At 64.7% G+C, this 57,078-nt stretch carries 46 protein-coding genes, 3 other RNA genes and 6 pseudogenes (2 of these 55 only partly in view); 27 read left to right on the top strand and 28 right to left on the bottom strand.

The window, feature by feature from the left end:
• From ABQU90_RS13250 to mdcA, 4 genes and pseudogenes are all read right to left on the bottom strand, one after another.
• Positions 1–575: the 5' portion of a biotin-independent malonate decarboxylase subunit beta gene (locus tag ABQU90_RS13250; RefSeq protein ID WP_323522882.1), read on the bottom strand. 328 nt of this gene lie to the left of the window's left edge; 575 of the gene's 903 nt are visible here — the first part of the coding sequence; it begins with the start codon at positions 573–575; its stop codon lies beyond the left edge, outside the window.
• A 136-nt stretch (positions 576–711) separates the two neighbouring features.
• Positions 712–789 (bottom strand): annotated as a pseudogene (locus tag ABQU90_RS22810) (malonate decarboxylase acyl carrier protein); the annotation flags it as partial.
• 316 nt (positions 790–1,105) lie between these two features.
• Positions 1,106–1,423 (bottom strand): malonate decarboxylase acyl carrier protein, encoded by a 318-nt coding sequence (gene mdcC / locus ABQU90_RS13245; RefSeq protein WP_323522872.1) that lies wholly within the window; start codon positions 1,421–1,423, stop codon positions 1,106–1,108.
• Positions 1,424–1,432: 9 nt separating this feature from the next.
• Positions 1,433–3,079: a malonate decarboxylase subunit alpha gene (gene mdcA, locus ABQU90_RS13240; protein ID WP_055853063.1), complete on the bottom strand. Its 1,647-nt coding sequence runs from the start codon at positions 3,077–3,079 to the stop codon at positions 1,433–1,435.
• A gap of 188 nt (positions 3,080–3,267) precedes the next feature.
• Here mdcA and ABQU90_RS13235 point away from each other — a divergent pair, with 188 nt between their 5' ends.
• The 3 genes from ABQU90_RS13235 (at position 3,268) to ABQU90_RS13225 (ending at position 6,260) form a co-directional block, all read left to right on the top strand.
• A complete protein-coding gene (locus tag ABQU90_RS13235) occupies positions 3,268–3,810 on the top strand; it encodes a PadR family transcriptional regulator (RefSeq protein WP_323522870.1) in 543 nt (180 codons plus the stop codon).
• Between the two features lie 647 nt (positions 3,811–4,457).
• Entirely contained in the window at positions 4,458–5,246 is a 789-nt protein-coding gene (locus tag ABQU90_RS13230) for a siderophore-interacting protein (RefSeq protein ID WP_323522869.1), read from the top strand.
• A 585-nt stretch (positions 5,247–5,831) separates the two neighbouring features.
• Entirely contained in the window at positions 5,832–6,260 is a 429-nt protein-coding gene (locus ABQU90_RS13225; protein WP_323522867.1) for a hypothetical protein, read from the top strand.
• 94 nt (positions 6,261–6,354) lie between these two features.
• Here the strand turns inward: ABQU90_RS13225 and ABQU90_RS13220 are convergent, their stop codons facing one another.
• The 3 genes from ABQU90_RS13220 to ABQU90_RS13210 form a co-directional block, all read right to left on the bottom strand.
• Positions 6,355–7,071, bottom strand: coding sequence for a YceI family protein (locus tag ABQU90_RS13220; protein WP_082473606.1), 717 nt, complete (start codon positions 7,069–7,071; stop codon positions 6,355–6,357).
• A gap of 125 nt (positions 7,072–7,196) precedes the next feature.
• Positions 7,197–7,274: non-coding RNA, sX9 sRNA (locus ABQU90_RS13215), on the bottom strand.
• Between the two features lie 303 nt (positions 7,275–7,577).
• Positions 7,578–8,168 carry a malonic semialdehyde reductase gene (locus ABQU90_RS13210; RefSeq protein WP_039424579.1) on the bottom strand — a complete coding sequence of 197 codons (591 nt, stop codon included), beginning with the start codon at positions 8,166–8,168 and terminating at the stop codon, positions 7,578–7,580.
• A gap of 134 nt (positions 8,169–8,302) precedes the next feature.
• On the opposite strand from ABQU90_RS13210, the gene ABQU90_RS13205 reads away from it, so the two are divergent.
• The 4 genes from ABQU90_RS13205 (at position 8,303) to ABQU90_RS13190 (ending at position 11,760) form a co-directional block, all read left to right on the top strand.
• Positions 8,303–9,250, top strand: coding sequence for a mitochondrial fission ELM1 family protein (locus tag ABQU90_RS13205; RefSeq protein ID WP_323522866.1), 948 nt, complete (start codon positions 8,303–8,305; stop codon positions 9,248–9,250).
• A 48-nt stretch (positions 9,251–9,298) separates the two neighbouring features.
• Positions 9,299–10,162 (top strand): DUF2145 domain-containing protein, encoded by an 864-nt coding sequence (locus ABQU90_RS13200; RefSeq protein WP_323522864.1) that lies wholly within the window; start codon positions 9,299–9,301, stop codon positions 10,160–10,162.
• On the top strand, positions 10,159–10,662 hold the full coding sequence (locus tag ABQU90_RS13195; protein WP_323522863.1) for a hypothetical protein: 504 nt from the start codon (positions 10,159–10,161) through the stop codon (positions 10,660–10,662). Before ABQU90_RS13200 ends, ABQU90_RS13195 begins: the two co-directional genes overlap by 4 nt.
• A 540-nt stretch (positions 10,663–11,202) precedes the next feature.
• Positions 11,203–11,760 carry a VUT family protein gene (locus ABQU90_RS13190; protein ID WP_323522862.1) on the top strand — a complete coding sequence of 186 codons (558 nt, stop codon included), beginning with the start codon at positions 11,203–11,205 and terminating at the stop codon, positions 11,758–11,760.
• A 220-nt stretch (positions 11,761–11,980) separates the two neighbouring features.
• Here the strand turns inward: ABQU90_RS13190 and ABQU90_RS13185 are convergent, their stop codons facing one another.
• Entirely contained in the window at positions 11,981–12,148 is a 168-nt protein-coding gene (locus ABQU90_RS13185; RefSeq protein ID WP_349780863.1) for a hypothetical protein, read from the bottom strand.
• A 193-nt stretch (positions 12,149–12,341) separates the two neighbouring features.
• Between ABQU90_RS13185 and ABQU90_RS13180 the strand changes: the two genes are divergently transcribed.
• Both ABQU90_RS13180 and ABQU90_RS13175 read left to right on the top strand, forming a co-directional pair.
• Positions 12,342–13,307, top strand: coding sequence for an alpha/beta hydrolase (locus ABQU90_RS13180; protein WP_407078728.1), 966 nt, complete (start codon positions 12,342–12,344; stop codon positions 13,305–13,307).
• 141 nt (positions 13,308–13,448) lie between these two features.
• Positions 13,449–13,826, top strand: a complete 378-nt coding sequence (locus ABQU90_RS13175; RefSeq protein WP_323522860.1) for a cyclophilin-like fold protein — start codon at positions 13,449–13,451, stop codon at positions 13,824–13,826.
• A gap of 187 nt (positions 13,827–14,013) precedes the next feature.
• Here ABQU90_RS13175 and glnE read toward each other — a convergent pair whose 3' ends face one another.
• On the bottom strand, positions 14,014–16,839 hold the full coding sequence (gene glnE / locus ABQU90_RS13170; RefSeq protein ID WP_323522859.1) for a bifunctional [glutamate--ammonia ligase]-adenylyl-L-tyrosine phosphorylase/[glutamate--ammonia-ligase] adenylyltransferase: 2,826 nt from the start codon (positions 16,837–16,839) through the stop codon (positions 14,014–14,016).
• Positions 16,840–16,929: 90 nt separating this feature from the next.
• On the opposite strand from glnE, the pseudogene ABQU90_RS13165 reads away from it, so the two are divergent.
• A pseudogene (locus ABQU90_RS13165) lies at positions 16,930–17,748 on the top strand (SMP-30/gluconolactonase/LRE family protein).
• A gap of 223 nt (positions 17,749–17,971) precedes the next feature.
• On the opposite strand, the pseudogene ABQU90_RS13160 reads toward ABQU90_RS13165, so the two are convergent.
• The 5 genes and pseudogenes from ABQU90_RS13160 to ABQU90_RS13145 all read right to left on the bottom strand — a co-directional run.
• Positions 17,972–19,759: pseudogene (locus tag ABQU90_RS13160) on the bottom strand (hypothetical protein); the annotation flags it as partial.
• Positions 19,760–20,064: 305 nt separating this feature from the next.
• Positions 20,065–20,434 (bottom strand): annotated as a pseudogene (locus tag ABQU90_RS22805) (hypothetical protein); the annotation flags it as partial.
• Between the two features lie 236 nt (positions 20,435–20,670).
• Positions 20,671–20,744: non-coding RNA, sX9 sRNA (locus ABQU90_RS13155), on the bottom strand.
• A gap of 173 nt (positions 20,745–20,917) precedes the next feature.
• A complete protein-coding gene (locus ABQU90_RS13150) occupies positions 20,918–23,095 on the bottom strand; it encodes a translocation/assembly module TamB domain-containing protein (protein ID WP_323522857.1) in 2,178 nt (725 codons plus the stop codon).
• Positions 23,096–23,235: 140 nt separating this feature from the next.
• Positions 23,236–23,505: a hypothetical protein gene (locus tag ABQU90_RS13145; RefSeq protein WP_349780878.1), complete on the bottom strand. Its 270-nt coding sequence runs from the start codon at positions 23,503–23,505 to the stop codon at positions 23,236–23,238.
• 688 nt (positions 23,506–24,193) lie between these two features.
• Between ABQU90_RS13145 and ABQU90_RS13140 the strand changes: the two genes are divergently transcribed.
• Positions 24,194–24,493 carry a hypothetical protein gene (locus ABQU90_RS13140; protein ID WP_349780862.1) on the top strand — a complete coding sequence of 100 codons (300 nt, stop codon included), beginning with the start codon at positions 24,194–24,196 and terminating at the stop codon, positions 24,491–24,493.
• 51 nt (positions 24,494–24,544) lie between these two features.
• On the opposite strand, the gene ABQU90_RS13135 is transcribed toward ABQU90_RS13140, so the two are convergent.
• The 5 genes from ABQU90_RS13135 to ABQU90_RS13115 form a co-directional block, all read right to left on the bottom strand.
• Positions 24,545–25,618 (bottom strand): 3-deoxy-7-phosphoheptulonate synthase, encoded by a 1,074-nt coding sequence (locus ABQU90_RS13135; protein ID WP_055853104.1) that lies wholly within the window; start codon positions 25,616–25,618, stop codon positions 24,545–24,547.
• A gap of 794 nt (positions 25,619–26,412) precedes the next feature.
• Positions 26,413–29,226: a TonB-dependent receptor plug domain-containing protein gene (locus tag ABQU90_RS13130; RefSeq protein WP_323522855.1), complete on the bottom strand. Its 2,814-nt coding sequence runs from the start codon at positions 29,224–29,226 to the stop codon at positions 26,413–26,415.
• A 666-nt stretch (positions 29,227–29,892) separates the two neighbouring features.
• Positions 29,893–30,780 (bottom strand): YghX family hydrolase, encoded by an 888-nt coding sequence (gene yghX, locus ABQU90_RS13125; RefSeq protein ID WP_055853116.1) that lies wholly within the window; start codon positions 30,778–30,780, stop codon positions 29,893–29,895.
• Between the two features lie 338 nt (positions 30,781–31,118).
• Positions 31,119–33,500 (bottom strand): beta-glucosidase, encoded by a 2,382-nt coding sequence (locus tag ABQU90_RS13120; RefSeq protein ID WP_323522854.1) that lies wholly within the window; start codon positions 33,498–33,500, stop codon positions 31,119–31,121.
• Between the two features lie 195 nt (positions 33,501–33,695).
• On the bottom strand, positions 33,696–34,622 hold the full coding sequence (locus tag ABQU90_RS13115; RefSeq protein ID WP_323522853.1) for an alpha/beta hydrolase: 927 nt from the start codon (positions 34,620–34,622) through the stop codon (positions 33,696–33,698).
• Between the two features lie 112 nt (positions 34,623–34,734).
• Here ABQU90_RS13115 and ABQU90_RS13110 point away from each other — a divergent pair, with 112 nt between their 5' ends.
• Entirely contained in the window at positions 34,735–35,652 is a 918-nt protein-coding gene (locus tag ABQU90_RS13110) for a LysR family transcriptional regulator (protein ID WP_323522852.1), read from the top strand.
• Between the two features lie 140 nt (positions 35,653–35,792).
• Positions 35,793–36,002, top strand: a pseudogene (locus tag ABQU90_RS13105) (trypsin-like serine protease); the annotation flags it as partial.
• Between the two features lie 206 nt (positions 36,003–36,208).
• Here the strand turns inward: ABQU90_RS13105 and groL are convergent.
• Entirely contained in the window at positions 36,209–37,849 is a 1,641-nt protein-coding gene (gene groL, locus ABQU90_RS13100) for a chaperonin GroEL (protein WP_115512709.1), read from the bottom strand.
• Positions 37,850–37,996: 147 nt separating this feature from the next.
• Positions 37,997–38,284, bottom strand: a complete 288-nt coding sequence (locus ABQU90_RS13095) for a co-chaperone GroES (protein ID WP_055853130.1) — start codon at positions 38,282–38,284, stop codon at positions 37,997–37,999.
• A 442-nt stretch (positions 38,285–38,726) separates the two neighbouring features.
• On the opposite strand from ABQU90_RS13095, the gene ABQU90_RS13090 reads away from it, so the two are divergent.
• Positions 38,727–40,508: an endonuclease gene (locus ABQU90_RS13090; protein WP_323522851.1), complete on the top strand. Its 1,782-nt coding sequence runs from the start codon at positions 38,727–38,729 to the stop codon at positions 40,506–40,508.
• A 324-nt stretch (positions 40,509–40,832) separates the two neighbouring features.
• Here ABQU90_RS13090 and ABQU90_RS13085 read toward each other — a convergent pair.
• Positions 40,833–40,909, bottom strand: a non-coding RNA gene (locus ABQU90_RS13085) — sX9 sRNA.
• A 358-nt stretch (positions 40,910–41,267) separates the two neighbouring features.
• Between ABQU90_RS13085 and cutA the strand changes: the two genes are divergently transcribed.
• Together cutA and ABQU90_RS13075 are read left to right on the top strand one after the other, a co-directional pair.
• Positions 41,268–41,600, top strand: coding sequence for a divalent-cation tolerance protein CutA (gene cutA / locus ABQU90_RS13080; RefSeq protein ID WP_055853136.1), 333 nt, complete (start codon positions 41,268–41,270; stop codon positions 41,598–41,600).
• A 5-nt stretch (positions 41,601–41,605) separates the two neighbouring features.
• Positions 41,606–43,930: a protein-disulfide reductase DsbD family protein gene (locus ABQU90_RS13075; RefSeq protein WP_323522850.1), complete on the top strand. Its 2,325-nt coding sequence runs from the start codon at positions 41,606–41,608 to the stop codon at positions 43,928–43,930.
• A 79-nt stretch (positions 43,931–44,009) separates the two neighbouring features.
• Here ABQU90_RS13075 and ABQU90_RS13070 read toward each other — a convergent pair whose 3' ends face one another.
• The gene (locus ABQU90_RS13070) at positions 44,010–44,585 is read right to left on the bottom strand and encodes a TetR family transcriptional regulator (protein ID WP_311239394.1); all 576 of its coding nucleotides are present in this window, start codon (positions 44,583–44,585) and stop codon (positions 44,010–44,012) included.
• A gap of 216 nt (positions 44,586–44,801) precedes the next feature.
• Here ABQU90_RS13070 and ABQU90_RS13065 point away from each other — a divergent pair, with 216 nt between their 5' ends.
• From ABQU90_RS13065 to accC, 7 genes are all read left to right on the top strand, one after another.
• Positions 44,802–45,614 carry an oxidoreductase gene (locus tag ABQU90_RS13065; RefSeq protein WP_323522849.1) on the top strand — a complete coding sequence of 271 codons (813 nt, stop codon included), beginning with the start codon at positions 44,802–44,804 and terminating at the stop codon, positions 45,612–45,614.
• Positions 45,615–45,961: 347 nt separating this feature from the next.
• A complete protein-coding gene (locus tag ABQU90_RS13060; RefSeq protein ID WP_323522848.1) occupies positions 45,962–46,420 on the top strand; it encodes a GFA family protein in 459 nt (152 codons plus the stop codon).
• Positions 46,421–46,483: 63 nt separating this feature from the next.
• Positions 46,484–46,780, top strand: coding sequence for a YciI family protein (locus tag ABQU90_RS13055; protein WP_115512714.1), 297 nt, complete (start codon positions 46,484–46,486; stop codon positions 46,778–46,780).
• A gap of 338 nt (positions 46,781–47,118) precedes the next feature.
• The gene (gene aroQ, locus ABQU90_RS13050) at positions 47,119–47,565 is read left to right on the top strand and encodes a type II 3-dehydroquinate dehydratase (protein WP_055853151.1); all 447 of its coding nucleotides are present in this window, start codon (positions 47,119–47,121) and stop codon (positions 47,563–47,565) included.
• Between the two features lie 98 nt (positions 47,566–47,663).
• Positions 47,664–48,146, top strand: a complete 483-nt coding sequence (gene accB, locus ABQU90_RS13045) for an acetyl-CoA carboxylase biotin carboxyl carrier protein (protein ID WP_323522846.1) — start codon at positions 47,664–47,666, stop codon at positions 48,144–48,146.
• Between the two features lie 59 nt (positions 48,147–48,205).
• Positions 48,206–48,601, top strand: a complete 396-nt coding sequence (locus ABQU90_RS13040) for a four helix bundle protein (protein ID WP_323522845.1) — start codon at positions 48,206–48,208, stop codon at positions 48,599–48,601.
• Positions 48,591–49,958: an acetyl-CoA carboxylase biotin carboxylase subunit gene (accC, locus tag ABQU90_RS13035; protein ID WP_055853158.1), complete on the top strand. Its 1,368-nt coding sequence runs from the start codon at positions 48,591–48,593 to the stop codon at positions 49,956–49,958. Before ABQU90_RS13040 ends, accC begins: the two co-directional genes overlap by 11 nt.
• A 316-nt stretch (positions 49,959–50,274) precedes the next feature.
• On the opposite strand, the gene ABQU90_RS13030 is transcribed toward accC, so the two are convergent.
• A complete protein-coding gene (locus tag ABQU90_RS13030) occupies positions 50,275–50,640 on the bottom strand; it encodes a hypothetical protein (RefSeq protein WP_323522844.1) in 366 nt (121 codons plus the stop codon).
• Positions 50,637–51,563: a hypothetical protein gene (locus tag ABQU90_RS13025; RefSeq protein WP_055853162.1), complete on the bottom strand. Its 927-nt coding sequence runs from the start codon at positions 51,561–51,563 to the stop codon at positions 50,637–50,639. Before ABQU90_RS13025 ends, ABQU90_RS13030 begins: the two co-directional genes overlap by 4 nt.
• A gap of 609 nt (positions 51,564–52,172) precedes the next feature.
• Between ABQU90_RS13025 and prmA the strand changes: the two genes are divergently transcribed.
• Positions 52,173–53,093 carry a 50S ribosomal protein L11 methyltransferase gene (prmA, locus tag ABQU90_RS13020; protein WP_323522843.1) on the top strand — a complete coding sequence of 307 codons (921 nt, stop codon included), beginning with the start codon at positions 52,173–52,175 and terminating at the stop codon, positions 53,091–53,093.
• An 8-nt stretch (positions 53,094–53,101) separates the two neighbouring features.
• On the opposite strand, the pseudogene ABQU90_RS13015 reads toward prmA, so the two are convergent.
• Positions 53,102–53,599 (bottom strand): annotated as a pseudogene (locus tag ABQU90_RS13015) (hypothetical protein); the annotation flags it as partial.
• A gap of 144 nt (positions 53,600–53,743) precedes the next feature.
• Between ABQU90_RS13015 and ABQU90_RS13010 the strand changes: the two are divergent.
• The 3 genes from ABQU90_RS13010 (at position 53,744) to fis (ending at position 55,887) form a co-directional block, all read left to right on the top strand.
• Complete coding sequence (locus ABQU90_RS13010) at positions 53,744–54,121, top strand: helix-turn-helix domain-containing protein (protein WP_055853170.1); 378 nt, start codon at positions 53,744–53,746, stop codon at positions 54,119–54,121.
• 302 nt (positions 54,122–54,423) lie between these two features.
• Positions 54,424–55,500, top strand: coding sequence for a DUF3426 domain-containing protein (locus tag ABQU90_RS13005; protein ID WP_323522842.1), 1,077 nt, complete (start codon positions 54,424–54,426; stop codon positions 55,498–55,500).
• Between the two features lie 114 nt (positions 55,501–55,614).
• Positions 55,615–55,887, top strand: coding sequence for a DNA-binding transcriptional regulator Fis (gene fis, locus ABQU90_RS13000; protein WP_002804983.1), 273 nt, complete (start codon positions 55,615–55,617; stop codon positions 55,885–55,887).
• A 79-nt stretch (positions 55,888–55,966) separates the two neighbouring features.
• Here fis and ABQU90_RS12995 read toward each other — a convergent pair whose 3' ends face one another.
• Together ABQU90_RS12995 and ABQU90_RS12990 are read right to left on the bottom strand one after the other, a co-directional pair.
• Positions 55,967–56,941, bottom strand: coding sequence for a phosphatidate cytidylyltransferase (locus ABQU90_RS12995; protein ID WP_055853171.1), 975 nt, complete (start codon positions 56,939–56,941; stop codon positions 55,967–55,969).
• Positions 56,938–57,078, bottom strand: the final stretch of a protein-coding gene (locus ABQU90_RS12990; RefSeq protein ID WP_055853173.1) for a lysophospholipid acyltransferase family protein. 492 nt of this gene lie beyond the right edge of the window; 141 of the gene's 633 nt are visible here — the last part of the coding sequence; its start codon lies beyond the right edge, outside the window; it ends in the stop codon at positions 56,938–56,940. The genes ABQU90_RS12995 and ABQU90_RS12990 overlap by 4 nt, the downstream gene beginning before the upstream one ends.

The following is a 57,078-nucleotide window of genomic DNA, read 5'->3' as shown; positions in this document are numbered from 1 at the left end:
TCGCGGGCGTCGAACTCTTCCACCCCGCGCACGGTTTCGATCACGTCCGGGCCGGACAACGACAAGCGGCCTTCTTCGGACATGATCACCGCGCTGCAGCAGCGCGCCACGATGCCCATGCCGCCGAATGCGCCATTGCCGCTACCGATCAACGCCAGCACCGGCACGCCGGCCGCGCGCGTATCCAGCGTGGCACGCATGACTTCGGAAATGGCGATCAGGCCGGCATTGGCTTCGTGCAAGCGCACGCCGCCGGTATCGAGCAATAACAGCACTGCTGCCGGATGCGTGGCTGCCGCGCGCTCAAGCAAGCCGGTGAGCTTGGCGCCGTGCACCTCACCCACGCCGCCACCCATAAAGGCGCCCTGCTGGCCAGCGATCAACACGCTGCGGCCACGCAAGCTGCCCTCGCCCACAACGATGCCGTCGTCGAAGGCGCCCGGCACGTCAAGCTGCGCCAGATGCGGGCTGACCAGGCGGCGACGCGGGCCGACGAATTCGCGGAAGCTGCCGGCGTCCAGCAGCCCGTCGATACGCTCGCGGGCATCGGCTTCGTAATAGCTGCGCTCGGCCATGGGAATGGTGGTGCTCATACGCGACTCCGGATTGCATTTGTAGGAGCGCACCTGGGCGCGACCGCGGCGTTATCGAGAACGCCTGTCGCGCCCGGGTGCGCTCCTACGGACGTACCTGTGTCTCTGACATGGGAGCTCATGCGGCATCTCCTTGCAGAACATCGATCGCCTGCTCCAGACGCAGACGCACCACTGCCGGCGTTGCGCCAACATCTACGCGCCTCCGGATTTGTGCTGCAGGAGCGCACTTGGGCGCGACCGCGGCGTTACCGAGAACGCCTGTCGCGCCCGGGTGCGCTCCTACGGAGGTGTCTGTGTCTCTGACATGGGAGCTCATGCGGCATCTCCTTGCAGAGCATCGATCGCCTGTTCCAAGCGCAGACGCACCACTGCCGGCGTTGCGCCAACATCTACGCGTCTCCGGATTTGTGTTGTAGGAGCGCACCTGGGCGCGACCGCGGCGTTACCGAGAACGCCCGTCGCGCCCGGGTGCGCTCCTACGGAGGTGTCTGTGTCTCTGACATGGCAGCTCATGCGGCATCTCCTTGCAGAGCATCGATTGCCTGTTCCAGGCGCAGACTCACCACTGCCGGCGTTGCGCCAACATCGTTGATGCTGATGCGCACATCGCGCAGCGGATGGCGCGCGGCGAAGTCGCCCAGCACCGCCTGCCAGATCGTGCCGAAGCCGCGGGCCGCCGTGAGGATCTCGATTTCCATCGCGCCGTCGAGCGGCACGCGCTCGACCAGCACTTCCAGGTTGCCGGAGGCGACCACGCCGACCAGCGCATGCTCCAGACCGGTGCGCGCACCGTGCTGGCCGTCAAAGCGATATCGCAGGGTTTCCATGCTGAGCCCTTACCAATTGCGGAAACGTTTCGGCGGGTCGTACAACCCACCGGACCAGCGCACCAAGTCCTTGACCGTGCGCGCGGCGAGCAGATCGCGTGTGGCATCGCGCGGACGGATGCCCAGATCTTCCGGCCGCTTGATCACGCCGCGGTCGCGCAGGTTTTCCACCATGCCTTTGTCGCGGCCCAGACCCACGGCGGTGTAACCGGACACGCCGCGAATCGCCTGCTCGCGCTCTTCCGGCGTGCGGCACAACAACAGATTGGCGATGCCTTCTTCGGTCAGCACATGGCTGACGTCATCGCCGTAAATCATCACAGGCGGCAGCGGCATGTTGGCGCGCTCGGCCAGTTCCCAGGCATCAAGCTTGTCGACGAACGCCGGCGCCATGTGCTCGCGGAAGGTTTCCACCATCTGCACCACCAGCTTGCGACCGCGCGGCATCTCGCCCGGTCGTGCGGCTTCGCGTCCGGCCTTGAGCCAGGCAGCGCTGGCATGGCGACGACCGCGCGCATCCGAGCCCATATTCGGCGCGCCACCGAACCCGGCGATGCGGTCGCGCGTGGCAGTGGAGCTATTGCCCTGCAAATCGATCTGCAGGGTGGAGCCGATAAACATGTCGCAGGCGTATAAACCGGCGGTCTGCGAGAGCGCGCGGTTGGACCGCATGCTGCCGTCGGCGCCGGTGAAGAACACATCCGGGCGCGCGGCGATGTAGTTTTCCATGCCCAGCTCGGAGCCGAACGAATGCACCGACTGCACAAAGCCCGATTCAATCGCCGGGATCAGCGCCGGATGCGGATTCAGCGCCCAATGTCGGCAGATCTTGCCTTTCAAGCCCAGCGATTCGGCGTAGGTGGGCAACAGCAATTCGATGGCGGCGGTGTCGAATCCGATGCCGTGATTGAGTCGGTCCACACCGTACTCGGCGTAGATGCCCTTGATCGCCATCATCGCCATCAACACCTGGATCTCGGAGATCAACGCCGGGTCGCGGGTAAATAAGGGTTCGATGTAATTGGGCTTGGGTGCTTCGGTCACGAAGTCGACCCAATCGGCCGGAATATCCACGCGCGGCAAGGTGTCGAGGATTTCGTTGACCTGCGCGATCACGATGCCGCCCTTGAACGCGGTGGCCTCCACAATCACCGGCGTATCTTCGGTGTTGGGCCCGGTGTAGAGATTGCCGTGGCGGTCAGCGGCCTGCGCGGTGATCAACGCGATGCGCGGGGTGAGGTCGATGAAATAGCGGCCGAACAATTCCAGATAGGTGTGGATGGCGCCGATCTCGATGCGGCCTTCGCTCACCAATCCAGCCAGACGCGCGGCCTGCGGGCCGGAGAACGAAAAATCCAGACGTTTGGCGATGCCGCGCTCGAACACATCCAGGTGCGAGGCCAGCGACAGCACCGACTGCACCATGTGCAGGTCGTGCACGCGCGCGGGGTCCACCTCGGTGAGGCAGCGCGCCAGGAAATCGGCCTGCTTCTGGTTGTTGCCCTCCAGGCACACGCGGTCGCCGGGCTCGATCACCGCCTCCAGCAGCGCCACCACATCGTTGGCGGCCACCACGCGGCCCTGCGGCGCCAGCGCGGCGGCACGCTGCAAGCGCCTGCGCCGGCCTTCGGCCTGGGTGTCCCACTGTCGACTCATCGCATTGCCTCACCGGGTCGAGCCCGTAATGTCGAAGTAATTACATCGTAATTATGGAAAGAGGTGATGTCTAGACGCGTTGCAGCATCGATGGATGACGTGACGACGGACGGTCAGCAATGCGACAGCTAAGTGCTTGCAGCCGCCCACACTTCGATATATCTTTTCCGTGTGCTTCGATATATCGAATGAAACCAAACCCTCGCCACCATGCGGTTCTGGCTGATCTGGATGCAGCCGACGGCAACGTCTCCGGGCGAGGCAGTGCGCGCATCCGGCCGCTGGGGCATGGCGACCTGCGCCTGCTGCTGCTGGCCTTGATCGAACAGCACCCACGCCACGGTTACGAGTTGATGCGGCAGATCACCGCGCTGTTCAAAGGCCTGTACACGCCCAGCGCCGGCGCGATCTACCCGGCGCTGGCGCAGCTGGAAGCCGATGGCTGGGTGCAGACCGATCTGGAGCAGGGCCGCAAGCAGTATCGGATCACCGACGCCGGCCGCAGCTACGCCGCCGATCAGCGCGATGCCATGGATGCCGCACTGGCGCGCACCCATCGTCGCGCACGCGAGCTGATCAAGGCGCAGACGCCCCCACCCATCCGCGAGGCAATCCACCGCATCAAGCACGGCCTGTTTGCACGCCACGGGCAGTGGAGCGAAGCAGACATCGAACGGATTGCCGCACTGCTCAACGCCGCCGCCGACGGCATGGAGCAGGACGAGCACTGAGGGGTGTTGCAGCGTCGACGACAGCCGATAGCCGATAGCCGTTGTTGCGATGTTGCGATGTTGCGATGTTGCGATGTTGCGATGCGAGTCTGCTGGCCGGTTCTGTTGATCGGTCGTTCTGTTGATTTGATTGGCTGTTCTGTTGATCGGGCGTTCTGTTGAGTTGAGTGGCTGTTCTGTTGATCGGAAGTTCCGTTGGCTGTTCGTTCCGTCGCCAGGTATTGCGAGCGTTGCTAAAGCCCCTCTCCCCTCGGGAGAGGGGTTGGGGTGAGGGTACGGCGCGAAGCCTCACGAACATTCCAACCACACAACATGTCGCTCAACCTCCTCCAACCATAACTACGCGTCACTTGCTCCACCTGCACGAAAAATCACCTCGAAGCAGGAAGAAAAAAAGCGGTGTCTTGGCAATCAACAAGTTTTAGAACGGTAAAAACCAGCAACTAATCGTCAACTGGGCACGGATGACACGGCCAGAACCAGAGCCTAAGAGGACTACATACCGCACCGAGCACCTGCGGCCCCCGCCTGGCCCTGAGCGCAGTCGTCTTGTTAGCCGCTCCTAACTATCCATCGTGTCACCGCCGTACCTACTACCACCCCCACGCCGCGCCTCTGTGCGCGACACCATCAGGAATCGCACCACCATGGCTGCACACACCAATACCCAACTTCGCCGCGACTCGCGCCTGCGCTCCGTGGAAGTGGTCCGTTGCGAGTCGATCACTCCGCAGATGCGCCGCATTGTGTTTGGCGGCAGCGAACTGGCCGGCTTTCAAAGCGAAGCGCCGGACGACCACGTCAAACTGTTTTTCCCCAATGCCGATGGCGCCTTCGTGCTGCCGACCATGACCCCGGAAGGACCGCGCTACGCCGAAGGGGCACTGCCCTCGCCCGGCCGCGATTACACCCCGCGCGCGTTCGATCCGCAGAGCGGCGAGCTCAGTATCGATTTCGTGCTGCATGGTGACGGCGTGGCATCCAGTTGGGCCGCACAGGCGCAGCCCGGCGATGCGCTGAAGATCGGCGGCCCGCGCGGCTCGTTTCTGGTGGCAGACGACTTTGACCATTACGTGCTGATCGGCGATGAAACCGCGCTACCCGCGATCAGTCGCTGGCTGGAGTCAATGCCGGCCGACATGCAGGCAGAGGTCTTTATCGAAGTGGCCGATGCAGACGAGCGACAGGAGCTGATCAGCGCCGCCGATGTCGCTGTGTACTGGCTGGAGCGCAACGGCTTCGATGCGGCCAGCAGCACCTTGCTGGAAGACAGCCTGCGCGATTACGAGCCGCACGACGGCGACACCTTCTACTGGATCGGCGCCGAATCGATGCGCGCGCGGGCCATGCGTAAGTTTGTGGAAGAGCACATGGGCGTGGACAAGGAGTGGATCCGCGCGAAGGGGTACTGGAAGGCGGATCCGGCCGGGGAGTGAGGCCAAATGTTCCCGCCTCTGGCGATCAATCGAGGGTAGCCAAAAAACTAATTCGCCTCTGGCGAGCTGTCGACGTTCGGAGTTAGAGACCTCAAGGCATCAGTACTGCACTGACTTGCGAGAACCGCCTTGATCGCGGCGGTTCTGACGTATCACCGCCTTCAAGGCGTAGTACGGCGCATGCACCTTGATATGACCAGGGATGGTTCCGCGCCTGGTTTGGCAGCATGGCCTCCGGATGACATCGCGCGCGGTTGCGCACCGATCCACGGTGACACTTTCAAGATTGATAACGCATCGATGCTCAGTCGCGACAGGCTCAAGCTGTTCAAAAATATTCGAGCATGACGTGGGGGCTTGATACGTACGAACGCGGCTTGGAAGACGGCATGAGATGCAAAGAACACCGGCCAGGACGATTATCAAAAGTGCGAATTTACATTCGACCACAACGTCAAGCAGGCGAACACAACAGCCATTGACAGTCATAAGTGCTCTTGCTAGAACGCAAGCGTCAGGACCCCATAGATATTTATCTAATAGGTGCCTGCCACCGGATGGACCTACTCACTCGAGAGGCTTCCCATGAAAGATATGAAGGCAGATCAACGTCGCCGCTATTTGAGAGGGGCAGTTTGCATCGCGCTCTTTGCAGCATCGCCTATCGCTGCTTACTCAGCTCAGCAAGAAGACACCACCGCCCTTCATCGGGCAATACCGAAGAAGCAGATATTAGAGGTGAAGGTACGAGGTGATTTGAGCGGAAGAGACGTTGACCTTGAGCTAAGTCCTGGCGAAATTTCGCCCGTCTTGGTTCTACCCGACAACAGAAAATACCGCGTAAAAGCATCAATTATCCGTACTGACCCACGATTTGGGGACATCTACGCGCTTGTTCTGGCAGACGCAAAAGGGAAAACCCTTGCGGAAATGAATATCGCGGGAAACACGACTGCGACGTTCGGCGATCACAGCGTTCAGATCTATCTACTTCCAATCGAGCAAGCCATCTGATTAGGGACGACTCTCTCAAAGCTTAGACATTTGAAATTTGCCCGAAAAAATTAGGGCCCGCCAATGGCGGGCCCTAATGCGAGCAACCGCTTAATTACTTCGCAGCAGCGTCGCCGGCCTTGGCCTGCAGCGCTTCGGTGGTGATGCGGATCTTGACCTCGTCGCTGACGTTCGGGGCGTACTGGCCCACGCCGAAGTCGCTGCGCTTGATCGTGGTGGTGGCGTCGAAACCGGCAGCCGCCACTTTCTTCATCGGGTGCTCGCCGGCACCGTTGAGGGTGACGTCCAGCACGACCGGCTTGGTCTGATCCTTGATGGTCAGGTCGCCGGTGACGGTCAGCTTGTTGGCGCCGGCCGATTCGACCTTGGTGCTCTTGAAGGTAGCGGTCGGGAACTTGGCCGCGTCGAAGAAGTCACCACTCTTCAGGTGCTCGTCGAACTTGGCGGTGAAGCTGTTCAAGCCGGACAGCGGCAGGGTCACCTGCACGGTGGACTTGGTCACGTCGGCCGCGTCGTACACCAGGGTGCCGTCGACATTGCCGAAATGCGCGCTCGGGTTGGAGAAGCCGAAGTGGCTCCACTGCGCCAGCACGTCGGTGTGGCTCGGGTCCAGGGTGTAGGTACCCGAGGCCACTTCCACCGCAGGAGCGGTCGAGGCAGCCGGAGCCGGAGTGGCGGCAGCGGCATCGGCCGGCGCGGTGGCGGCGGGGGTTTCGGCGGCCGGTGCGGCGGCGTTGTCGGCCGGCTTGGAGCAGGCGGCGATGGCCAGGGTCAGGGCGAGCGGCAGCAGCAGTTTGTGGGTGGTTTTCATTGGAACTCCATGTGATGAGAGACGCGTTGGATCAACGCGGATGGGACAGATGCAGACGGACGAGGACTGCAGGAAACTGTAAGCGGCAACCATATCTTGCACACAGTGCTCAGGCGACGAAGAGCGGCCAACACACCGTAGCGAGCAGTCGTCCGTTGGTTGTGGACGGCGCGCTCGGAACCGGAGTGTACCGAGTGGCACATCCCGCACCGAACACCTGCCGCGCCCGTCTGGCGGTTAGCGCAGCGGTTTTGTTGACGACTCCAAGAACCGCAGGCTCGAAAGCGCAGTGGACATGTGGCATCCACCGTTTCCGAGCATCGGCCGCGCTCACTTGAGGGTGAGCGCAATCGCTTCATCGACGACACACAGCAATGCGGCAAAAACAAATAGCGATCGGCACCGGGTAGCCCACATGACGACGGGCGATGATGCCGTCAGACACGCCGCAGCGTTGATGTCACAACGCATGCGTCACACACGGCACTACTCAGTGATGCAGACCATCACTCGAAGCGCGCAGCTTCATCGAAGCTCAGGCGCGGCGAACGCGGGAACAACCCGGCCGGGTCGCCGTAGCCAAGATTGATCAGGAAGTTGGACTTGATCGGCGTACCGGCGAAAAACGCCGCATCCACCTTGGCGTTGTCGAAGCCCGACATCGGGCCGGCATCCAGACCCAGCGCGCGCGCGGCCAGAATCAGATAGGCGCCCTGCAGCGAGCCGTTGCGGAACGCCGATTCGGTGCGACCTTCGCGTGGGCCGTCGAACCAGCTCTTGGCATCGGCATGCGGGAACAGGTACGGCAGCTTTTCGTGGAAGTCTTCGTCGTGCGCCACGATCACGGTAACCGGCGCGGCCAGCGTCTTGGCGGCATTGCCTTCGGACAGCGCCGGCTTGAGCTTGGCCTTGCCCTCGGCGCTGGTCACGAACACAAAGCGCGCCGGCGAGCTATTGGCGGCGGTGGGGCCCCACTTCACCAGCTCATAGAGCTCACGCAGCACGTCCTGGCTGACCGGCGTGTCGGCAAACGCATTTTGCGTGCGGGCGGTACGGAACAGCTGATCCAGTGCGGCGGCGTTGAGCGAGTCGGACATGAGCACTCCAGAAGAAGGGGTGGCGCGACGGTAAGCTGCGGCGTCGGCACCAGTGTGAAGACCCGCAGTGTAGAGTGGCGCGATTGCCGCCACACGCGTTCAATCTGAAACAAATCTATGTCGGATCTGAAACGATGGCGGTGACCTGGGCGCTGAGCGACGGCCGCGCCGGCAATGCGCGCCAGGCCGAAGCACTGGCGCGGGCACTGCAACCTGAGGCCTTCCAGCCGATCCATCTGCACTCGCAGCCGCCCTGGCGCTGGGCGGCACCGCGTCTGCTACCCGGCGCACAACGCGCATTTGGCGCAGCGTTTGCCCAGCAACTGCAGCGCCCCCCTGCCCTGGCGATCGGCTGTGGCCGCCAGGCAGCGCTGGCTACCCGGCTGCTGCGCGCGCGCGGCAGCCGTAGCGTGCAGATCCTGGACCCGCGCCTGGATGCCCGCCACTGGGATCTGCTGATCGTGCCCGAGCACGACGCGCTGCGCGGCAGCAACGTGCTCACCCTGCTCGGCAGCCTGCATCCGGTGGACGATGCCTGGCTGGCGAACGGGCGCGCCGCGTTCCCGGCACTGGGCCGCCTGCCCGGCCCGCGGCTGGCGCTGCTGGTCGGCGGACCCACCGCGCAGGTGCCATGGACAACGCAGGAGCTGACCGCGCTATGCACGCAACTGCGCGAGCAACTGCGCGCGGCCGGCGGCAGCCTGCTGGTCACCGTCTCACGACGCACCCCACCGGAGGCGCTCGCTCCGTTGCGTGCGATCTGCAGCGGCTTACCGCATCTGCTGTGGTGCGACGACCGCGACGGCCCCAACCCGTACGCCGGCCTGCTGGGCTGGGCCGATGCGATCGTGGCCAGCGCCGACTCGGTCAACCTGCTCTCCGAAGCCTGCGCCACGCGGGTACCGGTAACGGCGGCGTTTGCCGAACAGGCGCAAGGCCGGGTTGCCACGTACGTGCGGGCACTGCAGTCGCATGGCCGTTTATGCGATGCAGCGGATGTCTTCGCAACGCCGTCGCACCTTCAACCGCTGCGCGAAACCCAGCGCATCGCCGCGCTGGTGCGCGAGCGCCTGCACGTATGATGGTTCAGCCGTGGCTGCCACGGGGCAACCACACGGACGATCGACCCCATGCAATTCGAACTTAAGCAGCGCAGGTGGCTTGCAACGGCGTCGTTGCTCATCGCCTTGACGTGCGCACTGCCCGCCGCTGCCGCGCCGGTCTGCACCCCGCACTATCCAACCCCCGCCACGCTGGCGGCGATGTTCGACATGGCCAAATCCACCCAGCAGACGCTGGACGCCGTGGACGGCGCGCAGGTGGTGCTGCTGGCACGCGGCGGACAGGATTTGAGCCGCTATGGGTTGAAACACAGCCATCTGGCCTTCGCACTCCGCGAGGACGACGGCACATGGCGGGTGAAGCACCTGCTCAATCACTGCAAATCGGACAACTCCGCGCTGTATCACGAAGGTCTGAGCAACTTCATCGGCGAAACTGCACTCAGTGCAGATCTGCGCGTCGGCGTGCTGGCACCGGCACTGCAGCGGCAGCTACGCACCTTGCTGCAGGATCCGGCCACACTGGCGCATGCGCTGCATGAGGCGCGCTACAGCATGATTGCCTACCCGTTCTCCACCGATTATCAGAACTCCAACCAGTGGGTGCTCGAGGTGATGGCAGCGGCAATGGCGGCAACCACGGCAGCAGATGCGACAGCTGCGCCGGTGAGCGATCGACGCAGCGCGCAAGCCTGGCTCAAGCACAACGGTTATCAACCCACCCGCTTGCATCTCGATCTGAGCAAACGCATTGGCGCACGTTTTTTCGTCGCTAATGCGGCGGTAACCGACCATCCTGCCAGCGAACGCATCTCCGGCAATTATTCGGTGATCACGGTCGAGTCGGTGTTCGATTTCCTGCAGCAACAACAGGTGCTGCAGCAGGACCAGTCCATTCCACATCGCGTTGCCACGAACGGAGCGTCTCCATGAACATCCCTTCTCGATTTACCGTCCTCGGGCTGCTGCTCGCCGTCTCGTTCGGTCAGCCGATGCCGGCCAACGCAGGATTGACCACGATCACCCGCGGCGATGCCTCTGCGATGTCGGCGATTCTGGTGATCTCCGCACCGTACTTCGTGTCGTTGGCGCTGGGCCATAGCGCGATGGCAGGCTCGGAAGCACTCGATAATGCATCGAACAAGGCCTCCGCAGGGCCGTTGCCGCCGATGCGGGTCAAGTCGGTGGAAAAAACCACCGACGGCGGTTGCGAAGTGCAGTTGCAGGATCCAGAAAAAGCGGACAACACCGCCCTGCTGCGCTGGCCGGCGCGCGAGGACGACCCGGCTGCGGGCTTTCGCGTTGGCGAGACGGTGACCTTCCAGCCGAGCCCGGCCGGTGCCGGCTGGACGGTGCAGTCGCCACAAGGCCAGGCGCTGGCGTTCGTGCCGACCGCAGAATCCGCTGCGCAGAACAGCAGCAAGACCTGGTGATGCCGGCAAGCTGCTTGCAGATGCTGGCGTCGGCCAGGATGGGGCGTTACTGACGCCTCCCGTCTGCGGTTACGGAGCTGAGCGCGGCGCGCGCTGCATCTTCCACCGTCTGCCGAACTGCCTGCCCGAAGGCGTGTGGATCGTCACCGATGCGTACGGCGTGCGCAGTCGCAGACCCGTAGCGCACTATGCCTGGCATGTGCGCAGTTGCCAGCGTGCCAATCGCGCGGCAGGTAGCAACGGTGTGTACGCCGATTGGCGATGTCTCGGTGGCGTGTGCGTGCGGGCACTGCTGGCACTGGTGGCGCGCCGCATGCGGTCAAACGACAGTGCTGCGGCACGGTGATCGATCAGGCATCGCGGTCGCGCGAACGCAAGCGATTCATACGGCGTCACTCCAGCGTGCTGGCGGCCATCCCCTCATCAACACGCCGTTTCAACCTGCAGCCGCCGCCGTGGATTCTACGTGCGGCTCTGCGCACTGGTCCGCCTGCGCCAACGCGCGGATAATCCGCGTTGCTCTGTCACTGCCGCACCGCCATGTCCAACACTTCGCCGACGCCGTACACCCCGCTCACTGCGCGCGCATTGGCATGGGCGGTAGTGGCCATGGGCGCGGTGGTGCTGCTGTCCAACATCCTGGTGCAGTACCCGATCAACGACTGGCTGACCTGGGGTGCGTTCTCGTACCCATTGGCTTTTTTGGTCAGCAATCTGATCAATCGCCGCTTTGGCCCACGCGCAGCGCGTACGGTGGCCTGGTGCGGGTTCGCGCTGGCGGTGCTGTTGTCGATCTGGCTGGCGACGCCGCGCATTGCGGCGGCCTCGTGCACGGCCTTTATCGCGGCGCAGTTGCTGGATATCACCGTGTTCGACCGGCTGCGCAACGGCAGCTGGTGGCGCGCGCCGATCGTGGCCACCAGCTGCAGCGCCACGCTGGATACCGCACTCTTCTGGAGCATCGCCTTTGCCGGTGCATCGCTGCCGTGGGTGAGCTGGGCCGCGGGCGATCTGGCGGTGAAACTGGGCATGGGCGTGTTCTTGCTCGGGCCGTTCCGCGCGTTGCTCTGGCGCAGTGCGCCTCGGGCGAATAGCTGAATTACGGTTGCGCTCTCGCGCCTTGCGCGCTTGGGCACCTGCGCTGTAAACGATTCGCCACCGCCACAGACACCCAGTCTGCGCATGTGTCAGCACACACCGCGTGCATGGCAGAAGGCCACCCACGTTGCCATGCGCACGGCACATCGCAGCACTCATGAAACGGCCACATGAAGGCATGCACGTGGCGGCAATGCTCTGGCGCAGCGCTTGACCTACATTAGGTCACCGCAAGACGCACCACGGCGACAGCAACGCCCACCGGCTGCAGCAGGTAGGCACGCAAAAAGCGCAGTAAACACAACAGCGGCGTGACGCTGCATGCATCGCGGCGTAGCGCTCGCACACGGTGATGCAGTGCAGTGATCGGCGACATCGCAAAGGGCATTGCTGCAGCCATGCCACTGCCCGCACGGTGTCGCCCGTTGGCCGCACACGTCATCCCTTCATCCACCGGCCAACGCAACCACAGCGGCACATAGCTGCGGGCGGCGTGCACCTTTCATGAGAGCCACACCATGCAACTGCGCATCTTCCTTCTGGTGCTCTTGCTTGTTTCATTCCCAACGCTAGGAGCAGACATGTCCAACGGTGCCGATAATTTCTACACCAGCGAGACGGTGACCGTGCAGAAGGTCACCTTCAAGAATCAGTACCAGATGACCGTGGCCGGCAACCTGTTCGTCCCCAAGGGTCTGGACACCGGCAAGCGGCATCCGGCCATTGTGGTGGGGCATCCCATGGGTGCGACCAAGGAACAGAGCGCCAATCTCTACGCCACCAAACTTGCCGAACAGGGCTTTGTGACGCTGTCCCTGGACCTGTCGTTCTGGGGCGAAAGCGAAGGGCAACCGCGCAACGCGGTGTCGCCGGACATCTATGCCGAAGACTTCAGTGCGGCAGTGGATTTCTTGGAAACGCAGACGTTTGTCGATCGCGAGCAGATCGGTGCGCTGGGTATCTGCGGCAGTGGCAGCTTTGTGATCAGCGCGGCCAAGATCGACCCCCGCATGCACGCGATCGCCACGGTGAGCATGTACGACATGGGCGCGGCCAACCGCAACGGCCTGCGTCACGGGCTCAGCCTGGCGCAGCGCAAGCAGATCATCGCCGCGGCCGCCAAACAACGCTCGGTTGAATTCAGCGGCGGGCCGGTGGAATACACCGGCGGCACGGTCCTGGCGCTGACGCCGGAATCCAACCCGATCGAACGCGAGTTCTACGATTTCTATCGGACACCGCGCGGACAGTACACACCCAAGGGCCAGTCGCCCGAGCACACCACACGGCCGACGCTGACCAGCAACGTCAAGTTCATGAACTTCTATCCGTTCAACGACATCGAGACCATCTCGCCGCGGCCGATGCTGTTCATTACCGGCGAGAAGGCGCATTCGCGCGAGTTCAGCGAAGAGGCGTACCGTCTGGCTGGCCAGCCCAAGCGATTGGTGATCGTGCCGGACGCAGGACACGTGGACTTGTACGATCGCGTGGATCTGATTCCGTTCGACACGCTCACCGCGTTCTTCCGCAAGCACCTGCAGTAATCCACGAGGACAGCGCCGATGCCGATCCTTCGCCCCAGCGCCTGCGTGCGCACCCTGTTACTGGGGTGCGTCTTCCTGGTCACCGCCTGCTCGGCTGCAACGCCACCAGCAGCGGCCACCCCACATACACCGGAGCGCACGATGCGTATCACCCTCACCATCGGCGATGACGTCGTCGAAGCAGAGCTGGTCGATCACTCGGCCACGCGCGACCTGCTCGCGCGGTTACCGATGACCGTGCCGTTCGAAGACTTCCATGGCAGCGAAAAGATCAGCTACCTGCCAAGCAAGCTCGACCTGAGCGCGGTTGGCCCTGCCGGCCCGGCACAGGTAGGCGACCTGATGTATTACGTGCCATGGGGCAACCTGGCGGTGTTCTACCGCGGCTACACGCCATCGCGCGATCTGGTGCGGCTGGGGCGGATCGTGTCCAACCCGCAAGCACTGACACGTTCGGCCAGCTTCACCGCGACCATCGCACGTGCGGCGCCCGCGGCTGAGTCACCGCCGCCGCACTGAGGCGGCCGATCACAACATGCATCAGCTGCGCTGCACATGGCGTGCTGCCGCTGCTGCAGGCTTTGCCAGACCCGTTCGCCGACGCGAGCCTCAATTTCCTGCCGAGCCACTCCTGCGCCTGGCGTCCTGCGCCAGCGGCAGCACGCAGGTAGCACTGTGAATCACCTGCACACCACCGCGTAATGCCTCACCCACGCGGTGCGTCCCTGCCGCGCGGGAACGCCAGGCCTTGCGCCTGCGCAATCGCAAAGATGCTGCCGGTGGCCTGCTGGATGGCGGCAGTTGGCGTGATCAGGCGCGGGCGCCGGTCCAGCGTGCAGGCCAGCCCGGCATCCACCAGCGTGGCATGTGCGTCGTGCAGCGCTTGCGCGGCAGTGCCGGGCAACCACTGCGCCTGCACCAGTGCATCGATCAGTGCGGGCGTGTCGCAGACCTGCAGCAACGGCGGATGCTGCGCCGCCTGACCCAGCACACCGGCCTGCAGCAGGAATTCCAGATCGACCAGGCCGCCGGCGCCCTGCTTGAGATCCAGCCGGCCGGCATCGCTGCGATCAAGCTCAGAGCGCATGCGTGCGCGCATCTTGCGCACGTCTTCGTGCAGCAGCGCAGGGTCGCGCACGCGCGCCAGCGTCTCGCGGCGTACCTGTGCAAACGCCTCGCACAGCGCGGCGTCGCCTGCGACCGCACGTGCGCGCACCAGCGCCTGATGCTCCCAGGTCCAGGCGCGTTCGCGCTGATACTCGCGGTAGCTGGCCAGCGACGACACCAGCGCGCCCTTGCCGCCGTCCGGACGCAGCCGCACGTCGATGTCGTAGAGACGGCCGGCACCGGTTTCGGCAGCGAGCAACGCCATCACCTTCTGCGCAAACCGTGCGAACCAGCGCCCGGCTTCCAGCGGCCGCTTGCCGTCGGAGCTTTCCACCGCGCGCGGATGATCGTAGAGAAACACCAGGTCCAGATCCGAGCCGAAGCCCAGTTCCAGCCCGCCCAGACTGCCGTAGCCGATGATGGCGAACGTGCCGCCGGGCACTTGCCCATGCGCGGCGACCAGCTCGACGCGCGCCAGCTGCAGGACGGTCTGCACTACCGCTTCGGCAAGCCAGGCCAGTTGCCGGGTGCTGTCCACCGCAAGTTGACGGCCATCGAGCGTGGCCAGCGCGATACGGAAACTCAGCGCCAGCCTGCGCTCGTTGAGTTCGCGCAAGGCCGCTTCGGTATCGTCGATCTGCAGCGTGTCGGCACATGCCGCATGCAGGGCCGCGCGATCGGGCAATGGCCCGCTGATGCGGGTGTCGAGCAACTCGTCCAGCAGCAACGGATAGGCGGCCAGCCGCTCGGCCAGCAGCGCACTACGCGAGAGCACATCGACCAGGCGTGCCAGCGCGCTGGGTTGTTCGTCGAGCAGCGCCAGATAGCTGGTGCGGCGCAAGGTGGCCTGCAACAGGCCCAGCATGCGCCGCACGGCGGCATCGGGCTGGCTGGCGCGCGTGGCTGCGTGCAGGAGTGCCGGCATGACCCGATCGAGCCGTACGCGTGCGCTATCGGACAGTGCGTGCACGCCGGACGACTGCGCAAAATCGCTCAACACCTGATGCGCGTTGGCGGGATCGTGCAAGCCGATGCCCAGCAGCGGCGCCGCATCGCCCTCGGGCAATGCGCGCCAGTAATCGGCCAGCGCATCCGGCGCGGTGGCACGCACGCGCGGCGCCAGCAACTCGGCAAACTCCGCCGCCACCCGGCTGCGATGCGGGGCCAGCGCGTCCAGCAGCGCCGGCCAGTCCGCGTAGCCCAGGCCCAACGCGATCCGCTCGCGGTCCAACGGCGCCTGCGGCAACGCATGGGTCTGCGCATCGCGCAACATCTGCAGGCGGTTTTCCAGACGGCGCAAAAAGCGATACGCCTCGGTCAAGGCCGCACCGTTGTCCGCTTCGATCTGGCCTGCGGCAACCAGCGCCTGCAGCGCAGGCAACAGCCGCCGCTCGCGCAGCGCGGGCTCGCGTCCGGCGCGGATCAGCTGCAGCGATTGCGCGAGAAATTCGATCTCGCGAATACCGCCGGGCCCACGCTTGATGTCGTCCAGCCGGTCGTGCCGCGCCACTTCGGCAGTGATGGCGGCTTTCATTTCGCGCAAGCCATCCAGTGCGGTGAAATCCAGATAGCGCCGGTAGACGAACGGCCGCAGCGTTTCCAGCCAGGCCTCGCCGGCAGCGATGTCGCCTGCCACTGCGCGCGCCTTGAGCCAGGCATAGCGCTCCCAATCGCGGCCTTCGCGCTGGAAGTACTGGTCCATGCCGGTGAACGACAACGCCACGCGGCCGGCGGTGCCGAACGGGCGCAGGCGCAGGTCCACGCGGTGGCTGAACCCATCGGCGGTGGTTTCGTCGAGCAACTTGGCCAGTTGCTGACCCAATCGCGCGAAGTATTCTTCGGCCGCCAACGGGCGCGCGCCGGTGGACTGCCCGCCCTGCGGGTAGGCGTAGACCAGATCCACATCCGAAGAAAAATTCAGCTCGCCACCGCCGAGTTTGCCCAGCCCGAAGACCACCAGCTGCTGCACGCTGCCGTCTTCGGCAATCACCTGCCCATGGCGGCTGTCGAACTGCTGCTCCAGCGCCTGTAGCGCACATTGCAGGCAGGCTTCTGCCAACCGGGTCGCACCGGCAAGCGTGGCGTCCACGCTGTCCAGGCCCAGCACGTCGCGCCACACCAGGCGGGTGGATTCAGCGGCGCGGAAGCGTCGTAACTGCGCCGCCCACGCCTGCGGCTGCGCCGGGTCGAGCGTTGGCATCGGCAGCGGTGGCGGATCGGCCTGGGCCAGGTGCAGCAGCAGCGCCGGCTGACGCGCCAGGGTTTCCAGCGCGAAGTCGCTGACAAGCGCGACCTGTTCGAGCGCTTGCGCAAAATCGCCGCCAGGCCACGGCTGCTCGGCAGGGACAGCCTGGCGGACACGCGCCACGGCCCGCTCGATCAGAGCGGTGAGCGCAGGAGAAGCAGATGTGATGGGCAGCGACATGCGTCGATTCTGGCATCCCTGCACGGTGGCGGCATGTGCGCGCGCGCCATCATCCGGCTGCGGCGTGCTGCCTGCGCATTCGCCTGCGCGATGCGTGACGCAGGCGAGTGCGCCTGCAAACCTCTAAGACCAGGCCAGGCCAGGCCATGCCCGGTGTGGTGCGAGGCGCAACGCACGCGGGTGTGGAGCGAGGTGGCGGCCCGCGGCGTGCTCGGTTGGCGCGAAGACGGTGCGGTGGACGTGCTGCTGGACGCCATCGCCTTCACCAACGGCGATGCGGTAGATGCGCAACGGCCGCTGGTGCCTTGCGCGCATGGCCGCCGCGCCACTACCCGCAGCGATGCGGCTGGACGGGCGCATTTCCTGGTCGGGCGTTTCGAGGGCAAACGGCTGAAGTCGCCCAACGCGCCGAGCGTGGCGCGCGACGGCGCGATCTGGTTCGCCGACCCACCGTTTGGCCTGCTCAAGCCCAGCCAGGGCTGCCCCAACCCGCAGGAACTCGACCACCACGGCGTCTACGGCGGCCGCCCGATGCTGGCCCGCTGCAGTGCATGGCAAGGCTGGATCACCCCAATGGCCTGGCGTTTTCGCCCGACGCGCGCGTGCTGTAACCCCGGAGGACGGCCCTGGCGAACCGGAGATCACCGCATGGGATTGGTGCGATGGTGCACTGCACGATCGACGCCGCTTTGCAGGGGTGCCGGACGGCCCGGCCGACGGCTTCTGGGCGGGCTGGCAAGGATGGCTGTGGAGCAGCTCCGGCGCAGGCGCGTGCATCTTCGTTCCGGAGGGACACCTGTTGGGGCTGGTAGCGACCCCGCGCACCGCGTCCACTGCAGCTTCGATCAGGATCAGCGGCGGCTGTTCATCAGCGGCGGCAGCACGCTGTGGATGCGGAAACTGCGGTAAATCCCGTGCTTTACGGAGCTGCACATGCTTGACTGGTCAAACGTCAGGCAATAAAAAAGCCCGCTTGCAGCGAACTGCCAGCGGGCTTTGCTCCCTCCCCCACGTCGGGATGCAGGATCATAGTGCGCGCCCCGAATCCGACTTGCACGCTGCACTGCAAAACAACACCAGACGGTACAGAACTGGCCCAGTTCTCTTCACGCAACGCTGCCGCGTCCGGTTGTCATCGCAACAGATCCGGCTGCGCCTGATACCACTCCGGCGCACGTAGCAGATGCCACTCGGGAGTGTCGTTGCGCAAACCGACTGCCGCACTCACTACACCCCAGCGCGCGAGCAGGCTGCCGCTGCGCTGCATGCCTTGCAGGCGCAACCGTGCATCGACCTGGAAACGTGCATTGCGCGCCTGCAGTCGATCGACGATGACGGTATCGCCTTGCCAATGCACACGACCGACGACCTGCGCCTGCCCTGCATCCACCAACCGCAGCATCCAGTTGGGAATGGAGCGGTCGCGCGCGTACAGCGCCATCAAAAACGCCAGGTCGCGTACCTGGATGCGCACGCGTCCATCCACACCGACCGGCTGACGCCACTGCATACGCGTGTCGTCCAGCACGATGCGTGCCCACCAGCCATCGCGGCGCTGTCCATCCGGACCGGTGAATCCGACATTGCGCAGCTGCACCGTACTGGCATCGAGGCGAAAATTTTCTGCACGCAGATCGCCACGCTGCAGGCGCAGATCGGCATCCACGTCGCCACGCAATGCGAGCCCGGCAAACTGCAGGCGGGCCGCGCGTGCACCGAGACGCAACCCGCCCTTGCCGATACGCCCACCGGGCTCGATCTGCAGATCGCCGCTAAGCACCCCGTTGCCACCATCGAACCGCAGCTGCTGCTGCGGCAGATAGCGGTTGTATGCGCGCAAATCAGGCACACGCGCATTGGCAAAGGTCAGATGCGCACGCGTGGCATCGCGCAATGTCGCCAGGTTGCGTGCATCGGCGCGTGTCTGCAGATCCAGACGCAGATCGCGGCCTTGCACGAACGGACGCGTGGGTGCGTCGGTGTGGGCGATCGCAAACTGCTGCATCTGCAACGCGAGCGCGGGCAACAGCTGACCGTTGGCATCGGCATCCACGCGCAGATCCGCACTGGCCTGCCCATCGATCGCGTGCCCCATCACGCCGACGTGCGCGCGCACATGCGGCACCCGCAGCCGGCTGCCGGCAGCGAGCTGGCCACGCCCGATACGCAGGTCCGCATCGACCAGGCCATCGCCCTCCAGGGTGAGCCAGTCCACATCCGGAAATAGCGCGGGAATCCAGCTGAGCGAGGCCAGCTGCCAATGCAGTCGTGCATGCCCGGAGGTGCGCGGCAGCAGGTCGCGTATGGACTGCAGCGGCACCTGCCGGCCCTGCACGCGCAGGTCGGCATCCAGCGTCAGCCCTGCATCGGCAGGCTCAGGCATGCTCACGGTCAGGCGCATGTTGTCGTCCACCTGTAACTGCGCCGCCAGCTCACCCAACAACGCGGCAGGCGTGCGCGTGCTGTCGTGCAGAGGCGCACGCCAGTGCAGCTGGCTGCCCGGTTGCAACGCGCCGCGCGTCCAGCGCAACTCGCCATCCGCACGCCCCTTGCCCGGCCGCGTGGTCACCGTGTGGCGGCCCTGTGCGGTGCGGGTGACATCCAGCGCGGCGGTGTCGCCATGTACCGCCACCAGCGCATCGGTCAGCTGCAGCAAGGCCAGCCCGCGTGCCTGGTCGGGCGCATGCCGCGCAATGCTCGCTTCCAGGCGCAGCTGTCCATTGCGCAGCAGTTCGCTCTTGCCCCACTGCACGCGTGCGTTGTCGAACACTGCGCGTGAAGGGAACACTTCCAACGGCCCGCCGCGCAACTGCTTGAACAGACCGAGCTGCAGCTGGCCGTCGCCTTCGATCCGCAATTGACGCAGCGATAGCGCGTGTACCTGCGCGGCATCGATGCGGTCGAACTGCAGTGTCCAGGCGGGCCTGGCGGGGTTTGGATTTGCAGGGGGCTTAGCGGGTTGCGGATTGCGTGCCTGATCCGATGGAGAAGACGCTATTGCTGCCGTTTCTGTTGCTGTTGCTGTTGCTGTCGACTTCGCACGTTCTGCGGCTGTCGCTGTTGTTGCTGTCGAAGGCGCTGCTGTCGCGCGCGTTGCATTCGCTGCGGCTTGCTCGGGTGCAGCGGTCGCGGATGCATTCGATGTTGCGTCCATCGTCGTGGTTGCCGGCTGTGCACCCACCGCGGCAGCAGCGGGAGCTGCGCCCAGGGCATCCGCTATGGACGGTGCCGACTGCAGGCCGGCACGTACACCGTGCACATGCAGTTCCGGCACCAGCAGTTGCCGATGCAGCAAGGGCAATATCCGGATCTGCCCGCTCATGCGCTGCGCACTGACGCTCCAGCGGTTGCGGGTGGAGCGGCCTTGCAGATCGACATCCCACAACATCACCCGTCCCGGCCACCAGGTCAGCCCAGGGCCCCAGTGCATGGCGAAGGTGTCCGGCTTGCGATTGAGCGCTGCCGGCCCGAGCGGGGTGTTGAGTAGCAGGTTGCCCAGCAGCATGTAGCCCACATACAGCGCGATCACGGCCGATAACGGCCAACGCAGCGTGCGGGGCAATGCGCGCCAGCGGGCGCGAACAGGCATCGTCATGACGTCAGGCTCCTTCAAGACCGCGCAGGCGGCGCCGCGCAGTGTGCCAAGCAGACCGTGAGTGCGGTGCGCATCGTGGGCACATGGCTGCGCACGCGTATGCGATGGCGATGGCGATGGCGATGGCGATGGCGATGGCGATGGCGATGATTAGCGCGAGGCATGGCGCTTGGCGTGGACGCCACGCGTTGAACGCTTCGCTCAATGCTTGATCAGACAACCGGACGACTTAGAGCGGCTAACACACCGTAGCGAGCAGTCGTCAGGTGGGTGGACAAAGCACAGGAACCGGAGTGTACGAGTGCACCATGCCGACTCCGAGCATCGCCCACACTCGCCTGGTAGTAAGCGGAGCCGTTTTATTAGCCGCTCTTCGCCATCTGATGCACACGCCGCGCGGCCCGCACTGTGATCTACACGGGCATCGCCCAAAATGTATGCCACACCTATCATCACGCCACGCCAGCACGCTTCGCCGAGCGCTTACTTCCGCCTGGATACCGGCGGCAGCAGGCCCGGCTGTTTGTCGTACCACTCGCGCGCGCCGGCCAGATGCCATTGCCGCTGCTTGCCATCCAGTTCGATGCCGGCGCCGAGCACACCCCAACGCAGATACAGATTGCCGCGCCGCGTGTCGTCGTCCAGCGCCAGGCGCGCGCGCAACGAAAGCCGCGCGTTTTCTGCCTGCAGATCGTCGACCGTGAGTTGCTGCTTACGCCAGCGTACGCGGCCGGTGGCATCGAGCTCGCCCGAATCCAGCAAGCCCACCACCCAGCGCGGATAGTCGGCCCGCTGCGCGAACACCGACAGCAGCGGCGCGGCATCGCGCATGCGCAGCGCCGCGTCGGCATCCAGCTGAAACGGGGCGGTGGCCTGGATGGTGCCGGCACCGACCTGCAGTTCGCCCCACCAGTTGGTATCGGCGGTGTCCTCGCCCACACGCATGTTGCGCAGACGCACGCGCGTCCCGCTGAGGTCGAAGAACTTGTTCTTGAAGTCGGCGCGTTGCAGCTGCGCCTGCAGATCGGCATCGCCGCGCATCTGCACGCCGGCCAGCGCCAGATGCGCGCCCTGCCCCCGCAGATGCGCATGCCCGCGGCCGACATCGCCGGCCGCGTTGAGCGCGACATCGCCGGTCAGGCTGCCGCTGCCGCCGAGCAGGCGTACGGCCTTACCGGACAGATAGCGGTTGTAGACCGTCAGGTCGGGCACCTTCGCATCGCTGAAACGCAGCTGCGCCTTGAGCGTGTCGCGCAGGCGCGCCAGTTCCGCATCGCCATGCATGGCCAGCTGCAGGTCGCGACCATCCAGCAGGATCTGCTTGGGCGCATCGCGTGGCGCGGCGCGGAACGTGGGAATGCTCACATCCAGATGCGCCTGCGGGGTGGCGGCATCGTCGATACGGCCGCGCGCCCTGGCGATGCCGGTCAAACGCGTATCGAACACCTGCGCCACTGCCTCCACGCGTGGAATCTCCAGGCTGCTGCCGCTGGTCAGCCGACCTTGCGCCAGGCGTAGATCGGCTTCCACCAAGCCGCCGCCTTCCAGCTGAAACCACGGCTTACGCACGAACAGCTCGGCGATCCAGTTCAAGGATTCGAACTTCCAGCGCCCCTGCACCTGTCCCGATAGCCGCGGCAGGATCTGCGCCGGCTCCTGGAAGGGAATGCTGCGGCCGGCAATGCGCAGATCGGCGTGCAGTTCGCTGCCGGTGTCTGCATCGCGCGGCAACCGCGCCTGTACGCGGATGTCCTGCGCCACGTCCAGCTGCAACGCCAGCATGCCGCGGTCGGTGGCACCGACACCGGCCATCAACGGCAGCCGCCACACTGCGTGGCCGCCCGGCTGCAGCGCGCCGCGGTCCAGCGTGATGTCGGCCTCCACGCGCGCGACCGATGGCCCGCTGCGGATGTCCACGTGCGGGGCACCGGTATCGATCTTCAATGCCACCGTACTGGCCTTCAACTGCAGGCGCGCACGGGTGATACCGAGCTTGCGCAGGCCGGGCGCTTCATCGCGGTAATGGCGCGGAAACTGGAACTGCGCATCCAGCTGCGCGCCATTGAAGACCTGCACCCCATCGAAGCTGACCACCGCATCGGTAAAGCCCGCCTCGGACGGAAACAGCTCCGATGGCCCGCCCTTGAGCTGTTTCAGAAAGCCGACCCTGCCGTGGCCGTTGCCTGCGATCAGCAGTTTCCCCACGCGCGCACTGCGGATGCTGTCGCTGCTGATCGCATCGAAGCGCAGCGTCCAGCCCTGGTCGCCACGTGGCGGCGGCGGGATGGGCGTATCGGAGGTTTCCACGTCCGCGCTCAGGCCGGTGGCATGCAGCCACGGCAGACGGACCTCACGCCGGAACAGGGCCAGCAGCGCGATGCGTGCATGCGCGCGATCGGCATGGAAGACATACACGGTGCGGTTGGCCTGCCCGCGCATCCGCACGTTCCAGGCCATCACCTCGCCCGGGAACAGCGTCAGTGCCGGGCCCGTCTGCATGGTGAACTTGTGCGGCTGCCGGTTGGTAGTGGCATCGAACAACGGCGTGTTGAGAAACACATTGCCGGCCAGCAGATACAGCGCGTACAGCGCCAACAGCACCAGCAGTGCGAGCCGCCACGGCCGGGGCCAGCGCTGAAAGCGTTCGCGAAGAGAGGGCATGGGCGCAGGCGAGGAAGAGTCTGCCGCCACTATCGGGGGTGCGCCGACGGCGAGGCGTGAACGCTGAGGGTGCCCGACACCGTGGAGGCGCTGTTAGGTGGGTTCTGGAATGCCCGCTGCAGCCTCTGCATGCGCGACACCTAGTGACGCTTCGCGGCCGCGTTCGGCTGATGATGAGCGCAGCGATTCCGGATGGCGTGCTCACTGGCAGCAGACGCCAGTGACCATTGCATCAAGGTCGCACGCAGCCAGATGCCTGCAGCGGGCGATAACGCGCATTCCGTTGCCGCTGCGCCCGCCATGTCCGAGCAACGCCTCCTGTACGCGCCGCTGCGCGACCGACGGGTGTCTGCCAAGGCGGCAGCCGCGCTGATCAAGCCGGACCAGACCGTGGCGACGAGCAGCTTCATCGGGTCCTGCTATCCCAAGGCGGTGCCGATGGCGATAGCGCAGCGGATCGAAGCGGCGAACCTACAAGGCAAGCAGTGGCCAACCTGCGCGTGCTCACGCCCAATCAGCACGCGCGCCAGTCGCTCGACCATTGCGTGTCCCAGCGCTATCGCAATGCACTGGAACACTAGATGGCATGCGCCGATCACGACAGCGATAGCACGCACACCCCGCATACGCTGACTGAGTCATTGGCGCGGCGCCAGCGCTGGCTCGACCCTGGCGACATGCTGGGCTGACGTTGCATGCATGCACAGGTTATTGGGTTACATCGCGTGTCCCCGCGCTATCGCAATGCAGTGGAACACCAGGTGGCACGCGCCAATCACGTTAGCGATTGCACACACATCCCGCATACGCTGACTGAGTCATTGGCGCGGAGCCAGCGCTGGCTCGACCCTGGCGACATGCTGGGCTGACGTTGCATGCATGCACAGGTTATTTGGTTGGGTGGTCATGCGTGCAGCGATGTACGCAAGTGAAGCATCGCCGCGGCGCCGATTAACTCTTTGGAAACTTCATGTCTGCCTGCGCCACGCAGCGACATGCGCAGGTCATGCACCTGGGCGATAACGTCCTTACCCGCTCGCTGGCGGTGCAGAACGTCTCTCCCTCCTAGCCACCGCAGCGACGGGTCACCAGTGGGTGGTGTTGTTCAATCCGCCGGACCGGCTCCCTGCGCCGGTCCGGCGTTTTTCTTTGGCCGCACGGGTGGCGGCTCAGGCGATGGATGCGTTTTTTCCGCCGCACCGTAGCAACGTCACCCCAGCCATCTTCCGCCGGCACAGTGGCTTTGGTTTTTCTCGGACGAAAGACGCTTTCATCCTGTCGATGCGCGCTGCTTTCATCCTGTCAGAAGAAACGACGCTCTCGCCCTTCTCCCATCGGGAGAAGGTGGCGCGTCGCGCCGGGTGCGGGTCCGGGCGACACCTGGTGCCGCATCCGTAAGCCGACCAACCCGCAACCTCAAAATCAGTCAACGAACGCGATGTCGCACGCTTACGCAGCCTCGGCAATCCGCCGCGCGCGCCGGGCGCGCACTGCAGTCGCCAGACGATCCAGTACCTGTACCGAAGTGTCCCAATCCAGGCAGCCGTCGGTGATGCTCTGGCCGTAGGTCAGCTCGCAGCCTGCGACAAGTTCCTGGCGGCCGCCGACCAGATGGCTCTCGACCATGACGCCGACGATGCGCGTCTCGCCGCCTTCCAGCTGCCGCGCGATGTCATCGATCACCTTGGGCTGGTTGTCGGGATTCTTGCCGCTGTTGGCGTGGCTGGCGTCGATCATCAACCGTGCCGGCAGACCGGAGGTGTTGAGCACCTGGCTGGCCGATTCAACGCTGGCCGCATCGAAGTTGGGCACCTTGCCGCCGCGCAGGATCACATGGCAATCCGGATTGCCCGCAGTCGCTGCCACAGCGGTCTGGCCGTCCTTGGTCACGGCCAGGAAATGATGCGGATGCGAGGCCGCGCCCACGGCGTCCACCGCAATCTTGACGTCGCCACCGGTGCCGTTCTTGAACCCTACCGGGCACGACAGACCCGAGGCCATTTCGCGGTGCACCTGGCTTTCGGTGGTGCGTGCGCCGATTGCGCCCCAGGCCACCAGGTCGGCGATGTATTGCGGCGAAATGATGTCGAGAAACTCCACACCGGCCGGCAATCCAAGGTTGTTGATGTCGCGCAGCAGGCCGCGCGCCACGCGCAGCCCTTTGTTGATCTGGAAGCTGCCATCCAGGTCCGGATCGTTGATCAGGCCCTTCCAGCCGATGGTGGTGCGCGGCTTTTCGAAGTACACCCGCATCACGATCTCCAGCGCATCGCCGAACTGCTCGCGCAGTGGGCGCAGCCGGTGTGCGTACTCCATCGCCGCGACCGGGTCATGGATCGAGCAGGGCCCGATCACCACCGCCAGGCGGTCGTCGCGCCCATGCAGGATCTCGTGCAGCGCGGCGCGCGAGTTGGTGACGGTTTCGGAGGCGCGCTCATCGCAGGGCAGCAGCGACAGCAGCTGCGAAGGCGGTGCGAGGGCTTCGATCTTGCGGATACGCAGGTCATCGGTCACAGGCGGCATAACAGTGTCTCGGGTCGGCGGTTGCATCGGGGAGCCAGGCGAGGCGGCAACAAAAAAGCCGCCAGTGTGCGCTGGCGGCTTTTCGGGAATGCTGCTGAAGTTTCCTTCAGGGTGAGCGCAATCCTTCCTCCGCCAGCGGCATCGGAAAACCGTAGTACCAAAAATAAAACTGGCTGCGGGGTGCGTTCATGGGATGCATTGATACCACGCATATTTGCGCGTTGCCACAGTTTCATCGGCAACGGAACGTTGCAGCGATGTCATCGGGCACGTGCCTGCCATGCTCTGTCAAACCCACGCTGACCGCTTAAGAGCGGCTAACAAAACGACTTCGCGCCATTCTACTGTCGGCTGGCTGATCTGCTGCCTGGCTGCAGGGCCCTTGCCCGCCCACCATCGCGGGACACGCTGCAAGTACGTCCTTGTAAAAGCTCTTGCGCGGCATCCAAGCCGCGTAAGGTCCCGCGACGGTGGGCGGGCAAGAGCCACTCGGGATGGTCGGTGTGCATGGCTTCCAACAAAGCAACCAGCAGACTCTCTGGCGCGGTGTCCTCGCCGATTGCGAGACCGTTGGCGGCATGGATGCCGCCATCGAGCCCCCAGGGACGGGTTCACGGCGTGTCCCGCGAGCGGTGAGGGCACCGCGCATTCGACCCATTCAGCGTTTGATCTGGACTTCTGACTGCATCCACCAAGATGCAGCCGACAAAACCACTGCACTCACTGGCAGGCGACCGCTCGCTATGTTTTGTTAGCCGCTCTAAGCGCAACTGGATCGCATCACCCATATTCAATCAAAACGTAAACACATACTCCGCTGCCACTTCGCGGCCGATCGGGTTGAACAAGGTGGTGTTGTAGAACCCGTAGCCGTAGAAGCGCTCCTTGTTCTCGTAACCCACTTCGTTGAACACGTTGTTGACGTAGAAATTGACCTTGGCATGGTCGGTGATCTTGTAGCCGGTGCTGAGGTTCCAGTAGATCGCCGGGCCCACGCGACCGAAGTAGCGCTTGCTGCTCTCGCCCAGATGCACGTTGGCGGTGTCGGTTACCAGACATTGGTCCGATGCGCTGGGCTGGTAGCCATCGTCGAAGCGCGCGCAGGTGCCCCAGTTGACCGCACGCATCGAGCCGAGCCGGCGTAAGTACACCGTCCAGTCCCAGGCGCCACCGTTGTCCCAATGCACGCTGCCACGCACCCGGCTGCGCACGCGTTCGTCGCGGCGGTTTTCGTCGCTGTCGGTGCGGTAGATCTGTTCGCGATAGGCGATCAGGTTGTTGTAATCCAGCGACAGCTGGAAGTTGCCCCAGCCGGCGGTGGCAAGGCGATACTTCAACGATGCATCGATGCCGGAGGTTTCCATCTGCGCCAGGTTGATCGGGCCGCGCTCGATACTGGCGATGGTGCCGTCGGCATTGCGCACCACGCGCGAGGTGATGGTGTCGCAATAGCCCGCACCGCCGGGATTGTTCCAGGCGCCACCGCTGACGGTGGTGCCGGTGCGGCAGCCGGCTTCGGCGGACAGGATCTCGTCGCGGTCCAGATCCTTGATCATTTCCTCCAGCTGGATGCGGTAGTAATCCACGCTCAGCGACAACCCTTGCGCGATATCCCACACCACACCGCCAGTGAACGAGCGGCCGGTTTCCGAGCGTAGATCCGGGGTGCCGCGCCGATTCACATCCACGGTGTAGTAGATGTCGTTGTTTTCGTCGTTGCAGCCGCCGGTGAGGTAGGCGCCTGAGGAAATACAGCGGTATTGATCGATCACGGTCTGGTTGGTGGAGCTGGGTTCGCCGAGCACGTAGTGCATGTCCGGCGCGCGGAAGCTGGTGGCCAGCGTGCTACGCAACAACAGGCTCTCGACCGGGCGCCATTCCAACCCCGCGCTCCAGGTGGTATCGCTTTGCGTGCCGACATCGGTGGCGATGGCGGCCGACGACCGGTAACTGCCATAGCGGTCGTATCGACCGGCCACATTCGCGCTCAACGTGGACAGCAACGGGATCTGGAATTCCAGGCCGGCCGAGCTGCGCACGCGTTCGCCGCCGCCGCTATCGACCACATCCACCGGGTAGCACTCGTTGGCGCACGGGTCCGGCGACAGTTGATAGCCCTGCTTGGCGACTTCGGCCACGGTGGCGAAGCGGATCGGTCCGGCCCAGCCCTGCACCAGATCGCCGCTGAGGCTGAAACTGGCCTGATTTACCCAGGAATACGCAGCATTGTGCGATTTGGCGACCAGGTCGTCGTACTGGTCCGACGACAGCGGCGCGTACAGGCGCGCTTCGTTGATCGCGTAGATGGGCGAGCCATCGGCGGCGGTGCCGGTGGGGCTGCCGAGGAAGTACTCGGTGGCACGCGCGGTATCCACGGTGCGGATGTATTCGTCCACCGTGTAGCGTGAGCGGCCCACGCTCAACTCCCAATCGAAACGGTCGGCCCAGACCCCGCGCAGGCCGGCGCTGAGATCCCACGATTGTTCCTTGTTGTAGTTGGCCAGCCGGTCCCAGCCGCCGGCTTCGCGCCGGGTGAGCTGACGGATCAGGTTCAACGAGCGCCCGGTGGCCGCGTCCTGGAACGGGCCCAGATACGCGTATGGCGGGTCGTAGGTCCAGCGCCCGATGCTACGGTTGGCCGACAGCGTGGCCCAGGCTTCGGTGGCCTCTCCGAACTTCCAGGTGCCGTAGAGATAGGCCGAATAATCTTCGCTGCCGGTGACCAGGCCCCAGTCGCCGTAATCGCGCGCCACGCCGCAATAGTTGCCGGTATTGGTGAGCGCGCCGCTGTTCTGGTCGTAGCTCAGCCGCTGCGCATCGACGAACTCGCCGCCGAAGCGCGCGCAGGTGCCCGCAGGCGGCGCCAGACGCTGGTTGGTGTTGGCATCGACCAGGCTCAGGCCAGTGAATGGATTGAAGCCGTACAGGCGGTTCTGGCCGGTCCAGTTGGAATAGGACATGTCGTCCGAGTCGTCCATTTCGGGGCGATCGCGGCCGCTCAAGGGGTCGCGCCGCGTGGCCTGCAGGGCGTAGGTCACGCTCCAGTTTTCACCGGTGCGTCCGCCCGCCCACGACACATCGAAACTGTCGCGCCCGCCTTCGGTGGCGGTTCCGCCACGCAGGCGCACCTGGTCGCCCTGGTAGTCGCGCTTGAGGATCACGTTGACCACGCCGGCCACCGCGTCCGAGCCGTAGATCGCCGAGGCGCCGCCAGTGAGGATCTCGATGCGCTCCACCGCCGCGGACGGGATATTGCTGTAGTTGGAAAAGTTGCTTTCGCCGCCGTAAGGCAGCGGGTAATCGGCGACGCGGTGGCCATTGACCAGCAGCAGGGTGCGCCCCGGCCCCAGGTCGCGCAGATTGATCGGCGAGGCGTTGGGCGTGTGCGAGCCCCATTGCGTGTCGGCTTCCACCGAGCCCTGCTGATTCATGCTGTTGAGCACGTCGTAGACGGTGGCGAAACCTTCCTGCTGGATCTGCTGCGCGGAGATGGTGACCACCGGCTGCGCGCCTTCGACCTGCGCGCGCTTGATGCGCGAGCCGGTGACGCTGACCGCGTCCAGCGTGGAGGTAGCGCGCGGTGTGTCCGGCTCGGTTTGCTGGGCCATGAGCGGCGCTGCGGCAGCCGTCAGTGCGAGAGATACGGAAATCGACAAGGCAAGACGATGACTGCGGCAGTTCATAAGATCCCCGGGAGAAGCCGGACGCGGCCGGCGTGGCAGTGCGCTGCAACGACGTCTGCCAGCGATGCATGCACCGCCGCCCCTTGTCCGATGGCCCCCCGACCACGCGGCGCAAACGCCTGCCCAGCGACGCTAGAGCTGCGATGACATCGGTGTCAATACACTCTTACGCAAGTGTGATCGACATCGCGGTCCTGGGTTTGCGAATCCACTGGACACGCTTGCGCTCGCATGGCGATTGCGCGAAGTGCGGCGCACTCCGCAGGCGATGCGTCGCACGCTTCGGCTTGGTCGCCTGTTTCGTTAGCTTGCCTGATCGACTGGCCGCCTGTTCGCTTGTCCTCTGGGTGACAAGGTTCGATTGATTCCTGATCGCTTGGCGTTTGGCAGTGCGCACGCGACACGCACACCAGCCGGGAGACTGACAGCTCAGCAGTCGGCAATCCCGGTGCGTCGCTTCTGCCGGCAGTCTGGCGTCGTCGCGACAACCCGATGCCTCACAGCCTTAATGTGCCCGCATCGAGCGGCTACGCCAGGGTGCAGGCGCTGGGCCCGGGCAACGAACGCCGCACGGCGACGCGCGCCATCGACTCAGGCCAGATAGCGGCGGAACCACGCAATGGTGCGGTCCCACGCCAGCGTGGCGGCGGCCTTGTCGTAGCGCGGCGTGGAATCGTTATGGAAGCCGTGATTGGTACCAGGGTAGAGATGGGCCTCGTACACCCTGTGCTGTGCCTTGAGCGCGGCCTCATAGGCCGGCCAGCCGGCGTTGACGCGCTCGTCCTGCGCCGCGTAATGCAGCAGCAACGGCGCACGGATGCGTGCGACCTCCTCGGCGGTCGGTTGACGGCCATAGAACGGCACGGCAGCGGCCAACTCGGGATAGGCCACGGCCGCTGCATTGGCCACCCCACCGCCATAACAGAAGCCGGTGATGCCGACCTTGCCGGTGCTGTTCTCGCGGCGCATCAAGAACTCCACGGCGGCGAAGAAATCATTCATCAGCTTGGTGGGATCGACCTGCTGCTGCAACGCGCGGCCCTTCTCGTCGTTACCGGGATACCCGCCGACCGAACTCAGGCCATCCGGCGCCAACGCGACAAAGCCGGCCTTGGCCACGCGCCGCGCCACATCTTCGATATACGGATTCAACCCGCGATTCTCGTGCGCCACCACCACACCCGGCACCGGCGCGCCGGTCTTGGCCGGACGCACCAGATAGCCACGTACGTCGCCATGCCCGTTGGGCGAGGGATACCGGATGTACTCGGCCACGATGTCCGGGTCGGTGAATTCCACCTGGGTGGCCAGCGCGTAGTCGGGACTCATCGATTCCAGGATCGCCGCCGCACTCAACCCTGCCACCGCAAAAGCGGCCGCGCGATCAAGAAACTCGCGCCGGCTCAGCGTGCCGTGCACATAGCCATCGTAGAGCTCGAGCAGTGCGGGATGAACATCCTGGGCGGTCAGACGGGGCATCGGCGTTCTCCTGGAGCTGGCCTGGCGAGCTGGGCGATCACGCCAGGCAGCATACGGTCTGCGCCGACGCTGCCTTCACTTGGTCTGCAGGTCCCTCCCGACAACGGCTTGCGTGCTACTGCGGCAGGACCCGTGCACGGCTAGCACGCGGTCGGATGTGTCGTGGCTGTCCAGTACCCGAAGGCACTGTGCCCGACCAGGCGCCGACCACAAACAGCATTGGATCCCAGCGCTGCTCGGTGCGGGAAACAAGCACGCGCGTTGCGGGTGCCGTAGCCGGCTTGCTAGGGCGTTTGTTCGGCCTGCGACCACAGTCGCCGATTTGCACCTTTGTGTTTCTAAGGCTTGACGTTGCGAGCGCTCACGTTCAACGACATAGACTTCCCCGGATCGGCTGCGTTGTCCGCCAAGCGAACGCTGTATGTGCCTTCCGAAATCGCCCACTGACGCGCTGCGGTGTCGAACCTGGCGAAGAATCTTGGATCGATCTCAAGTTCCAACTTTTTGCTCTCACCCGGCGCAAGCTCGACGCGCTCGAAGGCACAAAGCCGTTTTGGAAACTTAATCACGCCCTCGCCCGCCACATACACCTGCGCTACATACGCTCCGGTCAGGTCGCCGGAATTGCTGACAACAAAGCGAGCGACGAACCTGCCACCTTCGTCACTCACGTGAAAGTCATGGGTTTCAAAGCGCGTATACGACAACCCGTATCCGAACGGGAACAGCGGTGTTAGCGAGCGCGCGTCGAACCAGCGATAGCCTACATCGGCGCCCTCGACGTTGTAATCGATGCAGAAGATCTCGCCCTTGATCGGCTCCCCCGGATTGGACGTCGTGGTCGACGGATCTCGCTGCTCAGGATGCGGCAACTGTTCGACACTCTGTGGGAACGTGATGGGGAGGCGCCCGGAAGGGTTGACGCGGCCAAACAAGATGCCAGCGATGGCCTCTCCGCCGCCTAGGCCAGGATAGAACGCTGCGACCACGCCAACGACGTCGTCTAACCAAGGCATCGTGACCGAGCCACCTGAGATCAGCACGACCACGGTGTTTGCGTTGGCCTTGGCCACGGCAGTGATCAATGCATCCTGATCATCAGGCAACGAGAGACCTTGGGCATCTTGACCTTCCGAGCGCCATTCTTCGGCAACGACGATGACCGCATCGGCACCATGCGCCGCTTTGACGGCTGCGGCTGCATCGTTCGCGCTCACATAAACAACCTGCGCCGCGCAGGCTTCGGCCTTGATGGCGTTCAAGACCGAGCTGGGATGGTAGACCTTCTCCATCACCGTTCCCATGAACTCGAAACCAGGCTTGGTCACGCTGCCGATCGGAGTGACGGCAGACGAGCCGCCGCCCGCCACGACGCCGATGTCCGCCTGCGTGCCGATGACGACGATGCGGTTAGCGCCTCTCGAAAGTGGCAGTACATCTGCCTTGTTCTTGAGCAATACGATGCCTTGCTCAGCAGACCGCTGCGCCAAAAGGCGATGTGCGGCGTAGTCGATCGCGGCGCCTGGCTTGGGCGGAGTGTCGATGACGCCGACAGCAAAAAGGCTACGCAGCTGACGGTGCACCATGTCGTCGATACGCGATTGGGGGACCAAGCCATTGCTGACGGCGGTTCGCAGCGGTTCGGCGAAATAGGGTTCAGGGTCCAAGTTCGCTCCGGATTGAACATCCAGCCCGGCAAGTGCGGCCTTCTCCACCGAGTGTGTCGCCCCCCAGTCGGACATCACCCAACCCGGATAGCCCCATTCCCCCTTCAATACGGTGTTGATGAGGTAGGCATTTTCGCTGGCCCACTCTCCGTTGACCAAGTTGTAGCCAGGCATCACGGCGCCTGGTTCACCAATCTCAATCGCGATTTTGAATGCCAGCAGATCCGACTCGTGGAGCGCCTGATCGACGATGTGCGAGTTCACCACTACGCGCCCGGTTTCTTGCGGGTTGATCGCAAAGTGTTTGACAGTCGAAACCACGCCTTGCGACTGAATACCAGCAACGGAGTTGCCAGCGATCACACCAGTGAGTAGCGGGTCTTCGGAGACATATTCGAAGTTGCGTCCACCACGTGGCTCACGCACCAGGTTCGCCCCGCCCGCCAACTGCACATTGAAACCCTTGGCCCTGGCTTCCTGCCCAACCATCGCGCCCGTTTTGCGCGCCATGATTGGATTAAAGGTCGCCCCAAGCAACAACGACGACGGCAGCGCTGTGGCGTTGTCGCCAGGACGTACATTCGCCAAATTGCCTACACCCAGACTTGCATCGGTTTGCTGTTGCGCAGGAATGCCCAAACGCGGCACTGCCGGGTAGTAGGCCGCTGATCCGAGCGCACCTTCCGGCTTGCTACTGCCTGCAATCGGAATTGCCATTGGCCCGGACAACCATGCAAATTTCTCGTCCTCGGTCATCGCCTGAACCACCAGCCAAGCGCGCGTCTCTGCTGGCAGGCTTGCATCAGACCAAGGGAATTGCTGCGCGTCCGCACAAGCCGATCGAACATGCTCCTCACCGACAATGCGAGCGTTGTCCGTGTCTTTCGGCGTATCGCTGCGAGATGGGCTGTGCAAGACAGAACTCCTGAAAATTTTCTGGAAAGATAAATGTTTGAGAGTGTGGACGCGATGAAGCGCTGCGCTCAAATGGGTACGTCGCACGAGCAGCGGATCGCTTGTCACCGAGGCGAAGCTTTCGCGCTTGGCAGTCAATGAAAGATCGATGCCTCAGACATCGCAGAACAGCGGATGGTGAAGGTAATTGGCCACTCAGCGTCACGCCAACTTGCCAGCAACCTCCTATCCAACGCCGCTCTGCTACCGGCTTTTTCGCCGATAGCAGCGTGCTGAAACAGCAGCATCAGTCGATTGCAAGCATGCATCTTCTGCGAGGTCATCCTTACAGCGTTAGCTTGAAGTCTTTTCGAGCTGCGCATTCAAGAATCGCACTGAGCTTGCAAGTGCTTGGCGAGCCTCTGGAAGTGTGTTTGCAAAAAAGTGCCACGCATGGAACATGCCCGGCCAGACTTCAAGATCGACGCGGACACGGTTGTCGCCCAGATGAGTCGCCAGGCGCATCGCGTCGCTCAACATCAACTCGTTCTCGCCGATCTGAATCTGGATCGGTGGCAGGCCAGTGACATCGGCAAACACAGGAGATGCCATCGGATGATTCGGCAATGCATCGCCCAAGAAGGTGCGAGCCAAGAAGCGTAATCCCGCTCCGGTATTCAGCGGATCGAGTCCTTCGCGATTGGTGACCGATGCCCCGGTGTGCTCCAGATTTGCCCAAGGCGAAATCGCAGTGCCGGCTGCAGGAAGAGGCAAGCCTGCGTTGCGTGCCGCCACCATGACGGAAACCACCATCGCGCCGCCAGCCGACTCGCCGGCGAAAACGATTTTTTGGGCTGGGATGCCCAACGCAAGAAGTCCCTTATAGGCCGCTAGCGTGTCGTCAATTGGCGTGGGAAAAGGATACTCGGGTGCAAGCCTGTAATCGGGCATGTAGACCCGTGCACCCAGCATCTGCGCGTAATTGCCGCCTATTCCGTGATATCCATCGGGCGCACCGACGATATAGGCCCCGCCGTGAATATAAAACAGGACGGCATCGGTGTTCTGCGTTGCCGGAGTCACCAGTGTCGCGGGCACGCCGTTCAGATCGATCTTCTCGAAACTCACGTCTGCTGGCGGCAACTGCTCGGCCAGCATGTCTACGTAACTGTCGCGGATTTCTTTCATCGTGAGTTCTTTGTTTTCCCCGGTCACTACCGGGGCAAGTTCTGCCAAGCTCTGAGCCCACTCTTTGATGCTTGCCTTGACGTTCTCGTTCACAGAAGCTCCCTCAGTCGATCATTGGTTCTTGAAAACCGGTATGCCAAGATTAGGTGCATGATTGGGGAATGTGTTTCCCCACTGATCCGGTGATCAATCCCTAGAGGCCTCGATGGAACTCACGAACATCAACGACATTGTCGCGTTCGTTACAGTCGTTGATAGCGGTAATTACACGCTGGCCGCCAAACGTTTGGGGTTGACCCGCTCGGCCGTTGGCAAGCGCGTTGTTCGTCTGGAGGAAAGACTGGGTATGCGTCTGTTGAACCGGACGACAAGGAGCTTGAGCCTGACGGACGATGGGCACGTTCTCTATGCGAGAAGCTCTCTGATCCTTGAGGATCTGAAGGAAACAGAGACCGCGATGGCGCTGCGTTCGGAAGCCCCGTATGGCCGCCTAGCCATCAGTGTTCCTGTAACACTGGGAATGAGGTATGTGCTTCCGGTAGTGGAGCAGTTCATCGACACCTGGCCAAACGTCAGCGCAGTTGTGCAGTATTCCGATCGCTTTGTGGATCTGATTGAAGATGGTATCGACATTGCAGTGCGCACCGGACCTGCACGCGAAGACTCGCGCATCTTCAGTCGAACCGTCACGCACCAACGCATGGTGACGTGTGCATCGCCCAGTTACTTAGCGAAGCACAACGCGCCAGAAGCCCCATACGATCTGTCTCAGCATCATTGCTGTTTCTTTCTAGACGAAGGGCGACCAAGACCGTGGACGTTCCGAACTGGAAAAAGCGATACATCCTTTTCGGGTACAAGCAGACTTGTCATGGATAGTGGGGAAGCCTTGCAACGTTCAGCCTGTGCAGGGCTGGGCATCGCCCAACTTCCCGACTATCTCATCCGAGATGACCTCGCATTGGGAACGTTGGTCAGGATCTTGGAAACATTCGAGCCCGCTCCTGAGCCTATCCGTGTCGTCTATCCAAGCAAGCGTCACCTGTCGCCCAAGATCCGTCGGTTTATCGACCTGCTGAGCGACGCATGGAGAACTGATCCACCGGGCGGAAACAGTCAGTGAGCGGCTGACTAATGAAGAGATGCGCGAAGCCATCTTGGTCGGAGCTGCAGCTGGTGAACTGGATGCCGTTAGCGACGAGAACCGTATGCAGGGTGTAAGTCACCGTCTGTTTGCCACCATCTTTTGATTGATTCCGTAGCGGCTTGCCACTCGAAGGCGTGTTGGGAAGCGGCGACAGCGGCGGCCCGCTGGTTGTGCAGAAGCAGGGCGCCTGGCAACTCATTGGGCTGGGATCGTGGATCACGGCGGTTCCAGAGCACGTCCTGGAGGCGGGTTTCTACGGACAAATGGTCTACAACGTCCGCATATCGCGCTATGTCGCATGGATCGATGGCGTGATGTCGCCATAGCTCTGGCCGCGCAGCCGTCTACGCGCGAAGACCTCGCGACGCAGTGACATCTGACCATGGCTGATGCGCCTGGCGTTACGTGCGCCGCTGATAGCGCATCGGCATGCAAGCGGGATGACCGTCGCGGTGCACGCAAAAAAAGAGCCCCGCATCGCTGCGGGGCTCCTTTTGACTGCGGTGTTGCGTGTCGGCGTAAGCCGGCTGGATCAGAAATCCATGCCGCCCATGCCGCCCATGCCACCGCCGCCCGGCATTGCCGGCTCGTCCTTCTTCGGTGTATCGGCCACCATGGCTTCGGTGGTGATCATCAGGCCGGCGATCGAGGCTGCGTTCTGCAGCGCCGAACGGGTGACCTTGGTCGGGTCCAGGATGCCGAACTCGACCATGTCGCCGAACTCGCCATTGGCGGCGTTGTAGCCGTAGTTGCCGGTGCCTTCCTTGACCTTGTTCAGGATCACGGACGGCTCTTCGCCGGCATTGGCCACGATTTCGCGCAGCGGGGCTTCCATGGCGCGCAGGGCGATCTGGATGCCGTGGGTCTGGTCTTCGTTGGCACCGGTCAGGTTACCGACGGCCACCAGCGCACGCACCAGGGCCACACCGCCGCCCGGGACCACGCCTTCTTCGACGGCTGCACGGGTAGCGTGCAGGGCGTCTTCGACGCGTGCCTTCTTTTCCTTCATTTCGATTTCGGTCGATGCGCCGACCTTGATCACTGCAACGCCACCGGCCAGCTTGGCCACGCGTTCCTGCAGCTTCTCGCGGTCGTAATCGGACGAGGTGTCTTCGATCTGGGTCTTGATCTGGCCGACGCGCGACTCGATCGCGGCCGAATCGCCAGCACCGTCGATGATGATGGTGTTCTCCTTGGAGACCTGCACCTTCTTCGCACGGCCCAGGTCCTTGATCGTGGCCTTCTCCAGCGCCAGACCCACTTCCTCGGAGATCACGGTGCCGCCGGTCAGCACGGCCATGTCTTCCAGCATCGCCTTGCGACGGTCGCCGAAGCCCGGTGCCTTGACGGCCACGACCTTGACGATGCCGCGGATGGTGTTGACCACCAGGGTCGCCAGCGCTTCGCCTTCGACTTCTTCAGCGACGATCAGCAACGGCTTGCCGGCCTTGGCCACGCCTTCCAGCACGGGCAGCAGGTCGCGCACGTTGGAGATCTTCTTGTCGTGCAGCAGGATGAACGGGTCGTCCAGATCGGCCGACTGGCTCTGCTGGTTGTTGATGAAGTACGGGGAGAGGTAGCCGCGATCGAACTGCATGCCCTCGACCACGTCCAGCTCGTTTTCCAGGCCCGAACCTTCTTCAACCGTGATCACGCCTTCCTTGCCGACCTTCTTCATCGCTTCCGCAATGATGTTGCCGATCGATTCGTCCGAGTTGGCCGAGATGGTGCCGACCTGGGCAATTGCCTTGTCGTCGGTGGTCGGCTTGGACAGGTTCTTGAGCTCGACGACCGCAGCCTTGACGGCCTGGTCGATACCGCGCTTCAGATCCATCGGGTTCATGCCGGCAGCCACGGCCTTGACGCCTTCGCGGATCAGGGCCTGAGCCAACACGGTGGCGGTGGTGGTGCCGTCGCCAGCGTTGTCATTGGTGCGCGAAGCGACTTCCTTCACCATCTGCGCGCCCATGTTCTCGAACTTGTCAGCCAGTTCGATTTCCTTGGCGACGGAGACGCCGTCCTTGGTGATGGTCGGGGCGCCGAAGCTCTTCTCGAGCACGACGTTGCGGCCCTTCGGGCCCAGGGTCGCCTTGACGGCATTGGCAAGAATGTTGACGCCACGCACCATGCGGTTGCGTGCATCTTCACCGAAACGAATGTCTTTAGCAGCCATTTGTATGTAACTCCGGAAATGGGGAATAGGGAATGGAGAATCGGTAGATCAACAGCGTGAATCGGGGCGGGGTGGGATGGCGAAGGGCGTTAGCCGCTTTGCCCATTCCCGATTCCCAACTCCCGATTCCCGGCGCATAGCGCCTGATTAGCCGATGACTGCCAGGATGTCGTCTTCGCGCAGCACCTTGTACTCGACGCCTTCGGACTTGTAGCTGCTGCCGGCGTACTGGCCGTAGATGACCTTGTCGCCAACCTTGACCACCGGCGCGCGCAGGCTGCCGTTGTCCAGGGGCTTGCCGGCGCCGATGGCGATGACTTCACCCTTGGTGGACTTTTCCTTGGCGGAGTCAGGAATCACGATGCCGCCGGCGGAAACTTCGTCGGCTTCGATCGGCTTGACTACAACGCGGTCGTGAAGCGGCTTGATGCTCATAGATAAGACCCTCTTAAGTGATTGATTGGTCTGGAAATTATCGGCGATGTTAGCACTCGTATATGACGACTGCCAGCACAGCGCGCGGAAAAAACCCGACAGAGCGGGTGCGGGCCAGAGATTGTGCTGGGCGGGCAGCTTTCAAGGGCTGGCGGCAAAAAATTTTCATCCGGCCGTCTCATCCAGCGGTCCAACAGCCGCGAAAACACCGGGCAAGCCGTCGCCGGGACAGGCGTAAGCGGTGCGCAGGAGCTGGACATTGCGACCCAACGCCACAGAGCGCCGGTGACTGTCGCCGCGTGCCGATTCCGGGCAGCGGCTGCGCCCACCGACCGTGCGTGCAGCCGGTGCTACTCGCTCTAAAAATGGAACCAGGTTCCACCGTTTGTCATACACAGGCTCTACAGTCGGAACAGCATTCCCCGATCACAAGGAGCTGTCGATGAGGTTGCCGTTCCGTAGTCTTCCACTGGCCTGCGCCATTGTCCTGGCCGTCCCCACCGCCCACGCCGCGGTGTTCATCAACGAACTGCATTACGACGACGCGGGCGCCTCCGGCGATACCGGCGAAGGCGTGGAAGTGGTGGCCACCGCCGGCGAATCGCTGAGTGGCTACCGGATCTATCTGTACAACGGCAGTGCGCCCAGCGCAGCGGTGAGCTACGCCAACACGGCGGTGCCGGCCGGCAGCCTGGTCAGCTGCGGTAGCCAGGTGCGCATTGCCACCGTCAGCTACGTCAGCAACGGCGTGCAGAACGGGCCCAACGACGGCGTGGCGCTGGTGAACCCGAGCGGCCAGCTGGTGCAGTTCCTCAGCTACGAAGGCGCCATCACCGGTAGCGGCGGCCCGGCGGCCGGCGTCACCAGCCAGAACCTGCCGGTCAGCGAGAGCAACAGCAGCGCGGTCGGCAGTTCGCTGCAACTCACCGGCACCGGCAGTGCGGCAGCCAACTTCAGCTGGGCGGGCTCGGCGGCACAGACCTTCGGCGCCTGCAACCGCGGCCAGACCTTCAACGGCAGCGGCGGCGGTGGCGGTGGCGGCACCACCGGCGCACCGACGATCACCAGCACCACACCGACCCAGGGCGCGAGCGGCTTCCCGGCGGCCGGCGATCTGGCAGTGGGCTTCAGCGAGACGGTGACGCTCAGCAGCGGCGCCTTTGCGCTGAGTTGCGCCAGCTCCGGGACGGTTGCACTGAGCTACCCGACCAGCGGCACCCGCTTCACCCTGTCCACCAACACCGCCCTGGTCGGCGGCGAACGCTGCACCCTGGCGATCACCGCCAGCGCCATCCGCGATGCCAGCGGCTTGAGCCCGGCGGCCAATCAGTCGATCGCCTTCACGGTGGCGACGGCCGGCGGCGGCGGCACCGGCTACTACTCGCGGGTCAACACCACCAGCCCCAGCCAGTTGCGCTGCTCGCTCAATGCCACCATTCGCGGCCACACGGTCTATCCCTACAGCGGGACCGGCACCAGCACCTGGACCATCCTGGAGATGGCCGACGAGGACCCCAACAACAGCGGCCGCATCCTGGACGCCTACCGTAACCGCAGCTACGCCAAAGTCAGCGACCGGGCCGGCACCGGCAGCGGCCTGACCTACAACCGCGAGCACACCTGGCCCAACTCGCTGGGCTTCGGCAGCGCCACCGGCGACCGCGGCCTGCCGTATGCGCCGTACACCGACACCCACATGCTGTATCTGACCGACACCACCTTCAACGCCGACCGTGGCAACAAGCCCTACGCCACCTGCACCAGCAGCTGCGGCGAGCGGGTGACCGAGGTCAACGACGGCAGTGGCGGCGGCAGCGGGCGCTATCCGGGCAATTCCAACTGGGTACGCACGCCCGATGGCAACGGCGGCACCTTCGAGGTGTGGGGCCGGCGCAAGGGCGACATGGCACGCGCAGTGATGTACATGGCGATCCGCTATGAAGGTGGCACCGACGCGGCCACCGGCCAGTCCGAACCGGATCTGGAGCTCACCGACGACCGCAGCCGGATCGTGCAGACCTCGTCCTCGCCCGCGTACATGGGCCTGTTGTCGACGCTACTGGCCTGGCACCAGGCCGACCCGCCGGACGATGCCGAGCGTGCGCGCAACCAGGTGGTCTTCAGCTTCCAGGGCAACCGCAACCCGTTCGTCGATCACCCCGAATGGGCCACCGCCGGCCTGTTCAATTCGGCCAAGCCGGCCAGCTGCCAGCTGGCCAACTGAGACCCATCGGCCCGGCGCGTGCTGCGTCGGGCCGGTGTGGCTGGAGCGCTTTTCAGCGGAGACCGACAGCGACGGCGCGCTGTGCCAGTGCCAGTGCCAGTGCCAGCGATCGTCGACCGGCAGCATCCCGCCAATCGCACGTCCCTTGCCGCCCTGCATTGCACGTTGGCCGATGGCGCAGGTGCCGCGAATACCGGCGTTAGCGCCAGTCGGTCATGCAAACTCGCAGACCCGGCGCATCGCCCTGCCGGACCTGGGACGTTGGGCGCTCCAACCCATCTCTGCTACTAGTGCGGGGTTCTCTTGCTGATCGCGGATTAGCGCGGCTAACACCACGTAGCGAACAGTGGTCAGACAGGCGTGGGCGGCGCGCTCAGAACCGGAGTGCACGCGTGGCCCATACCGCACCGCGTAGCGAGCAGCAAGCACCGGCCGCGTCCGCTTGGCGGCGAACACAGTCGGTTTGTCAGCTGTTCGTCGCCTAGCTGTCTCTGCGCGAACCTGGTGTAGGCGCGGCGCGCGGTCAAGGCACGCATCGCACAGCGCTGCATTCGACGCTGACGAGTCATCCGGCGTACTGCGTTCATCGGCGTGCATGCCGATGCCCTTAAAGCATCCCAGCGCGCCGCTTTGGCTACCCAACGACCACGTCGGCGCTAACGCATCGCCCGTCTGCAGCGGCAATCCAGCGAAGTTGACGCCTTGTTCCGGAATGTGCGGTCGATCCCCCGCAGGCAGGGGATTACACTGCCGGGCCGAATGAACGCCTCTTCCCTCCATCTGTTGTTCAGTACCTGCCCGGACGCCGACAGCGCCGACCGCATCGCGCATGCCTTGCTCGACGAACGGCTGGCCGCCTGCGTCACCCAGCTGCCCGGCGCACAATCGCTGTACCGCTGGAACGGGGCGATCGCGCGCAGCACCGAAGTGCAGCTGCTGATCAAGACCTGGGAAGACCGCCTGCCAGACGCCATCGCGCGGCTGCAGGCACTGCATCCGTATGAACTGCCGGAGGCGGTCGCTGTCCAAGCCAGCGCCGGGCTGCCGGCGTATCTCGATTGGGTCCGGGCCGACACCCGCAAGGAAATTTGACGTCCATGAAGTCTTTGTCCCGCTGGATCGCCCGCTGCGCACTGCTGTCCGCTCCTGTCATCGCCGCCTCGCTCGCAATGGTGGCACCTGCCGCGCAGGCGGTCAGCGAGGCCGACCTGCTGCCGGTCAACCAGGCCTTCGTGCTCAGCGCCCAGGCCGACAGCCGCGACAGCATCGGCCTGACCTGGAAAATCGCGCCCGGCTATTACCTGTACCGGCACCGCATCAGCGTCAAATCCGGGCAAGGTTTTTCTGCGGGCGACTTGACCCTGCCGGAAGGCGAGAGCAAGCACGACGAGTTCTTCGGCCAGGTGCAGACCTACCGCAAGCAACTGCAGGCCACCCTGGCCGGCAAGGCCGATCCGGCGCTGAAAACCGCGGTCCTGCAGGTGCAATACCAGGGCTGCGCCGATGCCGGGGTGTGCTACCCGCCGCAACGGCGCGAGATCCGCGTGACCCTGCCCGGCGCGCAAGCGGCTGGTGCAGCCGCTTCCACGCCGCAACGCGAGAATCTGGGGGCGCTGGTGCCGCGCGCCGCGCCCGGCCCGCGCCTGTTCGGGGCGCCCGGCCAGACTGCCGGCGTAGATGCACTGCCGCTGCCGGCCGAGCAAGCCTTCACCTTCGAAGCCATCGTCGGCGACGGCAACAGCCTGCTGCTGCGCTTCACCCCGGCGCCGGGCTATTACCTCTACCGCGACCGCACCTCACTGGCGGTGGAAGGCAGCAGTGGCGTGCGCACCGGGCTGCCGCGCTGGCCACAGGGCAAGACCCACCGCGATGAACACTTCGGCGATGTGGTGGTGTATTTCGACCAGGCCGAAGTCACCTTGCCGCTGCTGCGCGAGCGTGCCGACCCGGCGCGCGTGACCCTGGTGGCGACCTTCCAGGGCTGCCAGACCGATGGCATCTGCTACCCGCCGATGACCCGCCGCGTGACGCTGGACCTGCCCGCCGGCACGGTGTCGCCGCAGAACCAGGCGCAGGCCGCTCCGCTGATGATCTCGCCGCTGGCCGCCGGGCAAACGCCGCCCGGGCCCGCCCCGGCAACGGCATCGGGCAGCAAGACGCAGCTCGCGCCGACAGCGGCGGCCGACAACCCGCAGCGCACCCAGCCGCCGCACACCGACAAGGGCCTGCTGGCAATGCTGGCGCTGGCGCTGCTCGGCGGGCTGGTGCTGAACCTGATGCCGTGCGTGCTGCCGATCCTGTCGCTGAAGGTGCTGGGCCTGGCGCATAGCGGCGAGAGCCGCAACCACGCGCGCAGCCATGCCATCTGGTATTCGCTGGGCGTGCTGGTGTCCTTCGCCGCCATCGGTGGGCTGGTGATCGCCCTGCGTGCGGCCGGCCAGGCGGCCGGCTGGGGCTTCCAGCTGCAGCAGCCGTGGTTCGTGGCGGCGCTGGCATATCTGATGTTTGCGGTGGGCCTGAGCCTGTCGGGCGTGTTCACGCTGGGCAGCAATCTGGGCGGCATCGGCCAGTCGCTGGCCGCGCGCAATGGCCCGTTGGGCGACTTTTTCACTGGCGTGCTGGCCTGTGTGGTCGCCAGCCCCTGCATCGCCCCGTTCATGGGCACCGCCCTGGCCTATGCCTTCACCGCGCCTGCGCTGCTGGCGATGCTGGTGTTTCTGGCGCTGGGCCTGGGCCTGGCGCTGCCGTTCCTGTTGATCGGCTTCATCCCGTCGCTGGCGCGGCGCCTGCCCACGCCCGGTGCGTGGATGGAAACGCTCAAGCAGGTGCTGGCGTTCCCGATGTATCTCACCGCGATCTGGCTGCTGTGGGTGCTGGGCAAACAGCGCGGCGTGGATGCGCTGGCCCTGATGCTGGTCGGCGCCACCCTGCTGGCGCTGGGTCTGTGGTGTTTCGAGCGTAGCCGCTGGAACAGCAACCGCACGGGCATGCGCCTGGCGGTGGCGATGCTGGTGCTGGCCATCGTGCCGGTGGTGGGCGTCACCCGCCTGCGTTTGCCGGCCGCCACCGCTGCCAGCGAAGGCGCGGTCGCGTTCTCGCCGCAGCTGCTGGACCGTCTGCGCGCCGACAACCGGGTGGTGTTCGTCAACATGACCGCGGACTGGTGCGTGACCTGCAAGGCCAACGAAAAGAACGTGCTCAGCAGCGCCGAGTTCCGCGATGCGTTGCGCCGCGTGGATGCGGTCTACATGAAAGGCGACTGGACCAATGTCGACCCTGCCATCAGCACCTTCCTCGACCAGCACCAGGCGGTCGGCGTGCCGTTGTACGTGGTGTACGGCCCCGGCGCCCCGCCGGCCATCCTGCCCACGGTGCTGACCAACGCGATCACCGAGGATGCGTTGTTGCGCGCGGCGCGCTGAAAACAGCCTGCTGCGCCGGAAAAGGCGCTTGATACGCCCCGCGTGAGCGGTGCATTGCCCACGTCGGCCGATTCCACGCTCACCCGTCCTGCTGCGTGCCGAGAGCGGCCAGGATGCGCGCGCGGCTGACCTGCAGGATCTCCTCGGCCAGCGCCGAGTCGTCCGGACACGCGCGCGACAACATCACCGCGCCGACCACGCGCGCATACGTGTCGAGCATCGTTTCCCGCGCCTGGCCCGCACCCTGCGGACCCGCCTCGCTGTCGACGAAGTTCGCCAGGCTGTTCTCGATGCCCTGCGCAAACGTCGCCCGGATGTCCTCGCCCTGGCGCGCAGCGTCACCGCTCAGTGCCGCCATCGTGCAACCCGCGCCGCGATCGTCGCGGTGGTCGCGGGACAGGTAGGAATCGACGAACGCCGACAGATCCGCATGTTTGTCGTTGGCCAGGCGCTGCGCGATGCCGCTGGCCGCCGTCTCGGCCATGAGGTCGGCCTTGGAACGGAAGTGTTTGTAGAACCCGCCCTGGGTGAAACCGGCGGCAGACATCAGTTCTGCAATCCCCACCCCGTCGTAGCCCCGCTCCCGGAACAGCGCGGCGGCGGTCTGGACGATATGGGCGCGATTTTCCTGCGCCTGGGCCTTGGTGACTTTCATGAGTGGATGTCTCTGCGATGGACGACAAGGGCAGTCAGTATTTCATTGATGTTGGTCGTAATCAAACTATTGACAACTTAGATTACTATCGACATCATTAGGCCAACTGAGGTGCTTCGACTCATCCGATCACCTGCGGCGACCCACTTACCTACATCACTCACCGGACTGGCGTCGCCGCTCCGGAACCACCACACCTCATCCGAGACTCGACAAATGAACAACGCGAAAAATGCAGTTGCCCTGGTCACAGGCGCCTCCTCCGGCATCGGCCAAGTCACCGCCAAGGCACTGGTCACCGCGGGTTACCGCGTCTTCGGAACCAGCCGCAAGCCGGCAACCAGCACGCCGGGCGTGACCATGCTGGTCTGCGACGTCACCGACGAGACCTCGGTGCAGACGCTGATCGAGGAGATCGTCAAACAAGCCGGCCGCATCGACCTGGTGGTCAACAACGCCGGCATCGGCCTGATCGGCGCCGCGGAAGATTCGTCCATTGCCCAGGCCCAGCGCCTGTTCGACGTCAACGTGTTCGGCGTTGCCCGTGTGGTCAATGCGGTGCTGCCGATCATGCGTGCGCAGCGCAACGGCCGCATCATCAATATGAGCTCGATCCTTGGCCTGATCCCCTCGCCCTTCAACGCCTACTACGCGTCGACCAAGCACGCCATCGAGGGCTATACCGAATCGCTCGATCACGAAGTGCGCGCCTTGGGTATCCGTGCCCTGCTCGTGGAGCCCGGCGTGACCCGCACCGCGTTCGAAGAAAACCTGACCCGCGCCGACCAGCCGCTGCCGGTCTACGCCACCGAGCGCGCGCGCAGCGAGACGTTGATGCGCAAGTGGGTGGAATCGGGCGATCTGCCGCAAGTCGTGGCCGACACCGTGGTCAAGGCCGCCACGGCGACCAAACCGAAACTGCGCTACTCGGCCGGCAAGCAATCCACGCAGGTAAGTACGCTGCGCCGCTTCATGCCCGAGCGGATGGTCGACAGCACGCTGCGCAAGTTCAACGAGTTTCCTGCCTGAGCGCAAAACCGAAGCGCAAAACCGACACGCGCGGGTGCCCGCAGCTGGACACCCGCGTCATGCACCGATCTGCTGAGTGGACCTCGATGAAAGCGATACAGATCGACCGCACCGGCAATGCCGATGTGCTGAATTTCCGCGAGGTGCCAGCGCCGATTGCCGGCGCCGGAGACGACTGATCCACTGCCGCCCGCAAGGCAGTTGGCATGCTGTCGCGCCAACGGCATCTGCGCGCGAACGCAGCGCACACGCTGCCCTTCTATCCAGGACAGGGCGGCCGCTACATCCACCCTGCGCCCCTGCGGTCGCATCCCTGTTGTCTTCCACTTCATTCGGATAGAACGCACATGAGCCGACACACCCAACCGCATCTGCATGGCCGCTGCGCATGCGGACAGTTTTCGTACGTGGCCAGTCAGGCACCACGCGCCCGTTTCATTTGCCACTGCCTGTTCTGTCAGGAGTTCACGGGCGAGGCTTTTTCCGATGTTTCGGTGCTGCTGGCGCATCAGCTCACCATGACCGGCGCCGACGCACTCGTCCACAAAAAGTACCGTCGCCCGCCCAATCTTGATCGCGCCGTCTGCGCCAATTGCAGAAAGCCGGCCATGGAGACGATGGGCGCCGGACCTTTGAAGTTGGTATTTGTGCCATCGCAGCACGTTGTCGAAAAGGCCAGGCTGCCGCCCGTCCAGCTTCATGCGTTCTATAACCGTCGCAAGATCGATGTTGCAGACGATTTGCCTAAGTACTCCCACTACTGGCCAAGCCAGTTCGCCATTGTAAAAACCATCATGGGCCTGTAGGCATCCGCCAGCCAGGCGCCACGCCCCCCCCCTCCCCTCCCTCCGCTCTAACTGGACATCAAAATGAAAGCATTCCTGACCAAGTGGATCCCGCCACGCGCCGATTTCCTGCCGACGATGACCGAGCAGGAGGCCGGGCAAATGCAAGCGCATGGCGCCTGGCTGGAAGATCATTTGCACAACGGCAGGATCGTTGCGCATGGCCCGGTGCTGGACCCTGCCGGTAGCTATGGCGTGGCACTCTGGCAACTTCAGGACGACCAGGACATCAGCGAGTTGACCGCACAGGACCCGATCATTCGGGCAGGCATTGGTCACTACGCGCATTTCCCGATGCTTCAACTCAAAGCGCACGGCTGACTCCAAGCAAACGTGCGTCAAAGGCAGGCCGCCTTGCCTGCATGAGCATCAGCGATGCAGGCAAGGCGAGACCGAACCACCGGGGCAGTGCCGACTCGTTAAGCTCCGGTGCCGGTGGAGCCGGTGGAGCCGGTGCAAGATTCCAATCAAGCGCGGCATGACGCAGGAAAGCCAGCGGCGCACCGATATCCGTTCCGCGTCAAGCACCCGCACGCCCTGCCAAAGCGACGGTGCTGCGGAATAATCAAACAAATGTTTAAAACAGCTATAACTTCTGCTATCTGGACAGCATCGCCCACATCGCGCAGACTTCCGGCCTTTCCACTCTGCTGGATCTCATGGCCCACCTGCTGCTGCTGCACGGCCCCAACCTCAACCTGCTCGGTACCCGCGAGCCGGAGGTCTACGGGCGCACCACGCTGGCGCAGATCGATGCAGCCCTGGTGGACCGCGCGCAGGCAGCCGGACACACGTTGGCCTGCCTGCAGTCCAACGCCGAGCATGTGCTGGTGGAGCGCATTCACGCTGCCCGCGAGGACGGCACCGCCTACATCCTGATCAACCCGGCCGCCTTCACCCACACCTCGGTGGCGCTGCGCGACGCGCTGCTGGGCGTGGGCCTGCCGTTCGTGGAGATCCATCTGTCCAATCCGCATGCGCGCGAGCCGTTTCGCCACCACAGCTACCTCAGCGACAAGGCCGACGGCGTGATCTGCGGCTTCGGCGCAGACAGCTACCGGTTGGCGCTGGAAGCGGCGATCGCACGCCTGGAGCGCGACGCATGACACCTGCAGCAATGACCACGGCGCCCACGCCGACGGTCTGACCCCATTCCGCCGGCACCCCGCCGACACTCTCCACCGATTCACCTCAAGAGGCCCTTATGGATCTCCGCAAAATCAAGAAACTGATCGACCTGCTCGAAGAATCCAATCTCGCCGAAATCGAGATCAAGGAAGGAGAAGAAAGCGTGCGTCTGGCGCGTGTGCCCAAGGGCACCCAGGTGGTGAGCGCGCCGATGCAGCAGTACGCACCGGCACCCGTCGCCCCGCCGCAAGCGGCCTCCATGGCGATGCAGTCGCCCACCGAGGCATCCACCGGGGGGGCCAAGCAGGCTGCCGCGTTGCCGGAAGGCCATGTGTTGCGCGCGCCGATGGTCGGCACGTTCTACACCTCGCCCTCCCCCGACAAGCCGGTGTTCGTCACCGTGGGCCAGGCCGTCAAGGCCGGCGACACCCTGGCGATCATCGAGGCGATGAAGATGTTCAACCCGATCGAAGCCGACGTCTCCGGCACCATCGTCGCCATCCTCGGCGAAACCGGCCAGCCGGTGGAATTCGATCAGCCGTTGTTTGTGATTGGCTGAGCGGCGGAGATTGGAGAGTCGTGATCCGGGATTCGCAAGAGCGACCGCACGAGCGCCTGATGGTCTGGCGCGATGCGATGTCGCTTGTGGAAGCGATGTACCGGGTGACCCACGACTTTCCCGATTCGGAACGCTTTGGACTGACCGCACAGATGCGGCGCGCGGCGATCAGCGTTCCGTCCAACATCGCCGAGGGCGCTGCACGGCGTTCCACGGCCGAGTACCTGCGCTATCTCTCGATGGCGCGCGGCTCGCTGGCGGAACTGGATACGCAACTGCAGATCGCCGCACGCCTGCAGTTCGGTTCGCCCGATGCGGCCACGCTCGATCTGTTGAATCGCACATTTGCCAGGCTCAATGCATTGATCCGCACGCTGGACGAATCGCGACACCTCCGCGAGACCGGCGCCTTCTACGAATCCCCACTCTCGAATCCCGAATCCCATGCTAGATAAAGTCGTCATTGCCAACCGAGGCGAAATCGCGCTGCGCATCCTGCGCGCGTGCCATACGCTCGGCATCCGCACGGTCGCGGTGCATTCCACGGTCGACCGCAACCTCAAGCACGTGGCCATGGCCGATGAGTCGGTGTGTATCGGCCCAGCCGCCTCCAGCGACAGTTACCTCAATATCCCGGCGTTGATCGCTGCGGCCGAGGTCACCGATGCGCAGGCCATCCATCCCGGCTACGGCTTTCTATCGGAAAACGCCGATTTTGCCGAGCGCGTAGAAGAATCCGGTTTCATCTTCATCGGCCCCAGAGCCGACACCATTCGCCTGATGGGCGACAAGGTGGAAGCGATCCGTGCGATGAAGGCCGCCGGCGTGCCGTGCGTGCCCGGTTCGGGCGGCCCGCTGGGCGATGACATCGTGGCCAACACCAAGGTGGCGCGCGAGATCGGCTACCCGGTGATCATCAAGGCCGCCGGTGGTGGCGGCGGACGCGGCATGCGCGTGGTGCATTCGGAAGCGGCGTTGAAGGCTGCGATCGAAACCACTAAGTCCGAAGCCAAGGCCGCTTTCAGTAACGATCAGGTCTACATGGAGAAGTTCCTGGAAAATCCGCGTCACGTGGAAATCCAGGTGCTCGCCGATGGCCAGGGCGGTGCGATCCATCTGGGCGAACGCGATTGCTCGATGCAGCGCCGCCATCAGAAAGTAGTGGAAGAAGCGCCGGCACCGGGCATCACCGAAGAACTGCGCGCTGAAATCGGCAAGGTCTGCGTGGATGCCTGCATCCGCATCGGTTATCGCGGCGCGGGCACCTTTGAATTCCTGTTCGAAGGCGGGCGTTTTTACTTCATCGAAATGAATACCCGTATCCAGGTGGAGCACCCGGTCACCGAGCGCATCACCGGCATCGATCTGGTCTGCGAGCAGCTACGTATCGCCGCCGGCCACAAGCTCAGCATCAAGCAGAGCGACATCGTGCTGCGCGGGCATGCGATCGAGTGCCGCATCAATGCCGAAGACCCGGAAACCTTCATGCCCAACCCGGGCCTGATCACCGCCTTCCATCCGCCCGGTGGCCCGGGTGTGCGCGTGGATACGCACATCTATGCCGGCTACAAGGTGCCACCGAACTACGACTCGATGATCGGCAAGTTGATCGTGCACGGGCCCGACCGCGAGACCGCGATCGCGCGCATGCGCGTGGCGCTGAGCGAGATGGTGGTGGACGGCATCAAGACCAACATCCCGTTGCAGCAGCGCATCATGCGCGACAAGGGCTTCCAGGCCGGTGGGCAGAACATCCACTACCTGGAAAAACGCCTGGCCGAGCGCAAGAACAAGTCGATTGCACTGACCTGATCGCAGGCGCCATTGCACCACGCAATAAGCCCGGGAAACCGGGCTTATTGCGTTGGTTCCCAGTACATCGCGCCGGCAGTGCATCACGCAGGCCAGGCACGCAGCTCGACAACACCCGCGCACCGGCAAAACCATGCGGCCAGCCGACCGCTGCGTAGGAGCGCACCCGGGCGCGACCGCGTTTTATCGGTGGAACCTCGTCCGCCTGGGTGCGCTCCTACGGGATCCGGGGTGCCACCGGATTCGCTGCGCAGACCTTCAGTCGTCCGCGCGGATGCGCATCACGCTCGCATCGGGGCGCGATGCGCTGCATCGTTCAACGCCGCGACGCAGGCGCCTGCTGGCTGCCCGGTACCGGCACGATGCCGCTGGACGATGCCGGGTCGACCACCATCATGGTTTCGGTAGAGCCATCCGGCCAGACCACCTGAAACATCGAGCCGGCCGACAAGGTGGAGAACGGCATTGCGCTGCTGGCGCGATATACCGCGGCCACCTGGCTGGCGCCATGCTGTCGCTGCTGCTCGTCGGCGCCGACCGTGGTCGATTTGATCGACAGCGGCTGGTAGCGGTGATCGGCGGTATCGATCATCACGATGCCCACCGCCGCGGCCGAGTACGCGACGAATAACGCCACCCAGAACCAGAACTTGGCGCCATGCGCCAACCGACGGTAATTCATGACTGCGCTCCCGGATCGGACACCAATGTATCGACCATCTCATCCACCCTGTCTGCTCCCTGCCGCGGCACCGCGGCGTCGAATACGAACGACACAAAATCCTGTGCGCTATCGCGCGAGCAGATGCCCGCATTGGCGCAATAACTGGTGACCAGCGTGCTGTCGGCACTGCAGTCCAGGCCCAGACGGCACGCGGCCACCTGCCAGGCGAGTTCGGCGAACTGATCGCCGGCCACATACCCTTCCAGACTGTCATCGCCGCTGGCACGCGCGCCCATCGCAGGCGCCAGCGCCAGATAGGCCTCCGGGTCGCGCGAGGCAAGCACGCGCTGCACCAGCGCGCGCTTGTAGGTGGGGGTTGCCTGCAGCGGTTCGCCCAGGGCCAGCAACGCGGCTTCGGCGGCCAGGCTGCCGCCGCGCGCGGCGCGCAGCCGTTGTTGCGCCACCAGGCGCGGACTCAGCCCATCGCTGGGAGCGAAGCCGGCACAGCGCTGCGCCACCCGATCGCGCGCAGCGTGCATCGCGGCCACGCCAGGCGTCTGGTGCGCGGCGATCCAGTCGCTGTCGGCGGCGTAGCCGGCCGGGCTGTCTGCATACGGCGCGCAGTAATCGTAGACCCGGCTCAGGCGCCAGCCGGCCTGCGCATCGCCGGCGCGCACCTTCTGCTGCAACTGCTGCGCGTAGCGATACAGATCCGGCTGCGCATCCACCGCATCGCGATACGGCAGATGCAGCGCGTTGCCGCGTTCGGAAGAGGTGTGGCGCGCTGGCGTTGCAACAGCCGCGCGCGCGGAAGTGGCGCTGGCGGCGGGCACGGCAGTGACGACCGCTACCGATTGCGCGCGCAGCTGCCACCAGGCTGCCGCCGCGAGCGCGACGGGAGCGAGCAACAGCCAGAGATGGCGGGCACGAACAAGCGGCATGACAGCGGCAACCCAGCTGCGGAAGACGCCCGCAGCAACGGCGCGGAGTCTAGCACCCGGCTGTGCCGGCAGCGGCCGCCAAGCGGGCGCTGCCAGCGCGTGCGGTACCGATAGGCTGTGCCTGCAGCGATCGCGAGAGCGACCGATAGGGGCCACAAAGCGGACGCGGCCGGTGCTGGGTGCGGCAGGCAGCACGCGTATACACCGGTTTCTGCGCGGCGCCCAGATCCGCCTGTCAGCCACTCGCTGCGCTTCTTGGCGCTCTTCGCACGATGCGCCTGTTGCGTGCGCGCCGCGGATGTCTGGCCGCATCGCGCTCCTTGCGCAGGTGCAGGTGCAGGTGCAGGTACGTATTGCATGTAGACACGTCGCGATACGAGCGCGGCGTTGTTGCGACGTGCGTGCAGCACCCTCCAGGCACACATTGTCATCTGGTGCCCACAGCAACGCAGATCGGTCGCTGGCGTTAATCGGCCGATCTTGCGCATCGCTGCTCGATTCCGGTGCCGCCATCCTCCACCAAACCGTGCGCCCCCGCCTGGGGCACCGTGTCAGCCCGCCGGCACGAATCGTCTACGATGCACGCCTTGATGATTGCCGACTGCCACGATGCCGTTTCTTGAACTGACCCTGCCCTGCTCAGATACCACCCAGCCCCGCTTCCAGACCGCGCTGGAGGAGGTCGGCGCGCTGGCGGTGACCCTGCTCGATGCCGATGCCGATACCAGCAACGAGCGCGCCATCCTGGAGCCCGGCGTGGGTGAGATGCCGCTCTGGAATGCGCTGGTGCTGACTGCGCTGTTCGATGGCGAGAGCGACGCGCTGGAGGTGCTTGCGGCGCTGGAAGCGTTCGACCCGGAGCTGGACTGGAGCCAGGTGGCGCTGCGCATGGTCGAAGACAGCGACTGGGAACGCGCGTGGATGGATCTGTTCAAGCCGATGCAGTTCGGTGCGCGCACCTTCATCGTGCCGTGGAATCACGACCTGCCCGAGGCGGCCGACACAGCGGAGGCCGCCGTGGTGCGGCTGGATCCGGGCCTGGCGTTCGGGTCGGGCACGCATCAGACCACCGCGCTGTGCCTGCGCTGGCTGGATCGCCTGGCCGGCAGCGGCGAGCTGCAGGGGCGCAGCGTGCTGGACTTCGGCTGCGGCTCGGGGATTCTGGCGGTCGCCGCGCTGAAACTGGGTGCCACCAGCGCCGTGGGGGTGGACAACGACCCGCAGGCGCTGCTGGCAACGGCCGACAATGCCGAACGCAACGCCGTGGCCGCGCAGCTGGCGGTGTATTTGCCCCAGGACGAGCCGGTGCAGACCTATCCGGTGGTGGTCGCCAACATCCTGGCCTCGGCGCTGGATGCGCTGGCCGACACCCTGGCCGCGCGCGTGGCGCCGGGTGGCCGCATTTCCCTGTCGGGCATCCTGCACGGCCAGGAAGACGACCTGCTGCAGCGCTATGCACCGTGGTTCGATCAGCTGCGCTGCGAGCGCGACGAAGACTGGATGCGCATCGACGGCGTTCGCCGCAGCTGATCCTGGGCCGGCTCACCGGCGCGAATCTGCGCGGTGGTCACCGCATCGGCCACGCTGATCGCACGCAGGCGGGTCACCGCCTGCCAGCCGGCACGCTGCAACGCCGCATTACGCCAACGCTCGGCATGCCGGGCCGCATACACACGCAGCACCACCTCGGCCAGCAACAGCGCCACCCAGACGCCCGCCGACCACGCTGACCACGCCTGTGCACCGGCCAGCGCCATGCCTGCGGCCAAACCAGCGAGCGTCGCCCCCATCCCCAGCAACGGCCAGTGCCGATAGCGCAATGCCCAGACCCGTGGCGCCAGCGCCGCTGACCAGTGCACGCCTTCGACGATGGCGGCCCAGTCCTGGGCGCGTCGCCAGACTTGGTAGCAGGCCGCACCGCGAAAGCGCCTGACCGCTGGATCCAGTGGCGAATCGGCGGGCCACGGCGCGCTTGGCGGCGGTATCCGGCCATCGCGATGGTCCGGTGTTGGAGTGACAGGCTCGACCATGAACATCCTCCTTGAGTTCGCTGCGATCACGTCATCGATGTCATCGCGACAGTATCGCAAACATATGCCGATATGAAAGACATACGAACTATCCCCAAGTGCTGCTAGGGCTATATCTCCCGGCCCTGCCTGCCTCCCATCCGGTGCCGTGTGAGCAAGCTGTACGAACGAGTACGCGAAGCCCGCAGCTTCACCAAGCTGACCCAGGAAGCCCTGGCCGGCGAGCTGGGCGTTACCCGCAGCGCGGTGGCGCAGTGGGAAATGGCCGAAGGCACCGCCCCGTCGGTGGAGAACCTGATCGGCCTGGCCAAGCGCAGCGGCATGGCGTTCGAATACCTGGCCACCGGCCGCGGCGATCGCGTGTTCGGCCCGCCAGTCTCGGCGATTGCCGAGGAACCGGCCCAGTACCGCCGCCTGGACGACCAGCAACGCGTGCTATTGGCGCGCTTCGACACCCTGGCGCCGCGTCAGCGCAGCGGGCTGCTGGATCTGTTGCTGGCCGAGGGCAAGACGCGGCGCAGGCGGTGAGGCCGGGAATCGGGAATCGGGAATCGAAACAGCGGTTTGCTGCGCCGTGGCGTGAGCTGCGGTGGTGTTGGCGTTTTCCTTAGGCGGACAGCGACTTTCCGTGCATCTAGTGCTCGTTAGCATCGCCGCCAAGGCCCTGAGCCGCAGATAGCGGCTTTGCATGAATCAGTCTTCCTCGGTAGCGTCGCGGCATCGTTGCCAAGGCACTGCGCCAGGAAGCACGCGTCGCACTTCCCCATCCGGGCGTTCGCCCATCGCTGCGCACGTGGTTGAATAGCGGTCTTCCCGCTGCACGCCTGCCGATGTCAGAGACTCCGCCACCGCGCCGCCCCCTTGCCACCTTTCTGCGGGCAACGCCGCCGCCTGCACCGACGTTGATTCAACCGCCGGTGCTGCCGGCCACCGCGCCTGCGGAGCAGGTGGTGCCGATGCCCGCGACTGAGACGCCAGCTGCGCCCGTGCTGCAACCGGTGCCTGCGCCGCCGACGTCCGAGGCCGCTGCACCAGGCGGGCCGGCCGTGAGCGCGCCACGCACCGCGCTGCCGCAGGCGCCGCCACCAACCAACGCACACGGCAGCATTACTGCAGACGACGCCAGGCTGCAGGACACCGCGCCGATTGAACGTGCGGCGCCGCAGCTGCCGGTCGAGCGGCAGGCGGCCGACGAAACGCGCTACGAGCCCGCTGCAGAGACTGCGTCCAACCGCGTGCGCGACGCCGCAGACCGGCAGGACAGTGAGGCGCTGGATGACGACAGCAACGCCACGTCCACTGCCGACATCGCAGTCCACGCGCAGCGCGACACCGGCGCCAGCGAGGCGCACGCCCACGCAGCGCAATTGCACCCCTTGCCCACCCCCGCGGTGGCAGCGCCCGCCTTCGCGCGCCGGGGGCTCAGCCGCCCTCGGCTGCGCGCCAGCGGGCGGCAGTGGGTGCTGTTGATCGGTCTGGTCGGGCTGCTGGGACTGCAGATCGTCATTGCCGACCGTGCGCACCTGGCCGGCGACGCGCGTTGGCGGCCGCTGGTCACCGCTGCCTGCGCGGTGATGCGTTGCACGCTGCCGGCGTGGCGCGAACCAGCCACCCTGACCTTGCTCAATCGCGATGTGCGCCCGCTGCCGGGCCTCGCCGGCGTGCTGCAGATCCAGGCCAGTTTCCGCAACGATGCGCGTTGGGCGCAGGCCTGGCCCTGGTTGCAGCTGTCGCTGTCCGATGCCGATGGGCGGGTGATCGGCACCCGGGTGCTGTCGCCGCAGGAGTACCTGGGCCAGGCGCCAGCCGAGCGCGACACGCTGGCGCCGGGTCAGGCCGTGCAGGTGGCGTTTCGCGTGCGCGAACCGGCTGCCAGTACCGCTGCCTTCAGTTTCGACTTCCGCTAAGCGGACACAACCTCGTCCGATCGCCACATGGGCGTGGCGAGCGGTGAGGCCACGCGCTAGACTCACTCCCCCTCGCCGGCCCGCGCCCCGGCCTCGTGACACTGGGAACTTTCTTTGAACGCAGCCCCCTCTCGTCCTGACACCAGTCGTGGCGCCCCGAAGTCGCCGCTGCGCGAACACGTGGCCCAGTCCGTTCGCCGTTACCTACGCGATCTGGACGGCAGCGACGCGGACGATGTGTACGAAATCGTGCTGCGCGAAATGGAGATCCCGTTGTTCGTCGAAGTGCTCAATCACTGCGAAGGCAACCAGAGCCGCGCCGCGGCAATGCTGGGCATCCACCGCGCCACCTTGCGCAAGAAGTTGAAAGAGTACGGGCTGACCTGAGCCGGAAATCGGGATTGGCGAATCGTGAGAGCGGTGCCGCGTTGCTGACCTGCGGTGTGCGCAATTTTTTGCTGCGCGATTACGCCCAGCCGTAGCGGATCAGATGGAAGAACACCGGTGCGGCAAAGCACACCGAGTCCAGCCGATCCAGCACGCCGCCGTGGCCTTCGATCATGTGGCCCCAGTCCTTGATGCCGCGATCGCGCTTGATCGCCGACATCACCAGACCGCCGAAGAACCCCATCAGATTGGCCACCAGCGCCAGCGCGAACGCGTGCCACGGCGCGAACGGGGTGATCCACCACAGCGCCATGCCGAGCAGGCTGGCCGACAGCACGCCGCCGATGAAGCCTTCCACCGTTTTGGACGGCGACAATTTCGGCGCGATCAGATGGCGGCCGGCCAACTTGCCCCAGACGTACTGCAACACGTCCGACGACTGCACCACGATCACCAGGAACGCGATCAACAACAGATTGCGCCCGGCATACCCGGGGATTTCCAGATTCAGCAATGCGGGCACGTGCGAGATGCAGAACACGCTGATCATCAAGCCCCACTGCACCTTGGCAGTACGTTCCAGATAGCGCGTGGTATCGCCGCCGATGGTGGCCAGGATCGGCAACACCAAGAACGCGTAGACCGGAATCAGCAGCGTGTACATGCCGTACCAGCCGGTCCACACCAACCCGTATTGCCACGGCAGCACGATATAGAACGCGGCCAACAACGCGTAGTAATCGCCGCGCCGCGTCGGTGTGAGGGTGATGAACTCGCGCAACGCGAACAACGACACCAGTGCGAACAAGCCGATGACACCGGCGCGCCCAAACACGAACGCGATGCCGACCACTGCCGCCATCACCCACCACGCACGGATCCGCGCCACCAGGTTGTCCAGCACCGCGCTCGGGCGTTCGCGCGCACGCCAACGCAGCGTTTCGGAAATCAGCGTGGCGATGATCAGCACCAGTGCGATACCGCTGAATAACCACAGCGTCTGCTGATGCATCGAGGACTGCTGCAATTGCCCGCTGAAAGCATAAGGATTCATGCGCGCGCCTCCAGCTGGTCCGGCGACAACGCCAGCAACGCCTCGCGTGCGCGGGCGAGAAACGCGTCCTTGTCTTCATCGGCATCCAACCGCAACGGTGCGCCAAACGTGGTGGTGCACAACAGCGGCAACGGAAG

The sequence above is a fragment of the Xanthomonas sp. WHRI 10207 genome (genome assembly GCF_040202975.1).
Taxonomy (GTDB): domain Bacteria; phylum Pseudomonadota; class Gammaproteobacteria; order Xanthomonadales; family Xanthomonadaceae; genus Xanthomonas.
The sequence above is the reverse complement of the archived record's forward strand: the minus strand, read 5'-3'. Positions and strand labels throughout refer to the sequence as shown.

What these genes read in the sequence shown, in the direction of transcription:
- cutA (WP_055853136.1), top strand. Translation starts at nt 41,268, where the DNA reads ATGAACGCCTCTTCCCTCCATCTGTTGTTCAGTACCTGCCCGGACGCC.
- ABQU90_RS13135 (WP_055853104.1), bottom strand. Translation starts at nt 25,618, where the DNA reads ATGCCGCCTGTGACCGATGACCTGCGTATCCGCAAGATCGAAGCCCTC.
- ABQU90_RS13225 (WP_323522867.1), top strand. Translation starts at nt 5,832, where the DNA reads ATGAAAGATATGAAGGCAGATCAACGTCGCCGCTATTTGAGAGGGGCA.
- ABQU90_RS13150 (WP_323522857.1), bottom strand. Translation starts at nt 23,095, where the DNA reads ATGCCCTCTCTTCGCGAACGCTTTCAGCGCTGGCCCCGGCCGTGGCGG.
- ABQU90_RS13070 (WP_311239394.1), bottom strand. Translation starts at nt 44,585, where the DNA reads ATGAAAGTCACCAAGGCCCAGGCGCAGGAAAATCGCGCCCATATCGTC.
- aroQ (WP_055853151.1), top strand. Translation starts at nt 47,119, where the DNA reads ATGGCCCACCTGCTGCTGCTGCACGGCCCCAACCTCAACCTGCTCGGT.
- glnE (WP_323522859.1), bottom strand. Translation starts at nt 16,839, where the DNA reads ATGTCGCTGCCCATCACATCTGCTTCTCCTGCGCTCACCGCTCTGATC.
- ABQU90_RS13005 (WP_323522842.1), top strand. Translation starts at nt 54,424, where the DNA reads ATGTCAGAGACTCCGCCACCGCGCCGCCCCCTTGCCACCTTTCTGCGG.
- ABQU90_RS13210 (WP_039424579.1), bottom strand. Translation starts at nt 8,168, where the DNA reads ATGTCCGACTCGCTCAACGCCGCCGCACTGGATCAGCTGTTCCGTACC.
- ABQU90_RS13025 (WP_055853162.1), bottom strand. Translation starts at nt 51,563, where the DNA reads ATGCCGCTTGTTCGTGCCCGCCATCTCTGGCTGTTGCTCGCTCCCGTC.
- ABQU90_RS13060 (WP_323522848.1), top strand. Translation starts at nt 45,962, where the DNA reads ATGAGCCGACACACCCAACCGCATCTGCATGGCCGCTGCGCATGCGGA.
- accB (WP_323522846.1), top strand. Translation starts at nt 47,664, where the DNA reads ATGGATCTCCGCAAAATCAAGAAACTGATCGACCTGCTCGAAGAATCC.
- ABQU90_RS13195 (WP_323522863.1), top strand. Translation starts at nt 10,159, where the DNA reads ATGAACATCCCTTCTCGATTTACCGTCCTCGGGCTGCTGCTCGCCGTC.
- ABQU90_RS13200 (WP_323522864.1), top strand. Translation starts at nt 9,299, where the DNA reads ATGCAATTCGAACTTAAGCAGCGCAGGTGGCTTGCAACGGCGTCGTTG.
- ABQU90_RS13075 (WP_323522850.1), top strand. Translation starts at nt 41,606, where the DNA reads ATGAAGTCTTTGTCCCGCTGGATCGCCCGCTGCGCACTGCTGTCCGCT.
- groL (WP_115512709.1), bottom strand. Translation starts at nt 37,849, where the DNA reads ATGGCTGCTAAAGACATTCGTTTCGGTGAAGATGCACGCAACCGCATG.
- ABQU90_RS13090 (WP_323522851.1), top strand. Translation starts at nt 38,727, where the DNA reads ATGAGGTTGCCGTTCCGTAGTCTTCCACTGGCCTGCGCCATTGTCCTG.
- ABQU90_RS13205 (WP_323522866.1), top strand. Translation starts at nt 8,303, where the DNA reads ATGGCGGTGACCTGGGCGCTGAGCGACGGCCGCGCCGGCAATGCGCGC.
- ABQU90_RS13030 (WP_323522844.1), bottom strand. Translation starts at nt 50,640, where the DNA reads ATGAATTACCGTCGGTTGGCGCATGGCGCCAAGTTCTGGTTCTGGGTG.
- ABQU90_RS13065 (WP_323522849.1), top strand. Translation starts at nt 44,802, where the DNA reads ATGAACAACGCGAAAAATGCAGTTGCCCTGGTCACAGGCGCCTCCTCC.
- ABQU90_RS13145 (WP_349780878.1), bottom strand. Translation starts at nt 23,505, where the DNA reads ATGAAGCTGCTCGTCGCCACGGTCTGGTCCGGCTTGATCAGCGCGGCT.
- ABQU90_RS12995 (WP_055853171.1), bottom strand. Translation starts at nt 56,941, where the DNA reads ATGAATCCTTATGCTTTCAGCGGGCAATTGCAGCAGTCCTCGATGCAT.
- ABQU90_RS13230 (WP_323522869.1), top strand. Translation starts at nt 4,458, where the DNA reads ATGGCTGCACACACCAATACCCAACTTCGCCGCGACTCGCGCCTGCGC.
- prmA (WP_323522843.1), top strand. Translation starts at nt 52,173, where the DNA reads ATGCCGTTTCTTGAACTGACCCTGCCCTGCTCAGATACCACCCAGCCC.
- ABQU90_RS13130 (WP_323522855.1), bottom strand. Translation starts at nt 29,226, where the DNA reads ATGGCCCAGCAAACCGAGCCGGACACACCGCGCGCTACCTCCACGCTG.
- mdcA (WP_055853063.1), bottom strand. Translation starts at nt 3,079, where the DNA reads ATGAGTCGACAGTGGGACACCCAGGCCGAAGGCCGGCGCAGGCGCTTG.
- ABQU90_RS13185 (WP_349780863.1), bottom strand. Translation starts at nt 12,148, where the DNA reads ATGCCCTTTGCGATGTCGCCGATCACTGCACTGCATCACCGTGTGCGA.
- ABQU90_RS13110 (WP_323522852.1), top strand. Translation starts at nt 34,735, where the DNA reads ATGGAACTCACGAACATCAACGACATTGTCGCGTTCGTTACAGTCGTT.
- ABQU90_RS13095 (WP_055853130.1), bottom strand. Translation starts at nt 38,284, where the DNA reads ATGAGCATCAAGCCGCTTCACGACCGCGTTGTAGTCAAGCCGATCGAA.
- yghX (WP_055853116.1), bottom strand. Translation starts at nt 30,780, where the DNA reads ATGCCCCGTCTGACCGCCCAGGATGTTCATCCCGCACTGCTCGAGCTC.
- accC (WP_055853158.1), top strand. Translation starts at nt 48,591, where the DNA reads ATGCTAGATAAAGTCGTCATTGCCAACCGAGGCGAAATCGCGCTGCGC.
- mdcC (WP_323522872.1), bottom strand. Translation starts at nt 1,423, where the DNA reads ATGGAAACCCTGCGATATCGCTTTGACGGCCAGCACGGTGCGCGCACC.
- ABQU90_RS13220 (WP_082473606.1), bottom strand. Translation starts at nt 7,071, where the DNA reads ATGAAAACCACCCACAAACTGCTGCTGCCGCTCGCCCTGACCCTGGCC.
- ABQU90_RS13040 (WP_323522845.1), top strand. Translation starts at nt 48,206, where the DNA reads ATGGTCTGGCGCGATGCGATGTCGCTTGTGGAAGCGATGTACCGGGTG.
- ABQU90_RS13180 (WP_407078728.1), top strand. Translation starts at nt 12,342, where the DNA reads ATGTCCAACGGTGCCGATAATTTCTACACCAGCGAGACGGTGACCGTG.
- ABQU90_RS13190 (WP_323522862.1), top strand. Translation starts at nt 11,203, where the DNA reads ATGTCCAACACTTCGCCGACGCCGTACACCCCGCTCACTGCGCGCGCA.
- ABQU90_RS13175 (WP_323522860.1), top strand. Translation starts at nt 13,449, where the DNA reads ATGCGTATCACCCTCACCATCGGCGATGACGTCGTCGAAGCAGAGCTG.
- ABQU90_RS13235 (WP_323522870.1), top strand. Translation starts at nt 3,268, where the DNA reads ATGAAACCAAACCCTCGCCACCATGCGGTTCTGGCTGATCTGGATGCA.
- ABQU90_RS13055 (WP_115512714.1), top strand. Translation starts at nt 46,484, where the DNA reads ATGAAAGCATTCCTGACCAAGTGGATCCCGCCACGCGCCGATTTCCTG.